Source organism: Microbacterium sp. DT81.1, from assembly GCF_049844955.1.
In the GTDB taxonomy this organism is placed as follows: Bacteria; Actinomycetota; Actinomycetes; order Actinomycetales; family Microbacteriaceae; genus Microbacterium.
Map to the genome: position 1 here is coordinate 1,041,730 of NZ_JBNCMA010000001.1, position 52,205 is coordinate 1,093,934.

The window sequence follows — 52,205 nt, forward strand, 5'->3', positions numbered from 1 at the left end:
CGGTGTTGGTGTGGTGCAGCAGGTCGAACCGGTACTCCAGACCGGCGGCCTTGGCGATCGAGGTGACGTTGTCGAGCATCTGGCGCACCTGCTCGCGCGGGATGCCTTTGTGACCGGCGAGGAAGTCGAGCTCGTCGCCCTCGAACTCCACGGGAGTGTCGGGCGAGAGCTCGAAGGAATGGAAGGTCACCTCCACGATGGGGGCGTCGTCATCGCCGGATGTCTCGGCCAGGCCCTTCTCGAGGTTGCGCTTGCCGATGTAGCACCAGGGGCAGGCGATGTCCGACCAGACGTCGATCTTGATGGCTTCACTCACATCGAGGCCAACGGCGGGTGTCGCCGGCATATTCCGCGGATAGCATCGACGGATGCTGTCCGCCCGGGATCCGCTTCCGTCCGCGCCGGAGCGGGTGCTGGTGTGCGGCGTGACCGGTGCCGGCAAATCGACGCTCGCCGCCCGGCTCGGCACGCTGTGGGATCTCCCCTACACCGATTTCGACGGGCTCTTTCACGGCACCGGCTGGACCGAGCGCCCCACCTTCGAGACGGACGCGCGCGCCCTGGCCGCCGGGGACCGGTGGGTCACGGAGTGGGGCTACTGGAACAAAGGGATGGGCCCGGTTATGGGCGAGCGTGCCCAGCTGCTGGTGTGGCTCGACCTGCCTCGACACATCGCGCTGTCGCGGCTGATCCGCCGCACCGTCCGTCGCAGCATCCGGCGCGAGGAGCTGTGGAACGGCAACGTCGAGCCGCCGCTGCGGACGTTCTTCACCGCGCCGGAGGACAGCATCATCCGCTGGGAGATGAAGACGCACGACTCCTGGCGCATCCGCATGGCCGATGTCGAGCAGGTGTATCCGCACCTCTGCGTCGTGCGCCTCGGCCGCCCGCGCGAGGTGCGTGCGTGGCTGAACGGCCCCGCGGCCGCGGTGGCCTAGGCGCCGGGCGTGTCCGCCGTGTCCGGCGTGTCGACCGCTCCGCCGAAGCGGCGGTCGCGGTTGAGGTAGAGCTCGATCGCGCGCCACAGATCGGTGCGTGAGAAATCCGGCCACAGCGTGTCGAGGAAGACCATCTCCGCGTACGCCGACTCCCAGAGCAGGAAGTTCGACGTGCGCTGTTCGCCGCTGGAGCGGACGAAGAGGTCGACGTCCGGCATGTCCGGAACATAGAGGTGCCGGCGGATCAGCTTCTCCGTGATCGCCGAGGGCTTCACTCGCTTCGCTGCCACGTCCTCGGCGATCTGCCTCATGGCGTCAACCAGCTCGACGCGACCCCCGTAGTTCACGCACATCGTGAGGGTCAGCACGTCGTTGCCGCGGGTCAGCTCCTCGGCGTACTGCAGCTCCTTGATCACCGAGCCCCAGAGCCGGGGCTTTCGCCCGGCCCATCGGATCCGCACGCCCCACTCGTTCAGCTGGTCGCGTCGCCGGTGCAGCACGTCCCGGTTGAAGCCCATCAGGAACCGCACCTCGTCGGGCGAGCGCGACCAGTTCTCGGTCGAGAACGCGTACACCGAGATGTGCCTGACGCCGACCTGGATGGCACCGGCCACGACATCCAGCAGCGCGGCCTCGCCCGCTTTGTGGCCTTCGACCCGCGGGAGCCCCCGGCGATTGGCCCACCGACCGTTCCCGTCCATGACGATCGCGACGTGTTCGGGAACGGAGCCCTTCGGGAGGTCGGGAGGATAGATGCCCGTCCAGTCGAGGGGACGGTACGGCACCGCATCGCGGTGGGTGTACGGCTTGGGGCTCACCGGGTTCCCTCGACGTGCGAGAGCGAGCGGATGCCGCGCTCGAGGTGCCACTGTGCGTAGGCGGCGACGAGACCAGAGGCGCCTGCGGCGTCACGCGGGCTCGCGGCATCCACGCTCGTCCAATCGCCCTCCATCAGCGACGCGAGCAGCCGCACCGTGTCGGCGCTGACCCGGGGGCTGCCGGCCGGTGCGCAGTCGTCGCAGACGAGGCCGCCGAGTTGTGCGACGAAGCTCTGATGAGGACCGCGTGCCCCGCAGCGGGCGCATTCCGTGAGCCCGGGCGCCCAGCCGGACAGGGCCATCGCGCGGAGCATGTAGGAATCGAGGATGCTGCGCGAGGCGTGCTCGCCGCGCGCGAGGGCGCGCAGGCCACCGACGAGGAGCAGGTACTGCTGCGGGGTCGCCTCGGCCTCGTTCAGGCGGTCGGCGGTCTCGACCATCGCGCTCGCGGACGTGTACCGGTCATAGTGGGCGGCGATGTCGGCTCCGTAGGATCCGAGCGACTCGGCCTGCTGCACGATGTCGAGGGAGCGCCCGATGTAGAGCTGCACATCGGCGACCATGAACGGCTCGAGGCGCGCGCCGAATCGGGACGACGTGCGCCGCACTCCCTTCGCGACCGCCCGGACCTTTCCGTGCTTCTTGCTCAGCATCGTGACGATGCGGTCGGCTTCACCCAGCTTGTGGGTGCGCAGCACGACGGCTTCGTCTCGATAAGTGGGCACGTTCCATTATGGATGCCGGGTGTGTCGAGCGGTCGGTGGCGGGCCGGGGACCCGGACGGCGGTGGGCCGGTGGCGGTGGCCAGCGGACCGGGTGTCCCGGGCGGTTCCTCGTGGATGCCTGGCGGCCGTCCGCCTTTGAGAGTGCGCGGAGCACAACTGCGGGGATCTTCGACGACACGCCGCGTATCAAGCCCATCCCTCGGCGTGTCGCCCGCGATCCCCGCAGTTGTGCGTCTGAGACGCCGGCCCGCCCACGGAAGCCGCCGCCCGGATCTAAATAATGTATTATGTTCACTATGTCGAGCATACACATCCTCGACCGACTGCTCGCAGTCACCGCCCTCCTCCAGGCCGACCAGGACCGGGAACTCGGCCGGATCGGGCTCACCTCCGCGCGCACGCACGTGCTGTGGGTGCTCCACCATGACGGGCCGTCGACGCAGATCCACCTCGCCGACGCCCTCGAGGTGACGCCACGCAACATGACGGGGCTGGTCGACGCGCTCGCCGCCACCGGGTTCGTGAGGCGGATGCCGAAACCCGACGATCGCCGCGCGGTACTCGTCACCCTCACCGAGCGGGGCCTGGCCGTCATGGAGACGATGGTCCGCGAGCACGGCGAGCTGGATGCCGCCCTGCTGCAAAGACTCGACCGCGAGACCGCCGAGGCGATGACCCGCGGCCTCGACCACGTCACGGCACGCCTCACCGCGCTTCTCGAAGAGCACGCGCGCGCCCATGGAGAGCTGCCGGAGGAGTCCGCATGACCGAGACCAGATTCACCGCCCGCACGAGCCTCTGGTCGCGTGTCCGGTACCTCGCCCGCCGCGCCTGGCAGATCGAGCTCGGCGTGTGGGTGGGCCTCTACCGCTTCGTGTTCCGGCGCCCTCGGGTGCCCGCCGGAGCCACCGGCTTCGGCTACCACTCACCGATCCTGACCGTGCTGGTCGTCTTCATCGTGCTCTCCGCGATCGAGATTCCCATCGTCGACCTGATCGTGCACCCGTGGCCGTGGCTGCGCGTCCCGCTGCTCATCGCCGGCATCTGGGGCGTCACCTGGATGCTCGGGCTGCTGCTCGGCTTTCTCACCCGCCCGCACGCGGTCGGACCGGAGGGCATCCGCGTGCGTCAGGGCGCCGAGATCGACATCGACCTGCCTTGGTCGGTGGTCGACCGTGTCGTCCGCTCGAAGGATGTCGCCGAGAAGGCGCCCAAGGTGGCGGACGGCGAGCATGGACGGACGCTGGCCCTGCGCATGCAGGACGAGACCAACGTGCTCATCGTGCTCGAGCACCCGGTGATCGCCCGCCTTCCCCAGGGGCCCGAGAGCGTGGACGCGGTCAGACTCTGGGTGGATGACCCCGACGGCTTCATGTCCACCGTGCGCACGCACATCCCCTGAGCCGGCGGCAGAATGAGAGCGTGAACGAACCGCTCTTCACCATCCCGCTCTGGGCGGACCTCATCGCCGTCGGCCTCGGCGGCCTCCAGGGCGCGCTCTTCGCGTCGGGCTTCCAGGGGCAGCGCCGCCTTGATCTGCTCGGGGTGGCCATCATCGGCATCCTCGTGGGTATGGGCGGCGGTCTCATCCGCGACATCCTCGTCGACGCCCCGCCGGCCACGTTGCAGAGCAATTGGTACCTTCTGACGGCGACGGGGGCCGCACTGGTCGGGATGCTGCTGGCCGGCGTCCTGCGACGGCTCAACGCCGTGATCGTCGTGCTCGACGCGGTGGTCATCGGGATGTTCGGCGCGTTCGGCACGAGCAAGGCGATCGCGGTCGGGATGCCGCTCGTGCCGGCCGTCTTCGTCGGTGTCTGCTCCGCGGTCGGCGGGTCGATGCTGCGCGACGTCATCATGGGACTGCCCGTCTCCGTCATGCACGTGGGCTCGCTCTACGCCGTCGCGGCGGGCGTCGGATGCCTCGTGCTGGCGTCGGCGCAGGCGCTGGGGGCGTCGATCGTTCCCGCCGCGATCGCGTGCATGATCGTGACGGCGGTGATCCGGGTGCTCGCGGTGGTGTTCGACCTCTCCCTTCCCGAGCAGCGCATGATCTACCGGCGAAGGGTCGCCGCGGAGACCGCCGCGATCCCGACCGTCCAGCCGTAGCCGGGCCGCCCGATACCCTCGAATCGTGACGCCGGATCGCATCATCCGCCTGCGCCGGGAGGCGTGGGGCTTCGCTGTCGGCTCGATCTTCTTCGCGGTCGGCGCAGTGCCGTTCTATGCGGAAGCCGTCGGGCCGGTCTGGACGAACGCCACCTTCGCCGTCGGCGCCGTGTTCTTCACCCTCGCCGCCTTCATCCAGCTCGCGTTGAGCGGGCGCCGTCCGCCTCGTCGGGGCACGAATCCCGCCGACCGGGCGGACTGGTATGCGGCGGCCGTGCAGTTGCTCGGCACGCTGCTCTTCAACGTCAGTACGATCAACGCCCTCATCACGGTGGTCAACACCGATGCCCGTGTCGGCGACGGCTGGCGGCCGGACGCGCTGGGATCCATCGCCTTTCTCGTCGCCAGCGCGCTCGCGATCGTCGCGACGAAGGACCGGCACACGCTGTGGGACAGGCACGCACGCACCTGGCACGGCACGTGGCTCAACATGATCGGCTCTGTGTTCTTCGGCATCTCCGCCGTCGGCGCCTACGTGATCCCCGACTCCGGCGACCTGGTCAGCCTGTTCTGGGCGAACCTCGGCACGTTCCTCGGCGCGCTCTGCTTCCTCACCGCGGCGCTGCTGAGCCGGCGCTCCATCCACGTGGACGGAACGCCGGCCGCGGCACCAACGGCGAGCGGCGCGAGTTAGACGCCAGGGCGAGCGGAGCGCCCTAGACGGCCGCGAGTGCGGCCGTCGCCTCCCGGGTGCGGATCGCACGGTTCACGCACGAGACGATCGCCTTGAGCGATGCGGTCGAGATGTCGCCGTCGATGCCCACGCCCCACAGGCGCTCGCCCTCGACCTGCAGCTCCACATAGGCGGCCGCCTGCGCATCGCCGCCGGCGCTCAGCGTGTGCTCGACGTAGTCGTAGAGCGACACGCCGAAGCCCCGCTCGCGGATGATCTCGAGGAACGCCGCGATGGGCCCGTTGCCGTGACCGGATGCCTCGGCACGCTCATCGCCGTCGCGCAGCGTGATGGTGAGTTCGACGTCACCCGACAGGTCGCTCTGCGTGCGCGTGCTCAGCAGCTCGAAACGGCCCCAGCGGTGCTCGTCGATCGAGGACGGCAGATACTCGTCGGTGAAGATCGACCAGATCTGCTCGCTCGTGACCTCGCCGCCCTCCGCGTCGGTCTTCGCCTGCACGACGCCGGAGAACTCGATCTGCAGCCTGCGGGGCAGATCCAGCGCGTGGTCGGACTTCAGCAGGTAGGCGACGCCGCCCTTGCCCGACTGCGAATTGACGCGGATGACGGCTTCGTACGAGCGCCCGAGATCCTTGGGGTCGATCGGCAGGTAGGGCACGGCCCACTCCAGCTCGTCCACCGACACGCCCTCGGCTTCGGCTCGCGTGGCCATCGCCTCGAAGCCCTTCTTGATGGCGTCCTGGTGCGATCCGCTGAAGGCGGTGAAAACGAGGTCGCCGGCCCAGGGGCTGCGCTCGTGCACCGGCAGCTGGTTGCAGTACTCGGCGGTGCGCTTGACCTGGTCGACGTCGCTGAAGTCGATCTGCGGGTCGATCCCCTGCGTCAGCAGGTTGATGCCCAGCGCGACGAGGTCGACGTTGCCGGTGCGCTCGCCATTGCCGAACAGGCAGCCCTCGATGCGGTCGGCGCCGGCCATGTAGCCGAGCTCCGCGGCCGCGATCGCGGTTCCGCGGTCGTTGTGGGGGTGCAGCGAGAGCAGGACGTTCTCGCGGTGGGCCAGGCGCCGCGACATCCATTCGATGGAGTCGGCGTACACGTTCGACGTCGCCATCTCGACCGTCGCCGGCAGGTTGATGATGACCTTGCGCTCGGGCGTGGGCTCGAAGATCTCGATCACCTGATTGCAGATGTCGACGGCGAACTCGAGCTCGGTGCCCGTGTAGCTCTCCGGGGAGTACTCGTAGAAGACCTGGGTCTCGGGGATGCGCTTCTCGAACTCGCGGCAGAGGCGCGCGCCGTTGAGGGCGATGTCGATGATGCCCTGCTTGTCGGTGCGGAAGACCACGTCGCGCTGCAGCACGCTGGTCGAGTTGTAGAGGTGCACGATCGCGCGCTTGGCGCCGGCGATCGACTCGTAGGTGCGCGCGATGAGGTGTTCGCGGGCCTGGGTGAGCACCTGGATCGTGACATCGTCCGGGATGACGTTCTCTTCGATCAGGTGGCGCACGAAGTCGAAGTCCGTCTGGCTTGCCGAGGGGAATCCGACCTCGATCTCCTTGTAGCCCATGCCGACCAGCAGGTCGAACATGATGCGCTTGCGCTCGGGACTCATCGGATCGATGAGGGCCTGGTTGCCGTCGCGAAGATCGACCGCGCACCAACGGGGGGCGGTGGTGATGCGCTTGTCCGGCCAGGTGCGGTCGGGCAGGTCTACGCGGAACTGCTCCTGGTAGGGCCGATACTTGTGGATCGGCATGCCGGAGGTCTTCTGTGTGTTGTCCATGGGTTCGCTTGTTCTCTCGTCAGATGAGGCGGGCCGACACCGAGCTCCGCGACGAGGAAGGCCCTAGAACGAGGACTCGTCGCGGCGACTAAGAAGGAGTCGGCCGAAGCGCATGCACCGATGGTAGCAGGGATGCCGCGAGGCGTCATGAGACGAACGTCCGCGGTGCGACACTTCTGAAGTATGAAGCGCTCTGACCGCATCCCCCCTGCCCGCGTCCGTGCCGCGGCGGCTCTGGCCGCGGCATCCGCTCTCGCCCTCGCCGCGTGCGCGACTCCGCCCGCCGGCTCCGGAACTCCCGCACCGCGCACGCTCGGCAGCGTCCATCCGGCTCCGCCGGAAGGCGAGGTCGCCGCCCAGGGAACCGTGATGGATGTCGGGGGCCGGGTCGAACTGTGCCTCGGTCCGATCGCGGAGTCCTATCCCCCGCAGTGCAGCGGCATCCCGATGGATCTCTGGAGCTGGGACAACATCGAGGGCAGCGAGACCTCCGGCGACGTCACCTGGGGCGCGTACGCGGTGCAGGGCACCTACGACGGGGAGACCATCTCGGTCACCCAGCCGCCCGTGATGCTGGCACTTTTCGACCCCATGCCGTTCCCCGACCCGACCGGCGGGAAGGCCGGCGAGGGGGACGAAGCAACGGCGGCCGCCATCCAGGAGGAGCTGCCCGACCTGCTCGGCGCCGACTACCTGTCGTCCTATCCGGAGAACGGGTACGTGTGGGTGGACGCCGTGTGGGATGACGGCACGCTGCAGGATGCGGCGGACGCCGACTACGGCGAGAACACGGTGGTCATCCGGAGCGCGCTGCGTCCCCTCGGATAGTCGCGGGGGAAGCGGCGGGTCAGAACCCCAGCCGGCCGAGCTGCTTCGGGTCGCGCTGCCATTCCTTCGCGACACGCACCCGCAGTGACAGGAACACCTTCGTGCCGAGCAGGGGCTCGATCTGCGCGCGTGCGCGGGCGCCGACATCCCGCAGGCGCGTGCCCTTGTGCCCGATGATGATCGCCTTCTGGCTGTCGCGCTCGACGATGATGTTGGCGAAGACGTCGGTCATCGACCCGGTGTCCCGCGCCGAGATGTCCTCGATCGTCACGGCGATGGAGTGCGGCAGCTCGTCGCGCACGCCCTCGAGCGCGCCCTCACGGATGATCTCGGCGATGCGGTCCTCGATCGACTCGTCGGTGAACACGTCGTCGGGATAGAGCGGCGGGCTCAGCGGCATGAGGGAGAGCAGCTCGTCGGTGAGTACGTCGAGCTGCATTCGCGTCAGCGCCGACAGCGGGATGACGGCATCCCAGTCCTCCCTCAAGGCGTCGACCTCGAGAAGACGAGCCGTGACCTCTTCCCGCGACGCGGCATCCGTCTTCGTGACGATCGCCACCTTCTTCGCGCGGGGATAGCCGTCGAGTGACTCCGCGATCCGGCGGTCGCCGGGGCCGACCTTCTCGTTCCCGGGGACGCAGAAGCCGATGACGTCGACGTCGCCCAGCACCTGCTCGACGAGGCTGTTCAGGCGTTCTCCGAGCAAGGTGCGGGGCTTGTGGATGCCGGGAGTGTCGACGATGATCAGCTGCCCCACGGGGCGGTTCAGGATGCCGCGGATGGCCCGCCGCGTGGTCTGAGGCTTGTCGCTGGTGATGGCGACCTTCTCACCTACGAGCGCATTCGTGAGCGTGGACTTGCCGACGTTCGGGCGTCCGACGAAGGTCGCGAACCCGCACCGCGTCTCCGCCCCGGTCGCTGAGCCGCCCCCCTCGGTCGCTGAGCCGCCCCCCTCGGTCGCTGAGCCGCCCCCCTCGGTCGCTGAGCCTGTCGAAGCGTCGTCAGTCACGAGTCTCTCCCTTGAATGCCTCTTCCGCGGCGAGGAGACCCTCACCGCGTTCCACGAACACGGTGGCGAGGCCACGGCCGCGCCCCCGCGAGGCACCGCCGGTCAGCACCAGTCCCTCGACCTCCGCCGTCGCGCCTGGCTGCGGCACCTGGCCCAGGATCTTTCCCAGCAGGCCGCCGACGGAGTCGACGTCCTCGTCTTCGAGTTCGATGCCGAACAGGTCGCCGACCTCGTCGAGCGACAGCCGTGCGCTGACACGGTAGCGACCGGGTGCGACCTCGACGACCTCTTCGGAGCGCGGGTCGTACTCGTCCGCGATCTCGCCGACGAGCTCTTCGATGAGGTCCTCGAGCGTCACGAGGCCGGCGACCCCGCCGTACTCGTCCACGACAAGGCACACGTGCACCGCCTCGCGCTTCATCTGCTGCAGCAGGGTCTCCGCCTTCATCGACTCCGGCACGAAGATCGCCGGGCGCGTGATCGCGCGCACCGGGGCATCCCGCCACCCCGTTTCGTTGCGGAAGCCGAAGCGAACCAAATCCTTGAGGTACAGCACGCCCTCCACGTCATCCACCTCACCGTTGACCACTGGCATCCGCGAGACGCCCTTCTCGAGGAAGAGATTCATCGCCTCGCGCGTCGATGCAGAGGAGTCGAGCGTCACCATGTCGGTACGAGGCACCATGACGGCGCGGACGAACGTGTCGGTGAAGTCGAAGACGGAGTGAATCAGCTCGCGGTCATCCTCCTCGATGAGATCGTTCGACGCCGCCTCGTCGACCATGCTGAGCAGCTGCTCCTCCGAGGCGAACGATCCCCGCGTCCCGCCCGGGGTGACGCGATTGCCCAGGACCACGAGCCCGTGCGCGAGCGGACCCAGGAAGATGCGGACACCTCGGATGACGGGGGCCGCACCGCGGAGCAGGCCGGTGGCGTGGGTGCGGCCGATGTTGCGGGGGCTCGCCCCGACGACGACGAACGAGATCCCGGTCATCAGCACCGCGGCGGCGAGCGTGGCCCACAGGAGGTTCGCGAACAGCAGGGTGAACGCGACCGTGACGAGCACTGCTGCCGTCGTCTCGGCGAGGATGCGGATGAACACGACCGCGTTGGCGTGCGCATCGGTGTCCGCGGCGATCCGACGCAGCGCCCCGGCGTTGCGTCCCGAAAGCGACCACTCGGCGAGGTCCGCTCGCGATGTCACGCCGAGCGCAGCGTCGATCGCCGCCATGAGCCCGCCGAAGGCCACGAGCAGGACGGCCGCGACCAGCAGCAGGAGTTCGGTCATGTGCGCGGTCGTCGCCGCTCGGCGACCGAGAAGCCGATGATCAGCTCGCGCTGCAGACCGAACATCTCGCGTTCGTCATCGGGTTCTGCGTGGTCGAAGCCGAGCAGGTGAAGCAGCCCGTGCGTGGTGAGCATCACGAGCTCGTCGACCGTCGAGTGGCCGGCTTCCTTCGCCTGCGTCTCGGCGACCTGCGGGCAGAGCACGATGTCGCCGAGCAGCCCCGCGGGGGTCGGCTGGTCCTCGGTGCCTGGGCGCAGTTCGTCCATCGGGAAGCTCAGCACATCGGTGGGACCCGGTTCGTCCATCCACTGCACGTGCAGCGCCTCCATCGCTCCTTCATCGACCAGCACGATGGCGACATCGGCGTCCGGACTGACGTGCAGTTCGGCCAGGTTGTACTCCATCAGCCGGAGGAGGACGGTCTCGTCGATGGCCACGCCGGACTCGTTGTTGATGTCGATCGTCATGAGCGTCCCCGCTTCGGCTGCCTGTCGCGCGGTCCGGGCAGATGCGAACGTCGTTCGGCGCGGTTGGCGAATTCGTGCGCCTCGTCGCGCTCATGGCGAGCGGCCGTTCGCTGCTCGTCGTACTCCGTGTAGGCATCCACGATGCGGCCGACGAGGCTGTGCCGAACCACGTCGTCGCTCGTGAGGCGGGCGAAGTGGATGTCGTCGATGTCCTTCAGCACGCGTGTGACGAGCCGGAGGCCGGAGGACCCCTGCGGGAGGTCGACCTGCGTGATGTCGCCGGTGACGACCATCCGCGTTCCGAAGCCCAGTCGCGTGAGGAACATCTTCATCTGCTCGGGCGTGGTGTTCTGCGCCTCGTCGAGCACGACGAAAGAGTCATTGAGGGTTCGGCCGCGCATGTAGGCGAGCGGCGCCACCTCGATGGTCCCCGTTGCCATGAGCTTCGGCACGATCTCCGGGTCCATCATCTCGTTCAAGGCGTCGTAGAGCGGACGAAGGTACGGGTCGATCTTGTCGTTGAGGGTGCCGGGGAGGAAGCCGAGCCGCTCCCCCGCCTCGACCGCCGGCCGGGTCAGGATGATGCGGCTGACGTCCTTGCGCTGCAGCGCCTGCACGGCCTTGGCCATGGCGAGGTAGGTCTTGCCGGTACCGGCAGGGCCGATGCCGAAGACGATGGTGTTCTCTTCGATCGCGTCGACGTAGGCCTTCTGGCCGAGGGTCTTCGGCCGGATGATCTTGCCGCGCGACGAGAGGATGGCCTCGCCCAGTACCTCCGACGGACGGGGGCCGCCTTCCGTCTGCAGGATGCGGGCGGACGAGGACACATCGGCGGGACCGATGTCGTGGCCGGCCTTGGTCATGGCGAGCAGTTCGTCCACCAGCGAGCGCGCGGCAGCGACGGCTGATGCGGTGCCGGAGAGGGTGATCTCGTTGCCCCGCACGTGCACGTCGACGCCCGGGTGTTCGCGCTCCACGACCCGCAGCAGCCGATCCTGAGGTCCGAGCAGCTGGACCATCGCCACGCCGTCGGCGTAGATCCTCTCTACGGCCTCTGCGCCCGATGCGTCAGCCACCAAGGCTCGATTCGTCGAGGGCGCCCGCAAGGACATGGGCATGGACATGGAAGACCGTCTGGCCCGCCGACTCCCCCGTGTTGAACACGAGCCGGAAGTCGCCGTCACCGTGCTGCGCGGCGACCGTGTTCGCGAGCCCGACGAGCTCGGCGAGAAGGTCCGGGTCGCCGGCGGCGAGTTCCACGACGTTGCGGTACTCCTCGCTCTTGGGGATCACGAGAAGGTGCACGGGCGCCTTCGGCGCGATATCCCGGATGGCGAACGCATTCTCGGTCTCCGCGATGATCTCGGCGGGTATCTCGCCGTTCAGGATGCGCGTGAAGATCGATGGGTCGCTCATGCGTCCAGTCTATCGACCGCCCGTCGACAACGACCCGGCATCACCAACGACTCAGCGTCATCAACGACTCGGCATCACCAACGGCCCAGCCGGGTCGCGGCCACGGCCAGGGCGGCGGGTCCCGCCGTCGAGGTGCGCAGGACGGTGTCGCCGAGGCGCACGAGCCGCGCGCCCGCGGAGCGGAGCAGGTCGAGCTCGGCGGGGGCGATCCCTCCCTCCGGGCCGACGATGAGCACGATGTCACGGTCGGCGGGAAGCGGGACGATCGAGAGCCGCTCGTCCGCCGTGGGCTCCAGCACCAGGACGTCCGCAGACCCGGCGCGCTCGGCCAGCAACGTCGTCGTCGCCACCGGCGCGACATCCGGAACCCACGCCCGGTGCGCCTGTTTGGCCGCCTCGCGCACAATGCCGGCCCAACGGGCGCGCCCCTTCTCGGCCTTCGCCGCATCCCATCTGGAGACGCTGCGCGAGGCCTGCCACGGCACGATCTCATCCACTCCCAGCTCCGCTGCGGCCTGCACGGCGAGCTCGTCGCGGTCGCCCTTGGCAAGTGCCTGCACCAGCACCAGACGAGGAGCTGCGGCCGGGACATCCGTGCGGGCGGTGATCCGCACCACGACCTCGCGGGGGGCCACCGACTCGCAGAGCCCCGTGAGCCACGCGCCCGCCCCGTCGCCGACCGTGACCTCCTCGCCCACGCGCACCCGGCGGACGGCGGCGGCGTGATGGGCCTCCGCTCCGGTCAGGGTCACAGCGTCACCGGCGCGGGCGCCCGACGCCGTCTCGAGCAGGAAGTGGAGGACCACCGGCGATCAGCCGCGGAAGCGATCGCGCAGCTTGGCGAACAGCCCCTGCTGGAACTCCGCCAGGTGCGGTGCCGGCGCCTTGGTCCTCTTGGCGAACTCCTCGATCAGCGCGCGCTCCTTCGCGTCGAGCCGCGTCGGGGTCACGACGTGCACCCCCACCCGCAGGTCGCCACGCGTGGTTCCCCGCAGCGGGGTGATTCCCCGTCCCTTGATGGTGAGGACGTCGCCGCCCTGCACACCGGGGCGGATCTCGAGCTCGACCGGCCCGTCGAGCCCGTCGATCCTCGTGGTGGTGCCGAGGATCGCGTCCGGCATCGAGACGTCCAGCGTCGCCAGAAGGTCATCGCCGTCGCGGCTGAAGACATCGTGCGGGGCCACGGTCACCTCGATGTACAGGTCCCCGTTGGGACCGCCGGCGGGGCCGACCTCGCCCGAACCGGGCAGCTGCAGGCGGAGGCCGGTCTCGACGCCGGCCGGGATGTCGATCGACACCGTGCGGCGGGAGCGGACGCGGCCCTGACCCTGGCAGGTGGGGCACGGGTACGGGATGGTCGTGCCGTAGCCCTGGCAGGAGCCGCAGGGCTGGTTGGTGACCACGTTGCCGAGCAGGCTGCGCATCTGGCGCTGGACGTGGCCGGTTCCGTGACAGATGTCGCACGTCACCGGCTGCGTTCCGGCCTGGCAGCAGGAGCCCTTGCACGTATCGCAGAGCACCGCCGTGTCGACCTCCAGGTCGCGGTGCGCGCCGAAGACGACGTCGCCGAGCTGCAGCGTGACCCGCACCAGCGCGTCCTGGCCGCGTTCCCGGCGCGACCTCGGCCGAACGCCCCGCGATCCACCGGCCGCGCCGAAGAACGTCTCGAAGATGTCGCCGAATCCGCCGAAGTTGCCCGCGCCGGCACCGCCGAACGGCGACTCCCCGCCGCCCATGTCGTAGCGACGGCGCTCGTCCGGGTTGCTCAGCACGTCGTAGGCGTGGGTCACCAGCTTGAACCGCTCGGATGCGTCCGCGCCGGGGTTGACGTCGGGATGCAGCTCCCGCGCGAGGCGCCGGTACGCCTTCTTGATGTCGTCGCTGCTGGCGTCTCGAGCGACGCCCAGCACTTCGTAGTGGTCAGCCACATTCGCCTTCCTGTGGGCGCGCTTCCCGCGCCCGTCGTCGGTGGAGCCGTCGCGTCAGCGACGATTCTCGTCTTCGTCCAGCAGGCGGCTGAGGTAGCGGGCGACAGCCCGCGCCGCGGCCAGGTTGCTGGGATAGTCCATGCGGGTGGGCCCCATCACACCGACGCGGGCGGTGCCGCCGCCGGCGTCGTAATCGCTCGTGACGACGGATGCCTCCGGAAGGCCGAAGGCCTCGTTCTCCCGACCGATGCTGGCCCCGAGCCCGTGCGCATCCGTCACCATCTCGCTCATCAGCCGAAGCAGGGTGACCTGCTCCTCGATGGCCTCGAGGATGGGGTGGATGCTGCCGTGGAAGTCCTGCTCGCGCCTGGCGAGGGTCGCTGCGCCGGCCATCACCAGCCGGTCCTGCCGGAACTCCTCGAGCTCTTCGGCGACGACATGGCCGATGGAGAGGAGGGCGTTGTCGATGCGGCTGGGCTCGGCGGTCGTGGTGGCCTTCAGCGCCTCGATGCGCTCGGCGCCCTCCCGCACCGGACGTCCGGTGATCAGCGCCGCGATGCGGCTTCGAAGCGCGCCGATGTCGGACTCGTCCAGCGGAGAGCCCACGAGCGCGATGCGCTGAGAGACGCGGCCGGTGTCGGTGACGAGGATGACGAGCACTCGCGATGGGGAAAGCTGCACGAGCTCTGTGTGTGTCACGGTGGCACGGGAGAACGACGGATACTGCACGATCGCGACCTGACCGGTGAGCTGGGTGAGCACCCGCACGGTGCGGGCCAGGACGTCGTCGAGATCCGTGGGCTCGCCGAGGAAGGTCGTGATGGCCGAGCGCTGGGCCGGCGTCAGCGGGCGCAGCTGGGCGAGGTGGTCGACGAAGACGCGGTAGCCCTTGTCGGTCGGGATGCGTCCGGACGAGGTGTGCGGCGCGGTGATCAGCTCTTCGTCCTCGAGCAGCGCCATGTCGTTGCGGATCGTGGCGGCACTGACGCCGAACGCATGCCGCTCGACGATCGACTTGCTGCCGACGGGTTCATGGGTGTCGACGTAGTCCTGCACGATGGCGCGGAGCACCTGGAGGCCGCGCTCTGTGACCATGTCCGCTCCTCCCTTGCGGGGCTTCGCCCCAAACCCCGGCTTGCTGACGCAGTTCTCTCTGGGGCTTCGCCCCACACCCGGCTTGCTGACGCAATTCTGTATGGGGCTCCGCCCCACACCCCTGGCTTGCTGACGCGCGCCCACTGGCACTCGTGTCGTCTGAGTGCCAATTCTAGCCGATCACCCGCCGCCGAGCCGGGCTAGGGGACGCGGTGTCCCGATGCCCGGAACAGCTCGTACCACTCGGCCCGCGTGAGCGGGATGTCCGATCCCTGCGCCGCACCGGCGACCCTCTCGGGACTCGTCGTTCCCAGCACGACCTGCATATCGGCGGGGTGCCGGGTGATCCATGCCGTGGCGATCGCGATCGGCGGCACGTCGTAGCGCGCGGCGAGCCGGTCGATCACGGTGTTGAGCTCGGGGTAGTCGGGCGATCCCAGGAAGACGCCGTTGAAGAAGCCGGCCTGGAACGGCGACCACGCCTGGATGGTGATGTCGTGCAGGCGGCAGTAGTCGACGATGCCGCCGCCGTCGAGCGTGATCGACTGCTGCTCGTCGGCCATGTTGGCGGCGACGCCCTGGGCCACGATCGGCGAGTGCGTGATCGAGAGCTGCAGCTGGTTGGCCACGAGAGGCTGGCGAACGTGCTTGCGCAGCAGATCGATCTGCCGCGGCGTGTGGTTGGACACCCCGAACGCGCGCACCTTTCCCGCCGCATGAAGTTCGTCGAACGCGCGGGCGACCTCCTCGGGCTCGACGAGCGCATCGGGGCGGTGCAGCAGCAGGACGTCGATCCGATCGGTGTCCAGGGCCTCGAGCGACCCGTTCACGGACTCCATCAGGTGCTCGTAGGAGAAATCGAAGTACGGCCCATCCCCCACGATACCGGCCTTGGTCTGGATCGTGATCTCGTCGCGCTGCGACGGCGTGAGGGCCATCGCCTCGGCGAACCGGCGCTCGCACCCGTGCAGATCCCCGCCGTACACGTCGGCGTGGTCGACGAAGTCGATGCCGGCATCCCGTGCCGTCCGCACGAGTTCCCGCACCTCGTCATCGGTCTTGTCGCCGATGCGCATCAGCCCGAGCACCACGTTCGGCGCCACGATGTCGGTTCCGGTCAGGGTGAACGTCTTCATCATTCCTCTTCCTCTTGGCTTCTCTGATTCACACGTCTGGCGCGGGTCACGGGGTGAGCGCCCGCACCACGGAGTCGGCCAGCAGCCGCCCGGGCAGGGTGAGCACCACGCGGCCGTGCACGGCCTCGCGCCCATCCACCAAGCCGTCCGCGACCAGTCCCGCGACCGCCCGACGACCTCGGCCGTCGAGGGCGTCGACCGGCAGGCCGTCCCGGATGCGGGATTCCAGCAGCACCCGCTCGAGCAGACGCGCCTCGGCGCCGGGTCGTTCGCGCCCGGCCGAGGGCGACTCCCCGCCCGCCAGGCGGAGGGCGTAGGCGGACGGATGCTTGACGTTCCACCATCGGGTTCCGGCGATGTGGCTGTGGGCGCCCGGTCCGAAGCCCCACCAATCGGATCCGCGCCAGTAGGCGAGATTGTGACGGGACCGCTGCGCGGGTGTGCGAGCCCAGTTGCTCACCTCGTACCACTCGAAGCCCGCTGCCCCCAGCATCCGGTCCGCCGTCTCGTACATATCCGCTTGAAGGTCATCGTCCGGAGCGGGCACCTCGCCGCGGCGGATCTGACGCGCGAGCTTCGTGCCGTCCTCGATGATCAGCGCATACGCCGAGATGTGGTCCGACTCGAGCGCGAGGGCCGCCTCGAGCGAGGTGGTCCAGTCCGCGAGCGATTCGCCAGGGGCGCCGTAGATGAGGTCGACGCTGACCGCCAGGCCTGCGCGCCGAGCCGCGGCGACCGAGTTCGCGACGTTGGCCGGCGAGTGAGTGCGATCGAGCGCGGCCAGCACGTGCGGCACGGCCGACTGCATGCCGACGGAGAGCCGCGTGACTCCGGCGGCGGCGAGCTCCGCGGCCACCGCATCCGTCACCGTGTCCGGGTTCGCCTCGACCGTGACTTCGGCATCGTCCGCCAGGCCGAAGGCGTCTCGCACGCCGTCCAGCATGCGTGCCAGGTCGCCGGGCGGCAGCAGCGTCGGCGTGCCGCCGCCGAAGAAGGCGGTGGATGCGGGGCGCGGCGGCGCCGCGGCCGCCAGCACCCGGCGCGCGAGCGCGATCTCCTCGAGCAGGACGTCGGCGTACTGGTCCTGCCGAGCACCGCGCAGCTCATCCGAGGTGTAGGTGTTGAAGTCGCAGTAGCCGCAGCGCACGCGGCAGAAGGGCACGTGCAGGTAGACGCCGAAGTCCGTGTGCGCGTCGATCACCGTGCCGGGCGGCAGCGTGCCGTCTGCCGGCGCCGGCTCGCCGAGCGGGAGCGGACCGCCCATCAGGTGGGGGTGGAGTACAGCGGCGAGATGGCGCGCAGGTATCCCTTGAAGAGCTCCCGGCGTCGGCGACGGGTCAGGGCGGGGATCATCTTGTACGCGAGCGCAGTCGGGGCATCGAAGGCCCGCACCGTGAACCACACCTCGTCGTTCGCGTACCAATCGAGCAGGAAGGACTCCTCCCCGCTGACGACCGATCCTCCGACGGTGCCGAGTGCGAACCCGATCCGCCGCGCCTCTTCGACCACGTAGATCACCCGCAGCTCGCCGTCGATCTTCATCCCGCGCACGCGGCCGTGCATGTGGACGGTCGTGCCGGCCCCCACGAACGGGGTGCCGTCGGAGTCGAAGCGCTGCTCGGCCTCGAGCCGGCTCGGTGCGACCGGGTGCCCCTCCTCGTCGAAGCTGACGCCCGAGTACATCGGACCGGAGGCCGGCCGCACGTCGCTCAGAGTCAGTCCGGCGGCCCTCTGAGCCGTCCACGACAGGAGGGCCTCGCCGGCGGTCTTGAACCGGGATTCACCGCTGCCGATCCGCCACGATTCCTCGGCCGGAATGCTGCGCTCCGGCGGGTACTGCATGAGATCCGGTGCCTGCGTCGCACCCACGGCGGCGTAGTCGACCGTCTCGTCCCTGAACGTGCCCCGGCGCATGCCAGCCAGCCTACTTCGCCGCTTTGGTCTCGACATCGCCCGACAGGGCGGCGATGAACGCCTCCTGGGGAACCTCGACGCGGCCGACCATCTTCATGCGCTTCTTGCCCTCTTTCTGCTTCTCGAGCAGCTTGCGCTTTCGGGTGATGTCACCGCCGTAGCACTTGGCCAGCACGTCCTTGCGCATCGCACGGATCGACTCGCGGGCGATGATTCGAGCCCCGATCGCGGCCTGGATGGGCACCTCGAACTGCTGGCGGGGAATGAGCTTCTTCAGGCGCTCCGTCATCAGCACGCCATAGGCGTAGGCCTTGTCGCGGTGCACGATGGCGCTGAAGGCATCGACCGGCTCGCCCTGGAGCAGGATGTCGACCTTCACCAGGTCGGCCTCCTGGTCGCCGCTCGGCTCGTAATCGAGGGAGGCGTAGCCGGCCGTCTTCGACTTCAGGTTGTCGAAGAAGTCGAACACGATCTCGCCGAGCGGCATCGTGTAGCGGATCTCGACCCGGTCCTCGCCGAGGTACTCCATGCCCAGCAGCGTTCCGCGGCGCTGCTGGCACAGCTCCATGATCGTGCCCACGTAGTCCTTCGGCGCCAGGATCGCGGCCTTGACCATCGGCTCGGTCACGCTGGCGATCTTGGTGCCGGACGGGAATTCGCTCGGGTTCGTGACCGTGTACGACTTCTTGTCGTCGGTCGTGACCTCGTACGTCACCGACGGCGCCGTCGAGATGAGGTCGAGGCCGAACTCGCGCTCGAGGCGCTCGGTGACGATCTCGAGGTGCAGCAGACCCAGGAAGCCGCAGCGGAAGCCGAAGCCGAGCGCGACCGAGGTCTCTGGCTCGTAGTTCAGCGAGGCATCCGACAGCTTCAGCTTGTCGAGCGCCTCTCGAAGCACGGGATAGTCGCTCCCGTCGATCGGATACAGACCCGAGAAGACCATCGGCTTCGGATCGGTGTAGCCGGGCAGCGCCTCTTTCGACGGCTTCGTCGCGCTGGTGACCGTGTCGCCGACCTTGGACTGCCGGACGTCCTTCACGCCCGTGATGAGGTAGCCGACCTCGCCCACGCCGAGCCCCTGTGTCGGGCTCGGCTCCGGGGAGGAGACGCCGATCTCGAGCAGCTCGTGCACGGCACGGGTCGACATCATCTGGATGCGCTCCCGCGGCGCCAGCTTGCCGTCGATCATGCGGACGTAGGTGATGACGCCCCGGTACGAGTCGTACACCGAGTCGAAGATCATGGCCCGGGTGGGAGCGTCGGGGTCGCCTTTGGGCGCGGGGATCTGGCGGACGACGTGGTCGAGCAGCTCCTCGACGCCCATGCCCGTCTTGCCGCTGACGCGGAGCACATCCTCGGGCTTGCCGCCGATGAGGCTGGCGAGCTCCTTCGCGTATTTCTCCGGATCGGCCGCAGGCAGGTCGATCTTGTTCAGCACGGGAATGATGTGCAGGTCGTTCTCGAGTGCGAGGTAGAGGTTCGCGAGGGTCTGCGCCTCGATGCCCTGCGCGGCATCCACCAGCAGGATCGCGCCCTCGCATGCCGCGAGCGAGCGGCTCACCTCGTACGTGAAGTCCACGTGCCCGGGGGTGTCGATCATGTTCAGGGCGTACACGTCGTCTCGCTGCGCTCGCTCAGTGACCGGATCTTTCAGCGTCCAGGGCATCCGCACGGCCTGCGACTTGATCGTGATGCCGCGCTCGCGCTCGATGTCCATGCGGTCCAGGTACTGCGCGCGCATGTCCCGGTCGGAGACGACACCGGTGATCTGCAGCATCCGGTCGGCGAGGGTCGATTTGCCGTGGTCGATGTGCGCGATGATGCAGAAGTTGCGGATCTGCTCGGGGGGCGTCGCGGCGGGCTCGAGCGGCTTCAGTGCGCGGGGTGACATGTCCCCTCGATTCTACGGGGCGGGGAGCCGGCCCAAACCCGCCAGCAGTTCGGCGGCGTCCGAGGCGAGGCAGACGCGGATCCAGCCCTCGCCGCCCGCGCCGAACGCCGTCCCCGGCGCCACGGCGACGCCCTCTTGGTAGAGGAAGCGCTCCGCCCAGGCGCCGACGTCGCCGGCGGTCGCGTGGCTGAGATCGATCCAGAGATAGAAGGCGCCCGTGGGGGTGAGATAGCGGATGCCGCGCGCGTCGAGCAGGGCGGCGGCCGCGGCGAAGTTCGCGCGGTAGTGGGCCGCCGCATCCGCGACCGGCTGCTGCGAGCCGGTCAACGCCTCGACCGCCGCGAACTGCGCGGGGGTGTTGACGCAGCTGATCGCGGACTCCTGCACGCGCAGCATCGTGTCCCGGAAGCCCGCCGGCGTCACGAGCCAGCCGACCCTGACGCCGGTCATCGCGTACGTCTTCGAGAGGGAGAAGACGCTGAACACGCGGTCGTCCTCGTCGAGCGACGCGATGCTCACGTGCGGCACGTCCCACGTGAACTGCTCGTAGACCTCGTCTGAGATGACCCAGAGGTCGTGCCGGCGGGCGAAGGCGAGGATGCCGGCCAGTGTGTCCTCGTCGAACGTCGAGCCGAGCGGGTTCGACGGCGAATTCACGATGATGGCGCGCGTGCGCTCGGTCACGAGGGCGCCGAGGCCGGCGATGTCGGGCTGGAACGCCCGGTCGGGGTCGAGCGGATAGCCGACGGGGCGCGCGCTGAGCATATGCGCGTTCATCGTGAAGGTGGTGTAGCCGGGATCGGGAACCAGCACCTCATCACCCGGAGACAGCACGACGGCCATCGCCTGATGCAGCGCCTGGGTCGCGCCCACCGTCACCCAGACGTCGTCGGAGTCCACGTGCACCGCGTTGTCGCGGGCCAGCTTCTCCACGATCGCCCGCCGGAGGGCCGGGATGCCGCCGTTGGCCGTGTAGCGCGTCTGCCCCGAGAGCCACGCATCGGCGCCTGCGCGGCGGATCGGCTCGGCGACCGCTTCGCCCGGTTCGCCGACGGCGAGGATGATCGTGCCCGGCCGCTGCAGGGCGAGCTCGAGGATGTGGCGGACCCCCGAGCCCGGCATTCCGGCGATATGCGGAGCGATGTCGGGCATGACGCCATGGTAACGACCGAACGGATGCGTGAAGTGGGAGATCGGATGCCGCCCGGCTTAACAGAATGTTCACGTCGGGCCGGCAACTTTCCCTTGCGACGGACGGCGCCAGGGGGCAGGCTCAGTCGGGTAACCCTGGGGACCGACCACGGCGCCCGTGCGCCGCTGAACCGAGCACGCGCCCTCCGGCGCACGACTGAAGGAGAACTCTCCGGTGCATGAGATCAAGACGCCAGTGTCGGCGCCCAGGCGAACCAGGCTTGTCGGAGGCGTCGCCGCGGCGGCGGTCCTCGCGGTCGTGACCGGAGGCGTGCTCATGCCGAGCGCTGCCTCTGCCGATGTGAGCCCAGCAGCGCCTGTCGTCATCAGCGAGGTCTACGGCGGCGGCGGCAACAGCGGGGCGGTGTTCAACCAGGACTTCATCGAGCTCTACAACCGGTCGGCGGGACCCGTCGACGTGACGGGATGGGCGGTTCAGTACGGCTCGGCGTCCTCCACGACATGGTCGGCCGCGACGACGCTGACCGGAACGCTCGAGCCGGGTGAGCATCTGCTCGTGGGCGAGGGCTTCGGAGCCAACCTGGCGTTGCCGCCGATCGACTCCGACGTCGACGGCACGATCGCGATCAGCGGGACGGCGGGCAAGGTCGCGCTGACATCCACCGCCCAGGCGCTCACCTGTTCCTCGTCTGCCGCGTGCGCCGTTACCCCTCAGATCGTCGACCTGGTCGGGTGGGGCGCGAGCACCACCATCTTCGCGGGCACGGGACCTGCGCCCGGAACGGCGAACTCGACGTCTGTCGCCCGCCCGGATCCGGCCGTCCACACCGCGAACAACGCCGTCGACTTCACGACCGGGACGCCCACGCCGGCGGGTCAGCCTGAGCCGCCGGACCTCGGCGACATCTCCATCGCCGCGATCCAGGGCACCGGGGCCTCATCTCCCGACGCCAACGCCCGTGCGACGACCCGCGGTGTTGTGACGGCCGCCTACCCGACCGGGGGATTCAACGGCTTCGTGATCCAGGAGCCCGGCACGGGCGGCGACGCCGACCCCGCCACGCGCACCTCCTCTGATGCGCTCTACGTCTTCTCCCCCGCCGAGACGGCCGAGGTCGCGATCGGCGACTACGTCGAGGTCTCAGGGATCATCGAGGAGTTCAACGGCCTGACCGAACTGAACACGACGAGCATTCCCGACGCGGTGGCGCTGCTGCCCGACACGGTGACCGCACCTGTTCCCGTCGTGCTCTCGACGTGGCCGACCTCCGAATCGGTGCGTGAGTCGCTCGAGTCGATGCTGATTCTGCCGGCCGGCGACTACACCGTGACGAACACCTTCTCGACGAACGGGTTCGGCGAGGTCGGGCTGGCGGCCGGTACGACGCCGCTGCGGCAGCCGACGGATGTGGCCGAACCCGGATCCGCCGAGGCCGCCGCTGTCGCCGCCGACAACATCGCGCGGCGAGTGTCCGTCGACGACGGGGCGTCCCTCAACTTCACGTCGGGGCCGAACCAGGCGCTCTCGCCTACGTTCGTCTCGCTCGAAGAGCCGGTCCGCGTCGGTGCGGCGGTCACGTTCGCGAACCCGATGGTTCTCGACTGGCGCAACAACACGTGGAAGTTCCAGCCGACGTCCCCGCTCGTGGGTGCGTCCAGTGCCGCCGACACGGTCTCATTCGAGAACACACGCACGGCGGGTCCGGAGCCCGTCGGCGGGGACATCAGCATGGCGTCGTTCAACGTGCTGAACTACTTCACGACCCTGGGCGCGTCCACCCCTGGCTGCACGTCGTTCAAAGACCGCGCGAACGATCCCGTCACGGTGGACGGAGGCTGCGACGCCCGTGGCGCGTGGGACCCGGACGACCTTCAGCGCCAGCAGGACAAGATCGTCGCGGCGATCAACACTCTGGATGCCGACATCGTGGGACTCATGGAGATCGAGAACTCGCTCGTGGTGGACGGCGTGGCCGACGAGGCGACCGCGACACTGGTGTCGGCCCTGAACGCGGCCGCCGGCGAAGAGCGGTGGGCGTACGTTCCCTCGTCGACCGAACTGCCGGATCCGGCCGAGATGGACGTGATCACCAACGCGATCATCTACCAGCCCTCCGCAGCGGCCAGGGTCGGTGAGTCCCGCGCCCTCGGTTCGCAGAGCGCCGACCTCCAGGCGTTCGGCAACGCACGTGAGCCCCTGGCTCAGGTCTTCGAGCCCGTCGGTGGTGGCGAGGACCTGCTCTTCGTCGTCAATCACTTCAAGTCGAAGGGCTCCGCCGGACCGTTCCCGGGAGACGCCGACGCCGGTGACGGGCAGGGAGCGTCGAACGAGTCGCGCGTGAAGCAGGCGACCGCGCTTCGAGACTGGGTCGCCTCGATCCAGGGCGCCACGGCGTCGGTCGCGCTCGTCGGCGACTTCAACGCGTACGGCCAGGAGGATCCGCTTCAGGTGCTCTACGACGCCGGCTATGTCGACGTGGAGCAGAAGTTCGAGCTCGGCGAGAGCTCGTACTCGTTCAGCGGCCTCTCGGGCTCGCTCGACCACGTCCTGTTGAGCGGTGCCGCGGCCGACCGCGCGACGGGTGCCGACATCTGGACGATCAACTCCCCCGAGTCGATCGCTTTCGAGTACAGCAGGTACAACTACCATGGCACGCTGTACTACGCGCCCGATCCGTTCCGCTCCAGCGACCACGACCCCGTGAAGGTCGGCCTCGAGAAGGGGCTCGAGGCATCCGTCGCGACGCTCCAGATCGCCCGTACCGAGTTCGTCTACGGCGCGAAGGGAACCGTCGCCGCGACGGCGGCGGTGGCATCGGATGTCGCCGCCACCGGCGTCGTCGAGTTCCTCGTCGACGGAGCCGTGGTCGCCACGGCGCCGCTGACGGCCGGGGTCGCGACGGCGAACCTCACCCTGCCAGGTGCGCTGACGGCCGGCGCGCACGAGGTCGTCGCTCGCTACACAGGATCCGCCGACGTGGCGCCCTCTGCCTCCGCGCCCGTCGCGATCACCGTGCGCGCAGCGACATCGGACACCGACCTGATCGCGGTGCTCCCGGTTCACGTCAACCGGGCGCTCCCTTCCACGCTGGTGGCCTGGGTAGCGCTCGAGACGTGGAGGGCACCGGCTGGGGTTGTGGAGTTCCGTGAAGGCACCGTCGTCGTGGCGACGGTTCCGGTCGTGCGCGGCTCGGCCAGCTACACGCTGCCGAACAATCTCGCTCGCGGAGCGCACGGGTACACGGCCACGTTCGTGCCGTCCGACCCCGCCAACGTGGTCGGTTCCACCAGCAGCGAGGTCGCCGTTCGGGTCGTTCGCTAGGGAGTCCGTGGGCGGGCATAGCCTGGGTGGTGTGACCGTCCAGGTTGTGCTCGTCCACGGTATCCGCACGTCCGCCACCATGTGGCGAGCGCAGGTCGAGCACCTCGCGGAGCGGGGCAACCCCGCTCACGCCGTGGACCTGCCCGGGCACGGCAGCCGCATGGCCGAGGCGTTCACGCTGGACGGCGCCTTCGCAACGATCGACGGGGCCGTTCAGGATGCCGCGGCCCGCGGCCCCGTGCTGCTCGTCGGGCATTCCATGGGCGGCCTGATCTGCGTCGATTACGCGGGACGCGAGGACCCCCCGCCCATTGCGGGATTCATCGCGGCGTCCTGCACGGCCATCCCGCGTGGTGTGGGCCTGTCCACCTATCGACTCCTGGCACGGGGGGTGGACTCGCTCCCCGACCGCGGAATGTGGCTCACGAACCGCATGCTCGATCGCATCCTGCCCGACGAGACCCGCGCTGACTTCGGAGCCGGCGGCTATGCGCTGGACGCGCAGGACATCGCGCTGCAGAGCCTCTCAGTCCTCGACCTGCTCGCGGCACTGCATCGAATAGACGTGCCGCTGTGGTTCGTCAACGGGCAGTTCGACCAGCTGCGCGTCAACGAGCAGCTCTTCGTGCGTGTCGCCAAGCATGCCGAACTGATCGTGGTGCCACGCACGACCCATCACGTCACGGTGATGCGGCCGCGGGTCTTCAACGCTCTTCTCGACGTCGCGATCACGACCCTCGAACAGACCTGATAGACTCGGTGATTGGCTTGCGTGTGGGTTATGCCCTCACGACCGCCGTGCGACATCCCTCTCCTGTCACTCGGCAACTCCATCGCTCACCGAACGAAAGTCCGATCACTCACGTGGCAAACATCAAGTCGCAGATCAAGCGCAACAAGACCAACGAGAAGGCGCACGAGCGCAACAAGGCCGTCAAGAGCGAGCTGAAGACCGCGATCCGCCGCACGCGCGACGCGATCAGCTCCGGTGACAAGAGCGCCGCCGAGGCGTCGCTCGTCACCGCGACCAAGAAGCTCGACAAGGCGGCCAGCAAGGGCGTCATCCACCAGAACCAGGCGGCGAACCGCAAGTCGGCCATCGCCAAGCAGGTCGCCGGCCTCTAAACCGCGCACTCCGAACGAGAGCCCGTCCCCCAGGGGGCGGGCTCTCGTTGTGCGTGGCGACCGGGGAGTCGCTAGGAACCGAACGGCGCCCGGGTCGCGATGACCGTGACCATGCGCTCGAGCGCGAAGACCGGATCTCGAGACGCCCCCTTGACCTCGGCATCGGCACGGGCCGTCGCCTGGATCGCGAGGCCCAGCGATGCCTCGGACCAGCCGACCAGATCGCGTCGCGCGCGGTCGATCTGCCAGTCCTTCATGCCGAGCCGCGCCGCCAGGGCGCCGGATGACTCCCGCGTTCCCGCAACCCGGGCCATCGTGCGCAGCTTGGACGCGACGGCCGCGACCAGCGGCACCGGATCGGCGCCCGATGCGAGGGCATGCCGCAGGGTGATCAGCGCTTCGCCGTAGCGGCCGGCGATCGCGGTGTCGGCGACGGTGAACGCAGAAGTCTCGACGCGTCCCCCGTAATAGCGCTCGACGATCTGCTCGGTGATGTCGCCGCTCACGTCAGCGATGAGCTGCTGGCACGCCGCCGCGAGCGCCGTGAGGTCGTCCGCGAAGGCGGAGGTGAGCGCGCGGAGTGCGACGGGGGCGATGCGCCGGCCGGCCGCCTTGAACTCGCCGGCTGCGAAGTCGAACCGGTCGGAGTCGCGCTTGATCGCGGGGCACGATATCTCGATGCCGCCGCCCTGGCCTGCCCGGACGGCGTCCAGCAGCTTCTTGCCGCGCACGGTCGCCCCGGTGTGCCGGAGGATGACGGTGGCACCCTCCTGCGGGTGCGCGAGGTAGCCGAGGGCTTCGGAGAGGAAGGCGTCGGAGCACTTCTCCACCCCGGAGACGCGCACGAGCCTGGGCTCGCCGAAGAGCGAGGGCGACGTCAGGCCGAGCAGCGACCCGGATTCATAGTCGTCGGCCCGGATGTCGGACACCTCGAGCGAGGCGTCCTCGGCGCGCAGGTACTCCCGGATGCCGGAGATCGCCCGCTCCGCGCAGACCTCTTCCGGACCCGAGACGAGCACGATCGAGGCGGGCTGCGGAGCACGCCACGACACCTGCGGAATGGCCGGCGACTTGGCCTTCGCGGGGGGTCTGCGTGCGCTCGTCGCCATGCGGCCAGCCTACCCGCGGCCGTCGACAGAGCCGCGTTCGCGCCACACCTCGACGCCCCGATCGTCCATCGTCAGCGTGATCAGGCCGTGCCGATCGGTGCGGGCGATCACCGCCCCGATGGAGCCCAGGATGTCGAGCGTCTCCTTCCTCGGATGCCCGTAGTCGTTGTCGACGCCCACCGTGACGAGCGCGACCGCCGGGGCCAGCTCTTCGTACAGCGTCGCGTCCTGGTCGGCGCTGCCGTGATGGGCGATCTTCACGACTTCGTACGAGTCGGCGAGGCCCCCGTCGCCGCGAAGGGCGCGCTGCGCCGCCGCCGAGAGGTCGCCCAGCAGCAGGGTGTGCGGGATGCCGCCGCCCTCGATGCCGAGCACGACGCTGCCGTCGTTGCCCTCGCGGAACGAGTGACCGATGGCCCGTGGCCACTCGATCTGCCATGATGCCGCGCCGAGACGACCGCCGAGGCCGGCATGCCCTTCGACGGTGCGCGCTCCCGCGGCGTGGAGCGCCGCGACGATCGCTCGATCCTCTGCGGAGGCCGGAGGGCCGTGGACGACGGTGTCGACGCGCCCGACGACGGCATCGAGGCCGCCGACGTGGTCGAGGTCGAAATGCGTGAGCACGAGCAGGTGGATGCGTCCCAGGCCGACCCGTGACAGGCAGGCGGTGAGGGGTGCGGGCACGGGGCCCGTGTCGATGAGCGCGACGACGCCTTCGGACCGCAGCAGAACGGCGTCGCCCTGGCCCACGTCGCACGCCGCGATCGACCAGTCGCTCGGGACGGTCAGGGGCCCGGCCACCCCGCGCAGGGCGACGGCCCCGCAGACCACCCCCACGGTCGTGGCGAGCGCGATGCCGGCGATCCACCGGATCACGGCATCCGCGCGAGGCCCCCTGCCGGAGGGCGCGATGACGAGTGCCAGCGCACCGCCGAGCGCGGCGAGCAGGGCGACTCCCGGCCACCCGTCCACCCATGGCAGCAGGGCCTCCGGCAATCCGGCCACCGCGTTCGCCGTCGCGGCGATCCAGGCGGACGGCAGCCAGGCGAGCGCGGTGAGGAGGGCGGCGGCCCACGGGATCGGCGCCGCCAGGCAGGCGAGCAGTCCGACGATGGTGGCGACGGGGGCGGCGGGACCGGCGACGATGTTCGCGAGCACGCCGTACAGGGGCACCGTGGGCGAGACGAGCACGATGAGCGGCCCGCACGCCAGCTGGGCCGCCAGCGGCACCGACAGGGCGAGGGCGATCGCGCGAGGCATCCACCGTGTCAGTCCCCTCGCGAGCGGCGGCGCGAGCAGGAGCAGCGCGCCGGTCGCCAGCACGGAGAGACAGAACCCCAGCGAGCCGCCGAGCCAGGGGTCGGAGACGAGCAGCACGATCACGGCTGCGCAGAGCACCGCCAGGCCGGCGCCGGTGCGTCCGAGCAGCACCGCGAGCATGCCGACTGCCGCCATCGCGGCTGCCCGGAGCACGCTGGGCTCCGGAGTCACGAGGATCACGAACCCCCCGAGCGCCACCACTGCGACGCCTACACGCACACCGCGCCGCGCCCCGCAGGCGGCGGCGGCCGCGAAGGCGAAGCCCACGACGATCGCACAGTTCGCCCCGGATACCGCGGTGAGGTGCGTCAGCGAACTCGCCTTCATGGCGTCGTCCAACGCGGGCTCCACAGCGCGCGTGTCGCCGACCGCGAGTCCCGGGAGCAGGCCCGCGCCCGGCTGCGGGAGCACCGAGGCGCCCTGCACCAAGTCGCCGCGGAGCGCGGAGGTGAGCCCGAGGACGCCCGGAGGTCCTCGCACCACCTCGACCCCGCGCGAGGCGAAGACGAGAAGAACAGCCCGGTCCCCGTCATCCGCCGCCGCCGCCGTTCCCCGCGCGATGATCTCGCTGCCGAGGTCGAGCACCCCATCCGTGACATCGTGCGCGGCGACGGAGATGGACACCGGCACCGCCAGCGAGACGCGCTCGCTCCCCACGACGATGCTCGACGCGTCGGCGTCGAACCGCAGCCGACCGTTCGGGCCGTGCTCCGCCTTCGTGGTCACGACCGCGCGGACATCCACCGCCCGGCCGCCGGCGAGCGAGACGCCGAGCGCGGCCTCGCGCGCTGGCTGGGCCATCGCCACGTGCGACGCCACGGCGGCCGAGAGCGCGAGCGACAGCACGAGAACGATCAGCGCGCCGCGGCCCGCCCGGGTGCGGTCGCCGTGCGCCGCCCACGCCAGGCCGCCGATTGCGCCGGCCCACAGGGAGGCCGCGAGCCATCCGGCTGCCTGCGGGGCGAAGATCGCCGTCAGGGAGGTCGCCCAGGTCGCCACCGCGATGGGCACGAGCCTCGTGTCGCGGCCGCTCGTCCTCATCGCGGTGTACGTCGTCACAGCGTCACGAGCGTTCGGAGGCTTTCGAGCATCTTGTCGCCGATGCCAGGCACGGCCAGCAGATCTTCAAGGCTCGTGAACCGGCCGTTGGCGTCGCGCCACTCGAGGATGCGCCGGGCCATCGCCGGCCCGATGCGCGGCAGGGTGTCGAGCTCGGCCTCCGTCGCCGTGTTGAGGTTGATCCGGCCGTCACCGGCATCCGGTCCCGCGCCCGACACGGCGGAACCGAGGGCCGCGCTCTCGCCCTCCGTCGGCACGTACAGCTGCTCCCCATCCCCGACCTGCCGCGCCAGGTTGACGGCCGCTTCGTCGGCGCCCTCGAGCATCCCTCCGGCCGCCGCGACGGCGTCCACGACCCGTGCGCCTTCCCGGAGCACATAGAGCCCGGGGTCCGAAACCGCTCCGAAGACGTGGACGTACAGCTCTGCCGCCTCGTCGGCGCCCCGATCCTCGTCGAGGACCACCGATTCGGTCGGAGCGGCGCTCCCCCTCATGATCCCGATCCCTACGGTGACGGCGAGGGCGAGCAGAACGACCACCACGGCGGCACCGATGCCGAGGCGCCAGCGGGTCGCGGGCCGCGCGTATCCCTCGACCGACGTCACCCGTCCACGCTACGAACGCGGCGCGTCTCCCCCGGCGCCGATCGACGCGTCCGTGGACTCGGTCGGTCGCCGCAGGGCTGGGGAGGAGGCTACGCCGGCTTCGTCGTGAAGCTGACGACTTTGGGGGGCCGCACCACGGCGCGCACGATCTCCCGATCGCCCACCGAGCGGAGGACGCGTTCGTCCGCGCGGGCGAGCGCCTCGAGTTTCGCGCCGTCCACGCGCGCCGACACCTCGAGCGTCGCGCGGACCTTGCCGTCCACCTGCACGACGGCCGTCACGGTCTCCTCCACCAGGAGGGTGGGATCGGGCTGGCGCCAGGGGACGAGACCGACGAACGGCGGGTAGCCGAGCATCTCCCACATCTCCTCGGCCATGTGCGGCGCGAAGAGATCGAGGATCATCGCGGTGACCTCGGCGGCCTCGCGCACGGCGGGATCCGCGGGCCCGGGGCCGCTGTCGATGGCTTTACGGGTCGCGTTGATGAGTTCCATGAGCCGGGCGACGACGACGTTGAACTTGGTCTGCTCGATGAGCCCGGGGGCGTCGGCGAGCAGGCGGTGCGTCACCCGCCGGAGCGCGGGATCGCCGTCCGCCCACTTGACCGAGGGATCGCTCGAGACGTCCTTCGCCACCCGCCACGCGCGCGCGAGGAACTTGTGGGCGCCCGTGGTGGAGACATCCTCCCAGTTGATGTCGTCCTCGACGGGGCCTGCGAAGGCGATCGCGACGCGCACCGTGTCGGCACCCGGGTTGACCATGCTCGAGGCGAACTCGACGAGGTTGCCCTTGCTCTTGGACATCTTCGACCCGCCGAGCAGCACCATGCCCTGGTTGATCAGCGTCGAGAAGGGCTCGGTGAAGTCGATGAGCCCCATGTCGTAGAGCACCTTGGTGATGAACCGGGCGTAGAGCAGGTGCAGGATCGCGTGCTCGACCCCACCGATGTACGAGTCGACGGGAGCCCACCGGTCGGCCTCACGGGAGGAGAACGCCTGCGTCGTATCGCCGGCGCCCAGGAAACGCAGGAAGTACCACGAGCTGTCGACGAACGTGTCCATCGTGTCCGGGTCTCGGCGTGCCGGCGCGCCGGTCTCGGGATCGGTGACGTTCATCCACTCCGCGGCCGCTCCCAGAGGCGAGGTTCCCTTGGGCTTGAGGTCGAGACCCTCCGCGTCGGGCAGCGTCACCGGCAGCTGGTCTTCGGGCACGGGCAGGATGCGCCCATCCTCCGTGTGGATCATGGGGATCGGCGTGCCCCAGAAGCGCTGACGCGAGATCAGCCAGTCCCGCAGGCGGAAGGTCTTGGCGGCCCGGCCGGTGCCGGCGGCCGTGAGCTGTTCGATCACCCTCGCGATCGCGTTGCGCTTGGACAGGCCATCGAGCGGACCGGAGTTGATCATGCGGCCGTCGCCGGTCAGCGCTATGCCGGTGCGCGCCGGGTCGATCGACTCGAACGCGCCACCATCCGGATCGATCGGCACGCCGTGCTCGTCGACCTCGATCACCGGGATCGCGCCGGTCACGGGCGCCGTCGTGTCCACGACGACGGTCACCGGCAGGTCGAAGGCGCGCGCGAAGTCGAGGTCGCGCTGGTCGTGCGCCGGCACCGCCATCACCGCGCCGTGGCCGTAGTCGGCCAGCACGTAGTCGGCCGCCCAGATCGGCAGGCGGACACCGTTCACCGGGTTGACGGCGTAGCGCTCGAGGAAGACGCCGGTCTTCGGGCGATCCGTGCTCTGGCGGTCGATGTCGGTGGTCTTCTGAACGCGGCTCAGGTAATCCTGGAAGCGCATCCGCACCTCTGGGGATGCGCCGGCGACGAGTTCCGCGGCCAGGTCCGAGTCGGGCGCGACGACGAAGAACGTGGCCCCGTAGAGAGTGTCGGGACGTGTGGAGAAGACGGTGACCTTCTCGGGGTGGCCCTCGATCTCGAAGTGGATGTCCGCGCCGATGGACCGGCCGATCCAGTTGCGCTGCATCTGGATGACCTTCTGCGGCCAGAAGCCCTCCAGCTGGTTCAGGTCATCCAGCAGACGGTCGGCGTAGTCGGTGATCTTGAAGTACCACTGCGTCAGCTTCTTCTTGATCACCTCGGCGCCGCAGCGCTCGCAGTGCCCGTCGACGACCTGCTCGTTCGCGAGGACCGTCTGGTCGTTCGGGCACCAATTCACCGGGCTGTCCTTGCGGTACGCCAGGCCGCGCTCGTAGAGCCTCAGAAACAGCCACTGGTTCCAGCGGTAGTACTCCGGGTCGCTCGTGTGCAGGATGCGCGACCAGTCGTATGACGAGCCGTACTCGCGGAAGCTCTTCTTGTGCTGCGCGATGTTGGCGTACGTCCACTCGCGGGGATCGGCACCGCGCTGGATCGCGGCGTTCTCGGCCGGCAGGCCGAACGAGTCCCACCCGATCGGATTCAGGACGTTGTAGCCGCGGTGGCGCCAGAAGCGCGCCACGACGTCGACGTAGGCGTAGCTCTCGGCGTGACCCATGTGCAGGTCGCCCGACGGGTAGGGGAACATGCCGAGCACGTACTTGCGCGGACGGGCGTCTTCGGACCCGCCCGCACGGAACGGGTCGGCCTCGGCCCAGCGCGCCTGCCACTTCTCCTGGATCGCGCGCGCGTCGTATCCGCCGCCTTCCTGGGGCGGGGCGGACTCGGAGGCAGGGCTGTATGACACGGAGTGGGACCAATCGTGCGTATGTCGGGGGTGCGCGAAGGCGCTCTTTCCAGATTACCCCGGACAGGACCTGCCCCCGGCGGGCCGCGGTTCGCGCCCGTCGGCGCTCACCAGCCCGGTGGAAGCGGCGCTCCCAGCGCGGCGAGGGGCGCGCGCGCCTTGATCCCGACCTCCGCGACCTCCGCCGCGGCATCCGAGAGCCACGTGATGCCTCCGCCGGCTCCGACGTATGCACCGCCGGGGTGCGTCACGATGCTCCGGATGATCATCGCCAGATCGGCGGACCCATCGCGGCCGACGTACCCGAAGCATCCGGCGAAGATGCCACGAGGCCCGCCCTCGAGGCGGTGCAGGATCGTCATGGCCGACAGCTTGGGGGCCCCCGTCATGCTGCCGGCGGGGAAGCAGGCGACGAGGAGGTCGTCGACGGTCGAGCCGGGCCGGAGGCGGCCGGACACGGTGCTGACCAGCTGATGCACCGCCGCATACGATTCGACCTCCAGCAGCCCCTCGACCCGGATCGAACCGGGGTCGCTCACCCGCGACAGGTCGTTGCGCATCAGGTCGACGATCATCACGTTCTCGGCGCGCTCCTTCCGGTCGGCGCGCAGCTCCGCCGCAAGGGCGGCGTCGGCCGCGGCATCCGCCCCCCGCGGACGCGTCCCCTTGATCGGCCGGGTGCGCACGACTCCCCCGGCGACGGTGAGGAACTGCTCCGGACTGGCGCTCAGGAGGGCGACGTCGCCGCCCCGGATGTAGCCGCCGTGGTGGGCGGGGCTCGATGCGCGCAGGCGCCGGTAGGCGGCCGCCGGATCGAGCGGGTGATCCGCGGATGCCGTCAGCTCGAACCGCGTCGTGAGGCACAGCTGATACGCGTCCCCCTCGCGGATGGCGTCACGGCAGCGCTCGATGAGAGTGGCGTAGGTCTCGGGATCGTGACGGCCGGCGACGGTTGCGGATGCCGCGGCGGGAAGCGTCGTGTCGGGCACCGGGTCGGTCGCGGCGGCGACCCGCGCGGCGAGTTCGGCCGCCCACTCCTCCGCCTCGACGCCCGGCGCGACGGCCCAGATCTCCCGTCGCGCGTGGTCGAAGGCGGCGAATCGCTCGGCGCGGAGCCAGACCTCCTCCGGGATGCCCTCGTCGGGCTCGGCGATCGGCGCCCCGGCGATGGCGGCCCCACGCTCGTATCCCAGCCACCCGACCCAGCCGCCGTGGAAGGGACCGGCGGGCCACTCGCCCGCCGGCGTGGTGTCGCACCGCACCGAGCGCACCGCCCCGGCATCCGTCTCCCGCTCGCCGCGGCCGAGGTAGCTCCAGCCCGTGTCGGCCTCTCGGCCGGCATCCAGCCAGAACGCCCCGTCGAGCGTCGCCTCGTGTGCCGCGAAGAGGCGCTCGGGGTCGGTCCAGCCGTCCAGGGCGAGGGCGGCGAGATCTGCGGACATGCTCCCCAGGCTATGGGGAGCACCTCGCCGTAGGCTCGTTGTGTGAACGAGTTCCTCACGTGGCTGCTCGATGTCGTGCAGAGCGTCGACCCCGTGGTGCGGACTCTGCTCGCGGGGCTCGCGATCCTCCTCGAGACGAGTGTGCTGATCGGGCTCGTCGTGCCGGGTGACACCGTCGTGATCGTGGCAGCCACCGCGGTCTCCTCTCCCCTCGAGGCGGTGCTTCTCGGAGTCGCCGTCGTGATCGGCGCGCTGATCGGCGAGAGCATCGGCTTCTGGCTCGGACGATGGCTGGGGCCGAAGATCCACCACTCGTGGGTGGGCCGCAGGATCGGGCAGGAGAACTGGGAACGATCCGAGCGCTATCTGCGCCGCCGGGGCGGCCCCGCGATCTTCATCTCCCGGTTCCTGCCCGTGCTGCATTCCCTCGTCCCGCTCACGGTGGGCATGAGCGGGTTCCCGTACCGGCGGTTCCTCGCCTGGACCGCTCCGGCGTGCGTGCTGTGGGCGACCATCTACATCTCCGTGTCGGCCCTCGCGGCCGGCACGTACAGGGAGCTCGCCGATACGGTGCACTTCGCCGGGTATCTCTTCGTCGGGATGATCGTGCTCTTCCTCGCCGTCGCGTTCCTCGGCAAGAAGCTCATCGAGCGGCTGGAGCGCCGCCATATGCACGATGACGTCGACGAATCAAGCGCCACGACCCCGGGAAACGGCGTGGAAGACTAGGGGGAATGTCTCCCAAGATCCACTGGTTCGCCCGGCTCGAGCACCGCTATCACGCATGGCGGGAGCGCCGAGCGCGCCGACGAGGCATGACCGCGACCATCGCCCCGTTCCCCGGCTACGGCGGCCCTGGCTGGGTGCGCGTCGTCGGTCGTGCCCTGATCGTGCGGCCGCCCAAGAAGACCGAGACGGGTGAGTACGCGAGCGTGCGGGGCTGGCGCAGCTTCATCGGGATCCCGGTCGCATTCGCGCAGGTCTCGATCAGCGTCGGCGGTCAGCGGTTCGAGATCGTCGCCGACCGCGGTGGCGTGCTCGACACCCGCATCGAGGCGCATCTCGAGCCGGGATGGCAGACACTGACGCTCTCGGTCGAGGGCGGCGAGCCCGTCGAGGCGCGCGTGTTCGTCGTCGGCCCCGACGTCACATTCGGAGTCATCTCCGACGTGGATGACACGGTGATGGTCACGGCGCTGCCCAGGCCCTTCATCGCCGCCTGGAACTCGTTCGTGGTGGACGAGCACGCGCGGCTTCCCGTGCCGGGGATGGCGGTGCTGCTCGAACGGCTGGTGCGAACGCACGACGGTGCGCCGATGGTCTACCTCTCCACCGGGGCCTGGAACATCGCCCCGACGCTCACGAGATTCCTCTCCCGGCACCTGTTCCCGCCCGGCTCGATCCTTCTCACGGACTGGGGCCCGACGCACGACCGGTGGTTCCGCAGCGGCATGGAGCACAAGCTGAGCAACCTCCGGCGTCTCGCCCAGGAGTTCCCCCGGGTGCGGTGGCTGCTCATCGGCGACGACGGGCAGAAGGACGAGCAGATCTACACCCAGTTCGCGAAGGAGTTCCCCGATTCCGTGGTCGGCGTCGCGATCCGCCGCCTCTCCCCCACCGAGGCCGTGCTGGCGGGTGGCCGCAACGTCGCCGACGATCACCTCGAGACCGACGTGACGTGGGTGACTGCATCCGACGGAGCGGGCCTGCTGGAGCGGCTCGAAGAGGTCGGGCTCGCGAACTAGGTCCGTCGGCCGCGCCGCGCGGTGGGGCGCCTCGATGTCGGCGTCCCGCCATACGCTTTCCTCGAATTCATCTTCGATATCGGGGGTCAGCGGGATGCAGGTCGAGGAGACGATCGATGTGGTGGCGGATGCCGCGGGCGCGCCCCTGCGGTTCGAGTGGCGCGGCGTGACCCACGGGGTCACGAGCATTCCCGAGCCGTGGGTGGGGCGACGTCCGTGGTGGCGGGAGTCCGGGCGCGCTCCGCGGGGGCGAGCGCTGATGCTTCTCGAGGCGTATGAGTGGCGGGTGGATGCTGTCTCGCTTACGGGCGGTGGCGCCGACGGGTCGGAACCGCTGGACGGGACGTATGACATCGCGTTCATGCCGGACCGCGGGTGGGTGCTGATGGCGGCGAGCCACGAGAGGCTCGAGGCGCAGCTGTTCGCATAGCGGCGGGCAGGTCGTCCGCACGGTCGCGTGTCGGCGTCGCCACGTAGGCTGGGCCGCATGTGTGGACGCTTCGTCGTCGCGAGAGCGGCATCCGATCTGGTCACCTTCTTGGATGTCGACACCATCGGCGAGGACCTGCCCCCGGAGAGCTACAACGTCTGCCCCACTGATCGGGTGACCATCGCGCTCGACTCCGTGAAGACGGATCCGCCGACCCGGCGGCTCGAGGCGGCGCGGTGGGGTCTCGTCCCGGCGTTGGCCGAGGACCCGTCGGTCGGTGTCAAGGCGTTCAACGCCCGGGCCGAGGAGCTCGAGACCAAGAGCCTGTTCAGGGACGCGCTGGAGAAGCGACGCGCCGTGGTGCCGGCATCCGGTTACTACGAGTGGCAGACCGAGGGTGGCACCAAGACCCCTCACTTCATCCACCCCGCGGACGGGCCGACGTTGCTCATGGCAGGGCTGTACGAGTGGTGGAGGAACCCGCAGCTCGCAGAAGACGACCCGGCGCGCTGGCTGCTCAGCTTCGCAATCCTCACCCGGAGCGCGACCGGCCGGCTCGGCTCCATCCATGACCGCATGCCGGTCTTCGTGGACGAGGCCCGCGCTGAGGCGTGGCTGGATCCGACGACCGAGAACGTGGGCGACGTGCTGGACGCCGTCATCGACGCCGCGCCCGAGGTGGCGGAGACCCTGGACGATCGCGTCGTGTCCAACGCCGTCGGCAACGTGCGCAACAACGGTCCGGAGCTCATCGAGCCGGTCGAGTCGGTTGAGCCGGTACAGTCCGTTGAGCCGGTCTGGCTCGTCTGACTGAGCCCGTACCTCCCAGCCGTCCGCTTCGCAGGTCCGGCGAGGAACCTCCTCGCCGGCTGATACAGATCCCATCGTCTTCGCGTCTGAGACGGCGCGAAGCAACCACGGGTGCGGAAGCGATTTGCGGTGCCGGTCGACCGCCTTTGAGAGCCCTTGGTGCAAGCCGGCGCGTGACTCAACATGATCCGCGCCCCTCGCATCACGTCCGGAGCACCGTGGCATCACGTCCGGAGCACCGTGGCACCACGTCCGGAGCACCGTGTTCCTGACGCCTATCCTCGAGAGGTGAGCTCGTCCGTCCTCTCCCCCGCGAACGTCGTGTCCCTTCCGGAGACCGTGTCCCTTCCAGAGACCGTGTCCCTTCCAGAGACCGTGTCCCTTCCGGGCGCCGAGTGGCGTGCCCGCGAAACCGCGCACCGCCACCGGGCCGACGCCCTCACCGCGGACCATCGGGCACGCTCATCGCGGGGCGAGAAGCACCCGATCTGGGACTTCCTGTTCACGTACTACTCCTACAAGCCCGCGATGCTGCGGCGGTGGCATCCCGGTGCCCACGTGCAGCTCGAGGACGCGTCCGCCGAGCCGCGCGCGCAGTGGCGCTGGTACGCGCCGGGAACCGCTGCCGGCAGCGTGATCGTGGACTCCGCGTCGTTCGAGCGCGAGAAGGGTGCTTCGCTGGCGCTGATCGAACGCATCCTCCGGCAGACGGCCGCGCGCCCTGGCGCGTACGGCTGCTTCGGACTGCACGAATGGGCCATGGTCTACCGGCAGGGCGAGCACCGGCATCCTGTGCCGCTTCGACTCGGCCAGGACGCGACCGACGCGGTCGTCGAGGGGCATGAGCTGCGCTGCACGCACTTCGACGCCTTCCGCTTCTTCACCCCAGAAGCGGTGCCGCGCAACCGCGACCGGCCGTCGCGGGAGGCGCAGCCGGCGATGGAGCAGCCCGGCTGCCTGCACGCCGGCATGGACGTCTACAAGTGGGCGGTCAAGCTCGGCCCCCTGGTGTCGGGCGAGGTCCTGCTCGACGCGTTCGAGCTCGCCCGTGACATCCGACTGCTCGACATGCAGGCCTCGCCCTATGACATGACGCCGTGGGGCGGCGAGCCGGTGCGGATCGAGACGGCCGAGGGCAAGGCGGAGTACGTGCGCCGCCAGCGCGCCTTCGCGGAGCGCTCCAACGCGCTGCGATCGCGAATCCTGACGGCCTGGCGGCCGACCGCTCACTGAGCCGGCGCGCACGCCGGGCACGGAACGAATCGGCCGCTCTCCGCCCCGACGTTCAGCCGGAGCTCGGTCACGCGTGTGGCGGCCTCCTGCAGCCGCTGCGCGGGCAGCGCGCCGTTCTCGATCGCGGCGACGATGCCCTCGACCATGCGCGGTGCCGTGTCGGGAGTCGAGAGCACCACGGCCAGCACCATGTCGTTTCCGGCGGCGATCGCGGTCACCGCATTCGCGACCGGGTCCTGATACGCCGGGATGCCGGAGGACTGCAGCATCCCCAGGTCGTCGGTCACCGCCAGCCCGGTGAACCCGAGATCTTCACGCGCGATCCGGTGCCACTCCGGCGAGAGCGTCGCCGGCGCGGCATCCACGGCCGTGTACGCGAGATGCCCGAACATCAGCGCCGGTGCACCGGCGTCGATGCCGGCCGCGAAGGGCAGCGCCTCGGACGCCTGCCACTGCTCCAGCGGCATGCCGGTCGACGGGATTCCTGCGTGCGAGTCGCCGGGGGCCGCGCCGTGCCCGGGGAAGTGCTTGAGGGTGGATGCCGCGAACGGCGCTTCGCCGGTCACGGCGGCGCCGACGCGAGCCGATGAATCCGCCGCATTCGTGCCGAGGGACCGGCGGTAGATGAATGAACCCGGGTCGTCGGTGAAGTCGGCGACGACCCCGAAGTTCATCCCGATGCCTGCCCTGTCCACGAGCGCGCCGCGCCCGGCGAAGGCCGCGGCCGCCGTCTCGGGCGGAGCGCTCTTGAGTTCGAGCGAGGACGGGAACTCGTCCCACGGCAGCCGGCTGACATCGCCGCCCTCCTGGTCGATGGCGATGAGCGGGGGCAGTGCGGGGTCGATCGTGAGCGCCGTCGTGACGCCGCGCAGTTCCGCCTCCGAGCCCGGGATGTTGGCGCCCATCAGGATGAACCCGCCGATTCCGGCCGTCTGCATGTACGCGCGGAGGGCGCCGGCATCCGTCGTCGGGACGTGCCCCATGACGACGCTCGCGGCGCGTTCGCGAGTCGACATCTGCGCGACGCGCGCGGATGCCGCGCCCGCAGTTTCCCCGGCGGATGCCGCCTCGACCCGTACACCGGAGTGCTCCGGCTCCGGATCGTCCGTCGGCGCGGGAGAGGTTCCGGCTGCCGCGGGTGTGATGGCGGCCGCCAGCAGTCCGACCCCGATCGCCAGGCCGCCGAGCCGGAGGATCGCGGCGCGGAACCGCGGGCGCGCGAGCATGCGCCCAGCCTACGTCCGGCTCCCTGAGCGGGGGTCGAGCCGCCGTGGCTCAGTGCCGCGCCACGATGGCGGCGGCATCCGTCCCCCCGGGCAGCACGCCGTACTGCGCCCCACGATCGGGGCCGAGCCGCGCCGCGAGGAACGCCTCGGCGTCCACCGATGGCGCGTGGCGGAGCATGAGCGATGACTGCAGCGCCAGCGCCAGCCCCTCGGTGAGGCGCCGTGCCTGCGACTGCGCTGCGACCGGCTCCGCGCCGGCCAGCGAGCGGGTCAGGGCAAGCGCACGCTCGACATGGGCGTCCAGCAGCGGCGAGGCGCCGCGCGTCTCCCCCAGTTCGTCGGCGAAGGCCTCGACGCTGTCGGGCTCGCGCGTCATCGCTCGCAGCACATCGAGTGCTATGACGTTCCCCGACCCCTCCCAGATGGCCATGACGGGCTGTTCCCGGTAGCGCTGCGCCAGCGGGAACGACTCCGTGTAGCCGTTGCCGCCGAGGCACTCGAGCGCCTCGTACGCGTGCTGCGGCCCCCGTTTGCAGACCCAGTACTTCGACACGGGGGTCGCGAGGCGCCGGAAGGCGACGTCGCGGTCGGACGCCTCGGCCTCGAACGCGTGCGCCAGGCGCATGCCGGTGAGCATCGCGGCTTCGGCCTCGAGCGCGAGATCGGCGAGCACCGCGGTCATCCCCGGCTGATCGACGAGCAGCGCGCCGAAGGCCGAGCGGCCCCGGGCATGCCACACCGCCTCGGCCACCGACTGCCGCATGCCGGCCGCCGTGCCGAGCACGCAGTCCAAGCGGGTGCGCTGCACCATGTCGATGATCGCCCGCACGCCGCGCCCGGGCTCGCCGACGAGCACTCCGACGGTTCCGTCGAACTCGATCTCTGCCGACGCGTTCGAGCGGTTGCCGAGCTTGTCCTTCAGCCGCTGGATGCGGAAGACGTTGCGCATGCCGCGGGTCAGCATCCGGGGCACGAACAGGCACGTCAGCCCCTCGTCGACCGGGCCGCGCCGTGTGTGCGCCAGCACGAGGAAGCCGTCGGACATCGGGGCGGAGCAGAACCACTTGTGCCCGGTGACCTGATAGCTGTTGCCGCCCATGTGCTCGCCCTGGGTCGTCCCCGCCCGCACGTCCGACCCGCCCTGCTTCTCGGTCATGGCCATGCCGATCAGCGCGCTGCCCTTCTCCTCGTTCGCCAGAAGCCGGGGCTCGTACTCGCGCGAATACATCCGCGGCAGCCAGGCATCCGCAATCCACGGGGTGTCCCTCAGCGAGGCCACCGCGGCGTGCGTCATCGAGACCGGGCACGCGGAACCCGGCTCCACCTGCGCGAAGAGCATGAACATCGCCGCCCGAACCGCGTGGGCCCCTTCGCGCGGCTCCGCCCACGCCGACGTGTGCGCGCCGCGCGCGATCGCCGCGCCCAGCACACGGTGGTACGACGGGTCGTACTCGACCTCATCGAGGCGGAAGCCCCAGCGGTCGTGCGGATAGGCGACAGGGGTGTGCACGTTGGCGAGGCGCGCATCGCGCTGGAAGTCGAGCGTGCCGACGTGCGCGCCCGCTTCGGTCAGCGACTCCGTCGCCCACCCTGCCCCGAAGGCGTCGACGGCGGCCACGAGCGGGGTGTTGAGCGTGAATTCATTGACGTCCACGCGGAACGGCGGCTGGTTCTCGACGTAGTGGGTGGCCGGACCGATCACGCGCTGGCCGCGTGAGTACGACGTCATGCGCGCTCTTCCTCCGCCACGAGGGCGATCGCGACCTGCTCGTCGATCGTGAGCGGCGCGTGCGTGACCAGGTCGTGCATGAACGCGAGCTTGTGCTTGGCCGGCGTGGAGATCTCGAACGGATACAGGTCGCCGAATCCCATCGAACGGTTGATCCGGTTGAACGCCCGAGACATCCAGTCCCAGTCGCCGAGCAGCTGCTGGATCGGCTGATCGCCGTAGGAGAGGAGCGGCACGACATCCGTGTCCCGCAGGTTGGTCACGGCCGCGTCGAGACGGATGCCTATGGCCGCCGCCGTCGAGAGCGTCCCGGTGATGTGCAAGTAATGGGCGAACGTCTCGGCGAAGTCCTCCCAGGGGTGCATCGTGGCGTACTCGGAGATGAACGACGTGTGCCACCCCTCGGGTGCGCCCTGGGAGTAGTGCCGTTTCAGGGCGTCCTTGTAACTCGCACGCTCGTCGCCGAAGATCTCCCGGCAACGAGCCCACGTCGCGTCGTCGGTCACGAGCACGTTCTGGTAGTAGTGGCCGACCTCGTGGCGAAGGTGGCCGAGCATCGTGCGATAGGGCTCTCCCAGTTTGACCCGCAGCGCCTCGCGGCGATCATCGAGGGTCTCTGCCAGGTCGATCGTCACGATCCCGTTCGCGTGTCCGATCATCACCCGCTTGCCGGACGAGAGGCTCGAGAGGAGATCGAAGCCGAGTCCGCCCGGCGCGAAGTACCAGGGACGGATGGGGAGGCCGAGATCGACCAGCTGGATGATCAGCCGACGCTTGGATCTCTCGGTCTTGGCCAGCTTCTCGAGGGCGATCGTGTCGTTGGCGGGAGGCGAGGTGCGCGTGAGGCGGCACGAGAAGCACCTGCCGGCCGGAGCGTCCTCGCGGACGAGCCAGTTGCACTCCCACGCGCGGTTCGAGCAGGTGTACCAGTTGGCGTCGTCGATCATCGCGCGCCCCGCTCGCACGCCCACGAACTGGCGGGTCACAAAGTGGTACGCCAGTTCGGCCTCGCAGTTGGGACACGTCAGCATGTCGAGGTAGACGAAGTGGCGACAGTGCGGACACCGCGGTGCAGAGCTCACAGTCCTTACCGTAACGGCAGGAGCGGTCAGGATGCCGGTGTCAGGGCGAGTCGCAGCAGCAGATCGTCTTCGGGCCGCGGACTCCCGCGTCCATCGGTGTTGTTCGTCAGCACCCAGAGCGACCCGTCCGGCGCGGCGACCGCGTCCCGGAGCCGACCCTGGGCGCCCGTCAGAATGGCCTCCGGATCGGCGACGGCCGCGCCGTCCTGCGTGTCGATGATCCACAGACGCTCCCCGCGAAGGCCCGTGACGAAGACGGTGTCTCCCACCGCCGCGATGCCGCTCGGGCTGGCCTCATCGGTCGACCACTGCCGGACGGGATCGACGAACCGGTCGCGGTCGGCGATGCCCTCTTCCACGGGCCACCCGTAGTTGCCACCGGGCACGATGACGTTCAGTTCGTCCCACGTGTTCTGGCCGAACTCGCTCGCCCACATCGTTCCATCGCTCGTCCACGCCAGCCCCTGCACGTTGCGGTGACCGAGCGACCACACCGCTGAGTCGAACGGGTTCCCCGGCGCCGCCTCCCCCTCGGGCGTCAGCCGCAGGATCTTTCCGTTCGGCGCGTCGGGGTCCTGAGCGGCATCCGGTATGCCGGCATCCCCGGTCGCCACGTACAGCATGCCGTCCGGTCCGAAGGCGATGCGGCCGCCATTGTGGTTCCGTGCGCGCGCGATTCCCTCGAAGACGACCTCCGGCGCACCGAGGGTGTGGGCACCGTCGGCTCCCGACATCCGCATCCGTACGACGCGATTGTCCGCCGCGGCGCCGTGATACGCGTAGAGCCACGTGTCGCCGCCCTCCTCCCACACGGCCAGGCCGTGCAGCCCGGCTTCGCCGCCGGCAACGACGTCCGGCACGATCCCCGCCTCCCGCAGCGCCCCCTGAGCGGTCAGTTCGAGCACCCGTCCGTCGTCGCGCTGACTGATCAGCGACCCGCCCCCCGGCAGCGGGGCGACCGACCACGGGACGGCGAGCCCGGATGCAAGCGTCTCGAGCGACCCGGTCGGATGCCACCAGCCCCGCACGATGCTCGGCTCCGGGCGCGGGCTGTCGGCTGGTACGGCGCTCAGGGAAGCAGACGATGAAGGCGAGGCCGACGGCGGCACCGCGTCGCCCGGAGAGCCCGACGTGCAGGCCGAGAGGGCCACGGCGGATGCCGCCGCGAGCGCCAGGAACCCGCGTCGAGCGCGCGCCGGCACGAAGGCTACACCCCGGCCGCCGCGGCCTCGAGGGCGGCGATGTCGATCTTCTTCATGCCCAGCATCGCCTGCACGGCACGGTGGGAGCGGTCCGGGTCGGGGTCGCGGATCAGCTCGACCAGCCGATCGGGCACGATCTGCCACGAGAGACCCCAGCGGTCCTTGAGCCACGCGCACGGCTGCTCCTCGCCGCCGTCCGCGGTGAGGGCGTCCCAGTACCGGTCGACCTCCTGCTGATCGGCGCACGAGACGAACAGCGACACGGCCTCGGTGAAGGGGAACTGCGGACCGGCGTCGAACGCGTAGTAGTCGCGCCCCGCAAGACGGAAGTGCGCGTGCATCACCTTGCCGGCGAAGCCGGGCAGCTCCTCCGCGTAGTGCGCGATCGAGACGATCTCCGAATTCGGGATCAGCCGGGTGTAGAAGGTGATCGCCTCCTCCGCGGTGTTGTCGAACCACAGGAAAGGGGTCACGGCGGTCATGGCGGCTCCTCGGCGTCGACGGGCGCGACGATCGTTACAGCCTCATGCTCGCGGCGTGATCGCGCAAGGGCCGCGACCGCTGCATCCAGCGCAAGGGCGATGAGAATGCCGATGGCGTACATCAGCAGGTCGGTGGGCGAAAAGACGGTGCCGAGCACCAGCATGACGGGTGCGAACGCCGCTCCCCAGGCCTCCGGAAGTCCACTGAGCTGAAAGAGCTCCACGGCCGTGCACCATGTGAACGCGATCGCGGCGACGATCGACGCGGGCCGGCGGGGAGCGACGACCACGAGGAGCAGGTAGATGAAGACCGCGTAGAGGATGTCTCCCGTCGCATCCGTGGCGAAGCCGTCGGGCAGCGCAAGGTGGACGAACAGGCCCCCGCAGACGACGGCTGCCGCGCAGAGACCGGCGGCGAGCCGTCGGCGCCGGGGGCTGGGCATCGGGTCATCCCTCCGGCAAGATCGGTTCATGGGGAGTCTCGAAGACATCGCTCGTGAACTCTACGCGGTGCCGCCGGGGGAATTCACGGCCGCCCGCACGGCGCGCGTCGCCGAGGTGAAACCCGACGACCCCGCGCTCGCGCGCTCGATCAGCACGCTGAAGCGCGCGTCCGTGCCGGCCTGGGTGGTTGGCCAGCTCGTCCGGCACCGCGAGGACGACATCGAGCGGGCGCTCGCGCTCGCCGTCGAGATGCGGGATGCGCAGAACGAACTGGATGCGCCGGCCATGTCGGAGCTGACCACGGCGCGCCGGCGGCTGACCGCCGCGCTCGCGCGAGAAGGTGCGGCGATCGCGCATCAGAAGGGCGTGGCGGTGTCGTCTGCGGCGCTCGACGAGGTTGCCCAGACGCTGCAGGCGGCGATGACGGATGAAGCGGCCGCGGCCGCCCTGCTCTCCGGCCGACTCGTGCGGGCGCTGCGCACCGTGGGCTTCGATGCGGTCGATCTGGAAGGAGCCGTGGCCGGCGGCGACGCCCACCTGGTCGAGCGGCCGAAGGAGTCCCGCGACGATCTCGCGGAGCGCCGCGCGCGTCGCACCGCCGAGAAGGCGCTGCGCGACGCGGAGCAGGCGTTTACCCAGACCGCACGCGAAGTGACGCGCCTGGATGCGCAGCTTCGCAGCACACGCGAGCGGCTGGATTCCCTGGGCGAGACCAGGGACGGTCTCGAGCGGGAGCTCGCGCGAGTGCTCAAGCAGCTGGAAGAGGCGCAGTCCGACGAGCACCGGCTCGAGGACGAACGCCGGACGGCCGCTCGCGCGGCGGAGGCCGCCGAGGCGACCAAGCACGCGGCCCAGAAGGCGCTCGATGCGCGCACCGAGGTGTCGCAGGTGAAGTGAAGGTGGACGACAGCGTTGCCGACGTCAGGCTCGAAGGCGCCGGAATGCGGTCGTGAGTCAGGCCGGATTCTTCGCGAGCAGTTTCGACACGGCGATCATCGCTCCCCCGAGCACCGCGGGTATTCCCCCGCCCGGATGCACGGACGCCCCCACCCGCCAGAGCCACGGCGTCCGCACGTCACGGTACGCCGGTCGATGCAGCGGCCCGCTCATCCACAGCGGCCGGGCTGCGCCGTAGAGGGCGCCATGCGGTTCGCCGAAGGAGCCGTAGTAGGCCGGGTCGAGCACCACGTTCTGCACCATGTCACCGGTCAGTGGAGCGTTCAGGCCCATCGTTGTGGAGATGCGCTCGACCTCGCGGCGTACGAAGGGGTGCTCCAGCGTGTAATGCTCTCCGTTCGCCGGGGCGGTCAGCAGGATGCCGAGCGTGCTCCGGTCATTCGGATAGACCTCACCGGCGCGGTAGTGGTTGACGAACGCCATCGTGTCTGCGGGCTCGTCGCCCGCGGCGAGGCTGCGATGCAGCGCCGCCGGCTTGGTCGGGAGGATCACACTGTGCGCGGCGATGCTCGAGGGCAACGGCTCTCGCAGCACGCCGTAGATCGCTATGGCGGAGCAGGAGAGTGTGCGGGAGGTCTGTGAACCGGATGGGCGCAGCAGCTGGTTCAGGCGGTCGGCGTCCAGCGCGCTGACGACGAGGTCGGCGGGGTACGCGGCGAGGGTGGTCGTGACCCGTCCGCGCTCGAGGCGTGTCACGGCCTCCCCGGCACGCAGCTCGACGCCCGCGGCATCCGCCAGTCGCTGCAGGGCGAGCGCGATCTCGTAGACGCCCCCGCGGGGCACCCAGACACCGGTCTCGGCCATGATCGCCGGCATGCTCGCGTAGAGCGCCGGAGTGCGCGCGGGTGAGACGCCGGCGTTGAGCGTGTGGATGGCGATGACCTCGCGCAGGCCGTCCGGCAGCCACTCGAGGCTGTCGAGGTAGGCGCGAGTCGTCAGCCGGGTGCCGTAGACGGCGACAAGGCGACGCAGAGCGGGCAGCGAGTCCCGGTCGAGGGGATCGGCGAGCAGCAGCGCGGTGACGTCGTCGGCGAGGGGTGCGTGCAGACCGCTGAACCGCTGCCACGCCGGATGCCAGGGGTGGTCCCGCGGCACGGGGAGCGAGACGATCTCGCCGTCGTAGTAGTACCGGCCGACCTCGGGCAGTCGCACCAGGTCGAGCTCGCCGACGGGCGCGATCGGACGGTGTCCGTCATCCAGTCGGCGCCGCAGCTCGTCCCACACGGCCGGGAAGGTCACGAGCGATGGGCCCGTGTCGATCCGTTGGCCGTCGAGCTCGATCCGCCGACTCTTGCCGCCCACCGTCGGTGCGGACTCCAGCAGAGTGACCCGGTGCCCCGCTCGAGCCAGCAGCGCGGCTGCCGCGAGCCCGCCCAGCCCCGCTCCGATGACCACGATCCGGCTCACGACGGCACTCCACGGGTCCCGCCCGCCCGCCCCGTCACGGATACGTCCCGAGGAAGATGCCGGCGAGGAGAAGCCCGCTGGCGAAGGAACCGGCGATGTACGGAAACGCCACGGAGAGAGGGTAGAGAAGACGCCCGGTGGCGGGGGTCGGTCGCCGCATCAGCCGGACGATCAGAATGCCGGCGATCGCGATGTTCACGGCGGCGACGGGAAGACTGAAGATGGCGAAGAGCGCCGTGGACGCGAGCCACCACGCCCCGCTCCAGACGGCCGTTCCGCGCGGTCCGAGCCGGACCGCCGTCGTCGTGATCCCCGACACGCGATCTTCCTCGATGTCCTGCACCGCGTCGAAGGCGTGCTTGGCGACGCTCCAGGCGAGCAGCCCGGTCACCGCGGGCCACACCGGCGGTTCGCCGAGCGCGACGGGCATGATCAAGAGAGGCAGTCCGTAGGCTGCGTTGCTCAGGGAATCCAGGAACGGGCGTGCCTTGAAGCGCACCGGCGGTGTGGAGTAGAACACGAACACGCCCGTGTAGAGCACGATCAGGGCGACCGCGAGCGGCGGAAGAGCAAGGACGAAGTAGACGAGGAAGGGGAGATTCGACACGGCGACCGCACAGGCGATCAGCCGCACCTCCCCCGGCTCGATGCGCGCACCCTCGATCGAACCCTTCCGAGGGTTCAGCGCATCGGTGTCCTGATCGAAGATGTCGTTGACGCCGTAGATCAGCAGATTGAACGGCAGCGTCAGCCACAGGAGGATCGGAAGAGCCTGCGGGTCCCACAGCTGGCCTGTCAGCCACATGCCGACGACACCGGTGCCGATGGTGTTGATCCACAGCACGGGCCGCGAGATGTGGATCAAACGGGCGACGTTCGACCACGCCGCAGACTCTCCCGTTGCGGACTTCGACCCCGGTCGAGCGGCGACGGGGCTTCGAGCGGATGGATGTTCCGTGGGGGTGGTGTGATCCTCGATGGCAGTGCTCCTCGGGCACGTCGGTCGGATAAGAGGCTAAGTAGGTGTTTCACAAAGTTTATTAGAAAGCTGATCAACGAGGCCCCGTCGCTACCATGATCGGATGAGCAATGAGGAGGAGTCGGTCGCGGAGGCCAGGTCGTATCGACTGGCCGCATTCCCGGCGGCGGCAGTGCGCTTCGCACGCGCGCTCGACCACAACCGCGAACGAATCGCCGAGGAGGAAGGACTATCGGCCGGGGCGTTGCGCGCCCTGTTCTACATCGCCGAACACGTCAGCGCCACCCCGAAGCAGCTCGCGGCGCACATGCATGTCACCACGGCGGCGATCACGCCGATCGCCCGCAATCTCGTCGAGGCCGGCCTGCTGCAGCGCTCGGAGCATCCGGACGATCGCCGCAGCGTCGTCCTGGCTCTCACACCGCGCGCCCACGCGGCGATGCAACGCATGCACGCGGACTTCGATGACATGGTGCGCGGAGCGACGTCACATCTGACCGACCGCCAGATCGAAGAGTTCACGCAGCACCTCGACTCGGTGGCGCGCGCTATCGCCGAGCACACCGCGCGGATCCAGAGCGCCAAGAACATCGCGGCGCTCTGAGCGCCGCTCTCAGCATCAGCGACATCCACCAGCGATATCCCGAGGATGGCCCGTACCGGCCGCCCCGTGCGAGAGGGTGGAACGGTGTTCGCCGTCACCGAAAGAGTTTCCATCGCCCGATCCCCCGAGGACGCCTTCGCGTTCTTCGCCGATGGACGCAACCGTCCCCGTTGGGACGCCGCGGTGATCTCGGAGCGACTCACATCAGCGGGGCCGGTCGCAGTGGGCAGCACCATCCACACCCGCATGCGTGCCATGGGCCGCGAAGTGGATTACGACTGGCGGATCACGGAGTTCGACCCGCCCACCCGCATGGCGATCCGCAGTACCGCTGGAATTCTGCCCATGGCATCGCTCCTCGTTTTCGATGCGATCCCGGACGGATGCTCGGTGACGGCCACCATCGAGGGAGCGGCACACGGGATGCTGGGACTTGTCGAACCGATCATCGCCGGCGAAGTGCGCTCGACCCTCACCGCGGGGCTCGCACGAGCCAAGTTCATTCTCGAGGTGCCACCCAGCCTGGGGTAGTGGCGCTCTCACCCCTCATACCGAGATGGCGCGCGCACTCCGGCTTCACTCGGGATTCTGGTGGACCTGAGGGGACTCGAACCCCTGACCCCCTGCATGCCATGCAGGTGCGCTACCAGCTGCGCCACAGGCCCGGATGGTCTCGCTTCGTACCAGAACCCCCGGAATCTGGCCCTTCGGCTCCACTCCAGTGGTGATGAGAACCAGCATACGCGATCGGTCTTCGAGGGTTCTGGATGGTACTCGAGGGCTCTCGAGGTATCTGAACCGTCCAGTAAGTGACTACCACTCGATTCCCTCGACGCCGCGTTCGGGGAGCGGGCTGGCCTCGCACCCGTCCGGGACGGCCAGGTCGGGGCGTTCTCGTCGGGGGTCGACCTCGACGACCTCAAGGCCGTCGTGGGGACGTCGCATAGGTCATCCGCCCAACTCCCGCGACAGTGCCAATCTCCTCCGCGGCGAGCTCATCGCCGTCCTCCTCGACGCGCTCGGATCGGATCGTCCAGCGGGCAGATTTGCTGCCGCTGGCAACGAACCGCCCGGTGAGCGGGCCCTTTCGATCAATCTCCCACCGGTGACGCGCGGTCGTGCTCTCACGGCGCTTCGTCGTTTCCTTTCTGCCGACCCTGGCGGTTGTCGGGGTAGTCGTCTGAGACCTCTGGCCGTGGCGTCTACCGGCGTCCAGGGCCTGGTTCGCAGACCAGACCTGCGCGGATTGTGGCGCGTGACGCTCACACCACACCCTGAGTCGCACATTCCCGACGGCGGCAACTGGGGCCAATTGCGGGCTTTCTGGAGATCAAACAATCGTTCTGGCCAGTACACCTGAGTCTGTACACCGATCAGAGTGCCAGCAAGAGCACTGCGACGACCTGGCTTCCGACCTACGAGAGCTCGGTGGACAACCTGACGTTCACATACGACAACACGCCGAAGGTCTCCGAGTCACACCGGGTGTAGGTCTTTTTTGGAGTTGTCCATTTCGCAGGACACTTGTCCACGCGCTGTCCAAATGGACATTTCGGCGGCCGGCGGACGTCTTGGACGGCCGTCCGGGCGGGTCTGGTCGCTAGCGCATGCTGATGCGTTTGACGCACCCAAATGCGAATTCAAACCTGGCAGGTGCTACGGGAACTGAGGGGGTCCGAGAGAGGCGGTGCAGCTCTACTCGGGGCGTGCCGAGCCAGCGTCGCGGTGACCGACCCGCTTGCGGACGGGCGACACAGGCGGTGGGGGGATCACGGTGCCGCGTGGGGGTGACCGTAGCGGTGGGGGTCGGCGTCGAATGCGGCGGCGCAGCCGGGTGAGCAGAAGTAAAAGGTGGTTCCGTCGTGCTCGCGGGTGGTGACGGCTGTTTGGGGATCGATCTGCATGCCGCAGACCGGGTCGGTCACCAGTGCCGCGCTTTGGGTGGCGTTTTCTGACATGGGCGTTCTCCTTTTGTTCGAGGTCACGGCCGTGCTGGCCACGAGCTTGGGCTAGGCGTACGTCACGCTCGGTCGCCGCTGGGCACGGGAGACGGAGCGGAATGTTTTTCCGTCGGGGCGGTCGGGGCGGGGAGGCGGAGTCGCTTCAGCATGAGTGCGTTGACGGCGACGATGACGCTGGAGCCGGACATGGTGATTGCGGCGATCTCGGGTGTGAGCATGATGCCTAGGGACGGGTAGAACACGCCTGCGGCGATGGGTAGTGCGACGGCGTTGTAGCCGATGGCCCATCCGAGGTTCTGGCGCATTTTGCGGACGGTGCCTTTGCCGATGCGTAGCGCGGTTGCCACGTCGAGCGGGTCGGAGCGCATCAGGACGACGTCGGCGGTTTCGATGGCGACGTCGGTTCCGGCTCCGATCGCGATGCCGAGGTCGGCTTGTGCGAGTGCGGGGGCGTCGTTGACGCCGTCGCCGACCATGGCGACCTTCTTGCCGGAGCGTTGCAGTTCGGCGATCTTGGCGGACTTGTCCTCCGGCAGCACTTCGGCGATGACGGTGTCGATTCCTAGCAGGGAGGCGATGCGTTTGGCTGTGGGTGCGTTGTCGCCGGTGAGCATCACCACCTCGATGCCGGATTCGTGCAGTGCGGTGATCGCCGCTGCGGCGGTCTCGCGTGGCGCGTCGGCGAGGGCGATCACGCCGGCGGCTTTGCCGTCGACGGCGAATGCGATGGCGGTGCGTCCGGTGGCGGCGAGTTCGTTCTGTGCGGCGGCGATGGAGCTGATGTCGATTCCTTCGTCGGCCATCAGTCGGGCGTTGCCCATCACCACTCTGTGGCCGTCGACTGTTGCGACGGCGCCGAGGCCGGTGACGTTGCGGAATGAGCTGGCGGTGCGGCGGGGGATGTTGCGGGCGTCGGCGTAGGCGACGACGGCTTTGGCGAGTGGGTGCTCGGACTCCCGCTCCGCAGCGGCGGCAAGGGAGAGCAGTTCGATGTCGTTCATCCCGATGGGGATGTAGTCGGTCACTTCGGGTTCGCCCTTGGTGAGGGTGCCGGTCTTGTCCAGGACCACCGTGTCGATGTGCGCGGCGGACTCCAGCGCGCCGGCGTTCTTGAACAGCACGCCGCGTTTGGCGCCGAGGCCGGTGCCGACCATGATTGCGGTCGGGGTTGCCAGGCCCAACGCGTCGGGGCAGGTGATCACCACCACGGTGATGGCGAACAGGATCGCGGTGGGCACCGGGGCGCCGATCAGCCACCAGACCAGGAAAGTGACAGTGCCGCCAATCAGGGCGACCAGCACCAGCCAGAAGGCTGCGCGGTCCGCGAGCCGCTGCCCGGGGGCTTTGGAGTTTTGCGCCTCCTGAACGAGAGCGACGATCTGGGCCAGCGCGGTGTCGGCACCGACCTTGGTGGCCCGCACCCGCAGCGTGCCGGTGGTGTTGACGGTGGCGCCGATCACCGTCGATCCGGCGGTCTTGACGACGGGGAGGCTTTCGCCGGTGACCATGGATTCGTCGATCTCCGACGCGCCCTCCTCCACGGTCCCGTCTGTGGGGATCTTCGCGCCGGGCCGGACCAGCATGAGGTCCCCGGGGATGACATCGGAGGTGGGCACCTCGAGTTCTTCCCCGTTTCGGAGGACGACCGCGCGGGGCGGGGCGAGCTCGAGGAGGGTGCGGATGGCGTCGTTCGCGCCGCCGCGGGCGCGCATCTCCACCCAGTGGCCGAGCAGCACGAAGCTGGCCAGCACCGTGGCGGCCTCGTAGAACACTTCCCCGCCCCCGGTGAGGGTGACCACGACGCTGTAGAGCCAGCCGGTGCCGACCCCGACGGCGACCAACACCATCATGTCCAGGGTCCGGGCCCGAAGGGCACGCCAGGCGCCGTCGAAGAAGATCCAGGCGGAGTAGAAGATCACTGGAAGGGAGAGGATCAGCGAGAACCAATCGTCGCGGAGCCCGAATGGTGCCGGAACGGTGAAGCCGAGCACTTCGCGGCCGATCGGTGACCACAGGATGATCGGCACCGACAAGACAGCGGCGACGATGAACCGGTTGCG

General features: G+C 69.5%; 50 protein-coding genes and 1 tRNA gene (1 of these 51 running past the window's edge). 17 read left to right on the forward strand and 34 right to left on the reverse strand.

Going from position 1 to position 52,205, the window contains the following annotated elements:
* Window positions 1–316, reverse strand: partial view of a DsbA family oxidoreductase gene (locus ACLQ2Q_RS04905; protein WP_425818647.1) — the 5' end (the start) only. The gene continues 374 nt to the left of window position 1, outside the view; the window shows 316 of its 690 coding nt (coding positions 1–316); it begins with the start codon at window positions 314–316; the stop codon falls past the left edge of the window.
* Between the two features lie 52 nt (window positions 317–368).
* On the opposite strand from ACLQ2Q_RS04905, the gene ACLQ2Q_RS04910 reads away from it, so the two are divergent.
* Window positions 369–938, forward strand: coding sequence for an AAA family ATPase (locus ACLQ2Q_RS04910; protein WP_425818475.1), 570 nt, complete (start codon window positions 369–371; stop codon window positions 936–938).
* Here ACLQ2Q_RS04910 and ACLQ2Q_RS04915 read toward each other — a convergent pair.
* Together ACLQ2Q_RS04915 and recO are read right to left on the reverse strand one after the other, a co-directional pair.
* Window positions 935–1,756: an isoprenyl transferase gene (locus tag ACLQ2Q_RS04915; protein WP_425818477.1), complete on the reverse strand. Its 822-nt coding sequence runs from the start codon at window positions 1,754–1,756 to the stop codon at window positions 935–937. The genes ACLQ2Q_RS04910 and ACLQ2Q_RS04915 overlap by 4 nt on opposite strands.
* Window positions 1,753–2,481 (reverse strand): DNA repair protein RecO, encoded by a 729-nt coding sequence (recO, locus tag ACLQ2Q_RS04920; RefSeq protein WP_425818479.1) that lies wholly within the window; start codon window positions 2,479–2,481, stop codon window positions 1,753–1,755. Before recO ends, ACLQ2Q_RS04915 begins: the two co-directional genes overlap by 4 nt.
* Before the next feature lie 296 nt (window positions 2,482–2,777).
* On the opposite strand from recO, the gene ACLQ2Q_RS04925 reads away from it, so the two are divergent.
* The 4 genes from ACLQ2Q_RS04925 to ACLQ2Q_RS04940 are packed head-to-tail and all read left to right on the forward strand — an operon-like array spanning window position 2,778 to window position 5,284.
* Window positions 2,778–3,248, forward strand: coding sequence for a MarR family winged helix-turn-helix transcriptional regulator (locus tag ACLQ2Q_RS04925; RefSeq protein ID WP_425818481.1), 471 nt, complete (start codon window positions 2,778–2,780; stop codon window positions 3,246–3,248).
* On the forward strand, window positions 3,245–3,883 hold the full coding sequence (locus tag ACLQ2Q_RS04930) for a hypothetical protein (protein WP_425818483.1): 639 nt from the start codon (window positions 3,245–3,247) through the stop codon (window positions 3,881–3,883). The genes ACLQ2Q_RS04925 and ACLQ2Q_RS04930 overlap by 4 nt, the downstream gene beginning before the upstream one ends.
* Window positions 3,884–3,903: 20 nt before the next feature.
* Complete coding sequence (locus ACLQ2Q_RS04935) at window positions 3,904–4,590, forward strand: trimeric intracellular cation channel family protein (protein WP_425818485.1); 687 nt, start codon at window positions 3,904–3,906, stop codon at window positions 4,588–4,590.
* A 25-nt stretch (window positions 4,591–4,615) separates the two neighbouring features.
* On the forward strand, window positions 4,616–5,284 hold the full coding sequence (locus ACLQ2Q_RS04940) for a hypothetical protein (protein WP_425818487.1): 669 nt from the start codon (window positions 4,616–4,618) through the stop codon (window positions 5,282–5,284).
* 22 nt (window positions 5,285–5,306) lie between these two features.
* Here the strand turns inward: ACLQ2Q_RS04940 and leuA are convergent, their stop codons facing one another.
* Window positions 5,307–7,067, reverse strand: a complete 1,761-nt coding sequence (gene leuA / locus ACLQ2Q_RS04945; protein ID WP_425818489.1) for a 2-isopropylmalate synthase — start codon at window positions 7,065–7,067, stop codon at window positions 5,307–5,309.
* A gap of 183 nt (window positions 7,068–7,250) precedes the next feature.
* Between leuA and ACLQ2Q_RS04950 the strand changes: the two genes are divergently transcribed.
* A complete protein-coding gene (locus ACLQ2Q_RS04950) occupies window positions 7,251–7,895 on the forward strand; it encodes a hypothetical protein (RefSeq protein ID WP_425818491.1) in 645 nt (214 codons plus the stop codon).
* Between the two features lie 19 nt (window positions 7,896–7,914).
* On the opposite strand, the gene era is transcribed toward ACLQ2Q_RS04950, so the two are convergent.
* From era to ACLQ2Q_RS05015, 13 genes are all read right to left on the reverse strand, one after another.
* Window positions 7,915–8,904: a GTPase Era gene (era, locus tag ACLQ2Q_RS04955; protein ID WP_425818493.1), complete on the reverse strand. Its 990-nt coding sequence runs from the start codon at window positions 8,902–8,904 to the stop codon at window positions 7,915–7,917.
* Window positions 8,897–10,192, reverse strand: a complete 1,296-nt coding sequence (locus ACLQ2Q_RS04960) for a hemolysin family protein (protein WP_425818495.1) — start codon at window positions 10,190–10,192, stop codon at window positions 8,897–8,899. The genes era and ACLQ2Q_RS04960 overlap by 8 nt, the downstream gene beginning before the upstream one ends.
* Window positions 10,189–10,659 carry an rRNA maturation RNase YbeY gene (ybeY, locus tag ACLQ2Q_RS04965; RefSeq protein WP_425818497.1) on the reverse strand — a complete coding sequence of 157 codons (471 nt, stop codon included), beginning with the start codon at window positions 10,657–10,659 and terminating at the stop codon, window positions 10,189–10,191. The genes ACLQ2Q_RS04960 and ybeY overlap by 4 nt, the downstream gene beginning before the upstream one ends.
* Complete coding sequence (locus ACLQ2Q_RS04970; protein ID WP_425818649.1) at window positions 10,656–11,678, reverse strand: PhoH family protein; 1,023 nt, start codon at window positions 11,676–11,678, stop codon at window positions 10,656–10,658. Before ACLQ2Q_RS04970 ends, ybeY begins: the two co-directional genes overlap by 4 nt.
* Window positions 11,679–11,727: 49 nt before the next feature.
* The gene (locus ACLQ2Q_RS04975; protein ID WP_425818499.1) at window positions 11,728–12,075 is read right to left on the reverse strand and encodes an HIT domain-containing protein; all 348 of its coding nucleotides are present in this window, start codon (window positions 12,073–12,075) and stop codon (window positions 11,728–11,730) included.
* Between the two features lie 74 nt (window positions 12,076–12,149).
* Entirely contained in the window at window positions 12,150–12,881 is a 732-nt protein-coding gene (locus ACLQ2Q_RS04980) for a 16S rRNA (uracil(1498)-N(3))-methyltransferase (RefSeq protein WP_425818501.1), read from the reverse strand.
* 6 nt (window positions 12,882–12,887) lie between these two features.
* On the reverse strand, window positions 12,888–14,003 hold the full coding sequence (gene dnaJ / locus ACLQ2Q_RS04985; protein ID WP_425818503.1) for a molecular chaperone DnaJ: 1,116 nt from the start codon (window positions 14,001–14,003) through the stop codon (window positions 12,888–12,890).
* A gap of 54 nt (window positions 14,004–14,057) precedes the next feature.
* A complete protein-coding gene (gene hrcA / locus ACLQ2Q_RS04990; protein WP_425818505.1) occupies window positions 14,058–15,098 on the reverse strand; it encodes a heat-inducible transcriptional repressor HrcA in 1,041 nt (346 codons plus the stop codon).
* Between the two features lie 200 nt (window positions 15,099–15,298).
* A complete protein-coding gene (locus ACLQ2Q_RS04995; protein ID WP_425818651.1) occupies window positions 15,299–16,234 on the reverse strand; it encodes an aldo/keto reductase in 936 nt (311 codons plus the stop codon).
* A 46-nt stretch (window positions 16,235–16,280) separates the two neighbouring features.
* Complete coding sequence (hemW, locus tag ACLQ2Q_RS05000; RefSeq protein ID WP_425818507.1) at window positions 16,281–17,498, reverse strand: radical SAM family heme chaperone HemW; 1,218 nt, start codon at window positions 17,496–17,498, stop codon at window positions 16,281–16,283.
* On the reverse strand, window positions 17,498–18,148 hold the full coding sequence (locus ACLQ2Q_RS05005) for a DUF1990 family protein (protein WP_425818509.1): 651 nt from the start codon (window positions 18,146–18,148) through the stop codon (window positions 17,498–17,500). The genes hemW and ACLQ2Q_RS05005 overlap by 1 nt, the downstream gene beginning before the upstream one ends.
* A gap of 10 nt (window positions 18,149–18,158) precedes the next feature.
* A complete protein-coding gene (gene lepA, locus ACLQ2Q_RS05010; RefSeq protein WP_425818511.1) occupies window positions 18,159–20,039 on the reverse strand; it encodes a translation elongation factor 4 in 1,881 nt (626 codons plus the stop codon).
* A 12-nt stretch (window positions 20,040–20,051) separates the two neighbouring features.
* Complete coding sequence (locus ACLQ2Q_RS05015; protein WP_425818513.1) at window positions 20,052–21,191, reverse strand: pyridoxal phosphate-dependent aminotransferase; 1,140 nt, start codon at window positions 21,189–21,191, stop codon at window positions 20,052–20,054.
* 214 nt (window positions 21,192–21,405) lie between these two features.
* On the opposite strand from ACLQ2Q_RS05015, the gene ACLQ2Q_RS05020 reads away from it, so the two are divergent.
* From ACLQ2Q_RS05020 to rpsT, 3 genes are all read left to right on the forward strand, one after another.
* Entirely contained in the window at window positions 21,406–24,513 is a 3,108-nt protein-coding gene (locus ACLQ2Q_RS05020; protein WP_425818515.1) for an ExeM/NucH family extracellular endonuclease, read from the forward strand.
* 31 nt (window positions 24,514–24,544) lie between these two features.
* The gene (locus ACLQ2Q_RS05025; RefSeq protein WP_425818517.1) at window positions 24,545–25,264 is read left to right on the forward strand and encodes an alpha/beta fold hydrolase; all 720 of its coding nucleotides are present in this window, start codon (window positions 24,545–24,547) and stop codon (window positions 25,262–25,264) included.
* Between the two features lie 113 nt (window positions 25,265–25,377).
* Window positions 25,378–25,638, forward strand: coding sequence for a 30S ribosomal protein S20 (gene rpsT / locus ACLQ2Q_RS05030; RefSeq protein WP_425818519.1), 261 nt, complete (start codon window positions 25,378–25,380; stop codon window positions 25,636–25,638).
* A gap of 71 nt (window positions 25,639–25,709) precedes the next feature.
* Here the strand turns inward: rpsT and holA are convergent, their stop codons facing one another.
* From holA to ACLQ2Q_RS05055, 5 genes are all read right to left on the reverse strand, one after another.
* Window positions 25,710–26,747, reverse strand: coding sequence for a DNA polymerase III subunit delta (holA, locus tag ACLQ2Q_RS05035; RefSeq protein WP_425818521.1), 1,038 nt, complete (start codon window positions 26,745–26,747; stop codon window positions 25,710–25,712).
* Between the two features lie 9 nt (window positions 26,748–26,756).
* Entirely contained in the window at window positions 26,757–29,126 is a 2,370-nt protein-coding gene (locus ACLQ2Q_RS05040; protein WP_425818523.1) for a ComEC/Rec2 family competence protein, read from the reverse strand.
* Window positions 29,123–29,731, reverse strand: coding sequence for a ComEA family DNA-binding protein (locus ACLQ2Q_RS05045; RefSeq protein WP_425818525.1), 609 nt, complete (start codon window positions 29,729–29,731; stop codon window positions 29,123–29,125). Before ACLQ2Q_RS05045 ends, ACLQ2Q_RS05040 begins: the two co-directional genes overlap by 4 nt.
* A gap of 89 nt (window positions 29,732–29,820) precedes the next feature.
* Window positions 29,821–32,412: a leucine--tRNA ligase gene (leuS, locus tag ACLQ2Q_RS05050; protein WP_425818527.1), complete on the reverse strand. Its 2,592-nt coding sequence runs from the start codon at window positions 32,410–32,412 to the stop codon at window positions 29,821–29,823.
* Between the two features lie 107 nt (window positions 32,413–32,519).
* The gene (locus tag ACLQ2Q_RS05055) at window positions 32,520–33,854 is read right to left on the reverse strand and encodes an anthranilate synthase component I family protein (RefSeq protein ID WP_425818529.1); all 1,335 of its coding nucleotides are present in this window, start codon (window positions 33,852–33,854) and stop codon (window positions 32,520–32,522) included.
* Between the two features lie 42 nt (window positions 33,855–33,896).
* Between ACLQ2Q_RS05055 and ACLQ2Q_RS05060 the strand changes: the two genes are divergently transcribed.
* The 5 genes from ACLQ2Q_RS05060 (at window position 33,897) to ACLQ2Q_RS05080 (ending at window position 38,072) form a co-directional block, all read left to right on the forward strand.
* Entirely contained in the window at window positions 33,897–34,583 is a 687-nt protein-coding gene (locus ACLQ2Q_RS05060; protein ID WP_425818531.1) for a DedA family protein, read from the forward strand.
* Between the two features lie 5 nt (window positions 34,584–34,588).
* Window positions 34,589–35,599, forward strand: coding sequence for an App1 family protein (locus ACLQ2Q_RS05065; RefSeq protein WP_425818533.1), 1,011 nt, complete (start codon window positions 34,589–34,591; stop codon window positions 35,597–35,599).
* A 94-nt stretch (window positions 35,600–35,693) separates the two neighbouring features.
* On the forward strand, window positions 35,694–36,029 hold the full coding sequence (locus tag ACLQ2Q_RS05070; protein WP_425818535.1) for a DUF6504 family protein: 336 nt from the start codon (window positions 35,694–35,696) through the stop codon (window positions 36,027–36,029).
* A 57-nt stretch (window positions 36,030–36,086) separates the two neighbouring features.
* Window positions 36,087–36,839, forward strand: a complete 753-nt coding sequence (locus ACLQ2Q_RS05075) for an SOS response-associated peptidase (protein WP_425818537.1) — start codon at window positions 36,087–36,089, stop codon at window positions 36,837–36,839.
* 375 nt (window positions 36,840–37,214) lie between these two features.
* Complete coding sequence (locus tag ACLQ2Q_RS05080) at window positions 37,215–38,072, forward strand: 3-methyladenine DNA glycosylase (RefSeq protein ID WP_425818653.1); 858 nt, start codon at window positions 37,215–37,217, stop codon at window positions 38,070–38,072.
* Here the strand turns inward: ACLQ2Q_RS05080 and ACLQ2Q_RS05085 are convergent.
* From ACLQ2Q_RS05085 to ACLQ2Q_RS05110, 6 genes are read right to left on the reverse strand one after another with little or no spacing between them, the layout of a single operon-like run.
* The gene (locus ACLQ2Q_RS05085) at window positions 38,066–39,298 is read right to left on the reverse strand and encodes a glycoside hydrolase family 3 N-terminal domain-containing protein (RefSeq protein ID WP_425818539.1); all 1,233 of its coding nucleotides are present in this window, start codon (window positions 39,296–39,298) and stop codon (window positions 38,066–38,068) included. The two genes, ACLQ2Q_RS05080 and ACLQ2Q_RS05085, sit on opposite strands and share 7 nt — an antisense overlap.
* Before the next feature lie 49 nt (window positions 39,299–39,347).
* Window positions 39,348–41,027 (reverse strand): acyl-CoA dehydrogenase family protein, encoded by a 1,680-nt coding sequence (locus tag ACLQ2Q_RS05090; protein ID WP_425818541.1) that lies wholly within the window; start codon window positions 41,025–41,027, stop codon window positions 39,348–39,350.
* Window positions 41,024–42,109, reverse strand: a complete 1,086-nt coding sequence (locus tag ACLQ2Q_RS05095) for a zinc-binding metallopeptidase family protein (RefSeq protein ID WP_425818543.1) — start codon at window positions 42,107–42,109, stop codon at window positions 41,024–41,026. Before ACLQ2Q_RS05095 ends, ACLQ2Q_RS05090 begins: the two co-directional genes overlap by 4 nt.
* A 26-nt stretch (window positions 42,110–42,135) precedes the next feature.
* The gene (locus ACLQ2Q_RS05100) at window positions 42,136–43,311 is read right to left on the reverse strand and encodes a PQQ-dependent sugar dehydrogenase (protein WP_425818545.1); all 1,176 of its coding nucleotides are present in this window, start codon (window positions 43,309–43,311) and stop codon (window positions 42,136–42,138) included.
* A 5-nt stretch (window positions 43,312–43,316) separates the two neighbouring features.
* A complete protein-coding gene (locus ACLQ2Q_RS05105) occupies window positions 43,317–43,793 on the reverse strand; it encodes a VOC family protein (RefSeq protein WP_425818547.1) in 477 nt (158 codons plus the stop codon).
* Window positions 43,790–44,236 carry a DUF2809 domain-containing protein gene (locus ACLQ2Q_RS05110; RefSeq protein ID WP_425818549.1) on the reverse strand — a complete coding sequence of 149 codons (447 nt, stop codon included), beginning with the start codon at window positions 44,234–44,236 and terminating at the stop codon, window positions 43,790–43,792. Before ACLQ2Q_RS05110 ends, ACLQ2Q_RS05105 begins: the two co-directional genes overlap by 4 nt.
* Before the next feature lie 28 nt (window positions 44,237–44,264).
* On the opposite strand from ACLQ2Q_RS05110, the gene ACLQ2Q_RS05115 reads away from it, so the two are divergent.
* Entirely contained in the window at window positions 44,265–45,134 is an 870-nt protein-coding gene (locus ACLQ2Q_RS05115) for a transposase (protein WP_425818551.1), read from the forward strand.
* Window positions 45,135–45,191: 57 nt separating this feature from the next.
* On the opposite strand, the gene ACLQ2Q_RS05120 is transcribed toward ACLQ2Q_RS05115, so the two are convergent.
* Together ACLQ2Q_RS05120 and ACLQ2Q_RS05125 are read right to left on the reverse strand one after the other, a co-directional pair.
* Window positions 45,192–46,601 carry a phytoene desaturase family protein gene (locus ACLQ2Q_RS05120; protein WP_425818553.1) on the reverse strand — a complete coding sequence of 470 codons (1,410 nt, stop codon included), beginning with the start codon at window positions 46,599–46,601 and terminating at the stop codon, window positions 45,192–45,194.
* Between the two features lie 34 nt (window positions 46,602–46,635).
* Window positions 46,636–47,610, reverse strand: a complete 975-nt coding sequence (locus ACLQ2Q_RS05125) for a UbiA family prenyltransferase (RefSeq protein WP_425818655.1) — start codon at window positions 47,608–47,610, stop codon at window positions 46,636–46,638.
* 73 nt (window positions 47,611–47,683) lie between these two features.
* Here ACLQ2Q_RS05125 and ACLQ2Q_RS05130 point away from each other — a divergent pair, with 73 nt between their 5' ends.
* Both ACLQ2Q_RS05130 and ACLQ2Q_RS05135 read left to right on the forward strand, forming a co-directional pair.
* Window positions 47,684–48,184, forward strand: a complete 501-nt coding sequence (locus tag ACLQ2Q_RS05130; protein WP_425818555.1) for a MarR family winged helix-turn-helix transcriptional regulator — start codon at window positions 47,684–47,686, stop codon at window positions 48,182–48,184.
* Between the two features lie 84 nt (window positions 48,185–48,268).
* Window positions 48,269–48,715, forward strand: coding sequence for an SRPBCC family protein (locus ACLQ2Q_RS05135; protein ID WP_425818557.1), 447 nt, complete (start codon window positions 48,269–48,271; stop codon window positions 48,713–48,715).
* A gap of 58 nt (window positions 48,716–48,773) precedes the next feature.
* Here the strand turns inward: ACLQ2Q_RS05135 and ACLQ2Q_RS05140 are convergent.
* The 4 genes from ACLQ2Q_RS05140 to ACLQ2Q_RS05155 all read right to left on the reverse strand — a co-directional run.
* A tRNA-Ala gene (locus ACLQ2Q_RS05140) sits at window positions 48,774–48,849 on the reverse strand.
* 148 nt (window positions 48,850–48,997) lie between these two features.
* Window positions 48,998–49,129, reverse strand: coding sequence for a hypothetical protein (locus tag ACLQ2Q_RS05145; protein ID WP_425818559.1), 132 nt, complete (start codon window positions 49,127–49,129; stop codon window positions 48,998–49,000).
* Between the two features lie 824 nt (window positions 49,130–49,953).
* Window positions 49,954–50,142: a YHS domain-containing protein gene (locus ACLQ2Q_RS05150; RefSeq protein WP_425818561.1), complete on the reverse strand. Its 189-nt coding sequence runs from the start codon at window positions 50,140–50,142 to the stop codon at window positions 49,954–49,956.
* Between the two features lie 62 nt (window positions 50,143–50,204).
* Window positions 50,205–52,205 (reverse strand): heavy metal translocating P-type ATPase (locus ACLQ2Q_RS05155; RefSeq protein WP_425818563.1); only part of this gene is annotated, 2,001 nt, incomplete at its 5' end.

Coding starts and splice junctions, on each gene's coding strand:
- ACLQ2Q_RS05130 (WP_425818555.1), top strand. CDS start 47,684: ATGAGCAATGAGGAGGAGTCGGTCGCGGAGGCCAGGTCGTATCGACTG.
- ACLQ2Q_RS05150 (WP_425818561.1), bottom strand. CDS start 50,142: ATGTCAGAAAACGCCACCCAAAGCGCGGCACTGGTGACCGACCCGGTC.
- ACLQ2Q_RS05105 (WP_425818547.1), bottom strand. CDS start 43,793: ATGACCGCCGTGACCCCTTTCCTGTGGTTCGACAACACCGCGGAGGAG.
- hemW (WP_425818507.1), bottom strand. CDS start 17,498: ATGGGCGGTCCGCTCCCGCTCGGCGAGCCGGCGCCGGCAGACGGCACG.
- ACLQ2Q_RS05090 (WP_425818541.1), bottom strand. CDS start 41,027: ATGACGTCGTACTCACGCGGCCAGCGCGTGATCGGTCCGGCCACCCAC.
- ACLQ2Q_RS04975 (WP_425818499.1), bottom strand. CDS start 12,075: ATGAGCGACCCATCGATCTTCACGCGCATCCTGAACGGCGAGATACCC.
- ACLQ2Q_RS05015 (WP_425818513.1), bottom strand. CDS start 21,191: ATGCCCGACATCGCTCCGCATATCGCCGGAATGCCGGGCTCGGGGGTC.
- ACLQ2Q_RS05075 (WP_425818537.1), top strand. CDS start 36,087: ATGTGTGGACGCTTCGTCGTCGCGAGAGCGGCATCCGATCTGGTCACC.
- ACLQ2Q_RS04960 (WP_425818495.1), bottom strand. CDS start 10,192: ATGACCGAACTCCTGCTGCTGGTCGCGGCCGTCCTGCTCGTGGCCTTC.
- holA (WP_425818521.1), bottom strand. CDS start 26,747: ATGGCGACGAGCGCACGCAGACCCCCCGCGAAGGCCAAGTCGCCGGCC.
- ybeY (WP_425818497.1), bottom strand. CDS start 10,659: ATGACGATCGACATCAACAACGAGTCCGGCGTGGCCATCGACGAGACC.
- ACLQ2Q_RS05110 (WP_425818549.1), bottom strand. CDS start 44,236: ATGCCCAGCCCCCGGCGCCGACGGCTCGCCGCCGGTCTCTGCGCGGCA.
- ACLQ2Q_RS05085 (WP_425818539.1), bottom strand. CDS start 39,298: ATGCTCGCGCGCCCGCGGTTCCGCGCCGCGATCCTCCGGCTCGGCGGC.
- ACLQ2Q_RS05115 (WP_425818551.1), top strand. CDS start 44,265: ATGGGGAGTCTCGAAGACATCGCTCGTGAACTCTACGCGGTGCCGCCG.
- ACLQ2Q_RS05070 (WP_425818535.1), top strand. CDS start 35,694: ATGCAGGTCGAGGAGACGATCGATGTGGTGGCGGATGCCGCGGGCGCG.
- ACLQ2Q_RS05055 (WP_425818529.1), bottom strand. CDS start 33,854: ATGTCCGCAGATCTCGCCGCCCTCGCCCTGGACGGCTGGACCGACCCC.
- lepA (WP_425818511.1), bottom strand. CDS start 20,039: ATGTCACCCCGCGCACTGAAGCCGCTCGAGCCCGCCGCGACGCCCCCC.
- leuA (WP_425818489.1), bottom strand. CDS start 7,067: ATGGACAACACACAGAAGACCTCCGGCATGCCGATCCACAAGTATCGG.
- ACLQ2Q_RS04950 (WP_425818491.1), top strand. CDS start 7,251: ATGAAGCGCTCTGACCGCATCCCCCCTGCCCGCGTCCGTGCCGCGGCG.
- ACLQ2Q_RS05145 (WP_425818559.1), bottom strand. CDS start 49,129: ATGCGACGTCCCCACGACGGCCTTGAGGTCGTCGAGGTCGACCCCCGA.
- ACLQ2Q_RS04970 (WP_425818649.1), bottom strand. CDS start 11,678: ATGGTCCAGCTGCTCGGACCTCAGGATCGGCTGCTGCGGGTCGTGGAG.
- ACLQ2Q_RS04995 (WP_425818651.1), bottom strand. CDS start 16,234: ATGAAGACGTTCACCCTGACCGGAACCGACATCGTGGCGCCGAACGTG.
- ACLQ2Q_RS04910 (WP_425818475.1), top strand. CDS start 369: ATGCTGTCCGCCCGGGATCCGCTTCCGTCCGCGCCGGAGCGGGTGCTG.
- hrcA (WP_425818505.1), bottom strand. CDS start 15,098: ATGGTCACAGAGCGCGGCCTCCAGGTGCTCCGCGCCATCGTGCAGGAC.
- ACLQ2Q_RS05005 (WP_425818509.1), bottom strand. CDS start 18,148: ATGCGCCGGGGCACGTTCAGGGACGAGACGGTCGACTACGCCGCCGTG.
- ACLQ2Q_RS04930 (WP_425818483.1), top strand. CDS start 3,245: ATGACCGAGACCAGATTCACCGCCCGCACGAGCCTCTGGTCGCGTGTC.
- ACLQ2Q_RS05065 (WP_425818533.1), top strand. CDS start 34,589: ATGTCTCCCAAGATCCACTGGTTCGCCCGGCTCGAGCACCGCTATCAC.
- ACLQ2Q_RS04925 (WP_425818481.1), top strand. CDS start 2,778: ATGTCGAGCATACACATCCTCGACCGACTGCTCGCAGTCACCGCCCTC.